Genomic DNA, 55,016 nt, shown 5'->3' with positions numbered 1-55,016 from the left:
GCCGGGCGCCTCCCCCCTGCGGGGGGTAGGGCTGCGGCGGTGCCAAACGCCCCTTTGTGGAGTGGTTGTGGGTTGTGCGCCTATTCACACGGGAGCGGTGGCACTGAGTGCCACCGCTCCCGTGTGAATCGCAACTACGCCATCCGCGGCCGCTTAGGCCGTACGGGGGGTCCGCAGCCGTCGGCGTCTTTCCTCGTACGTCGGCTCAGACCGCCTGCGAGGCGACGTAAGCGCCCCGCTTCTCGATGGCCATCCGGTACAGCCGGCCGGCCCGGTAGGAGGAACGGACCAGCGGGCCCGACATGACACCGGAGAAGCCGATCTGCTCGGCCTCCTCCTTCAGCTCCACGAACTCGTGCGGCTTGACCCAGCGCTCGACAGGGTGGTGGCGCACCGAGGGGCGCAGGTACTGCGTGATCGTGACCAGCTCGCAGCCCGCCTCGTGCAGCTGGCGGAGCGCCTCGCTGACCTCTTCGCGGGTCTCACCCATGCCGAGGATCAGGTTCGACTTGGTGACCAGGCCGTAGTCGCGGGCCTCCGTGATGACCTTCAGCGAGCGCTCGTAGCGGAAGCCGGGGCGGATGCGCTTGAAGATCCGGGGGACCGTCTCGACGTTGTGCGCGAAGACCTCGGGGCGCGAGGAGAAGACCTCGGCGAGCTGGGCGGGCTCGGCGTTGAAGTCGGGAGCGAGCAGCTCGACCTTGGTGCGGCCGGCTTCGCGGTCCGACGTCTGGGCGTGGATCTGGCGGACCGTCTCGGCGTAGAGCCAGGCTCCGCCGTCCTCCAGGTCGTCGCGGGCGACGCCGGTGATCGTGGCGTAGTTCAGGTCCATCGTGACGACCGACTCACCCACGCGGCGGGGCTCGTCGCGGTCCAGCGCCTCGGGCTTGCCCGTGTCGATCTGGCAGAAGTCGCAGCGGCGGGTGCACTGGTCTCCGCCGATGAGGAAGGTGGCCTCGCGGTCTTCCCAGCACTCGTAGATGTTGGGGCAGCCCGCCTCCTGGCAGACCGTGTGCAGACCCTCGCTCTTCACCAGGGCCTGCATCTTCGTGTACTCAGGGCCCATTTTCGCCCGGGTCTTGATCCACTCGGGCTTGCGCTCGATGGGGGTCTGGGCGTTGCGGACCTCCAGGCGCAGCATTTTGCGTCCGTCGGGTGCGACTGCGGACACATCGGCTCCCTGTTTGTTGCTGGGCGTAGTCTTCGATTCTTCGGCGTACACCAGGGTACGCCCGTTCGTTTTCGGTCTGTGAGACGGGCAACCCTGGGGAACAGGGGCCCATTCCCGCCGGGCTATGCCGACGCCCGCTCGATCTCCCGGGGCAGCAGCTCCGCGTTCTCCAGTACGTCCTTCAGGTGCCGCTCGGCCACCGGGAGAACCTCGCCGATGGTGACGTCGCGGCCCAGTTCGGCCGCGAGCGAGGCCACTCCCGCGTCGCGGATCCCGCACGGGATGATCCGGTCGAACCACACGTTGTCCGGGTTCACGTTCAGCGCGAAGCCGTGCATCGTGACGCCCTTGGCGACGCGGATGCCGATCGCCGCGATCTTGCGGTCCTCGCGGCGCTGGCCGGCGTTGGAGGGTGCGTACTCCGGGCCGTCGAGCCGGGGGTCGAACTCCTCGTCGGTCAGGCGCGGGTCGAAGTCGAGGGAGAGCCCGCCGAGGGCCGGGCGCTGCTCGACCGGGTCGCCGAGGACCCAGACGCCACTGCGGCCTTCGATGCGGCTGGTCTCCAGGCCGAATTCCGCACACGTACGGATAAGAGCCTCTTCCAGACGCCGTACGTGTGCTACGACGTCCACCGGGCGGGGGAGTTTCTGGATCGGGTAGCCCACCAGCTGGCCAGGACCGTGCCAGGTGATCTTGCCGCCACGGTCCACGTCGATGACCGGCGTGCCGTCGAGCGGCCGCTCGTTGTCCGCCGTGCGCCGGCCGGCCGTGTAGACGGGCGGGTGCTCCAGAAGCAGACAGGTGTCGGGGACCTCGTCCAGGAAACGGGCGGCATGCACACGGCGCTGCTCGTCCCACGCCTCCTGGTACTCGACCGCCTCCGCACCGAATCCCATCCGGACGAACCGCAACTCACTCACGGCAGGAGCCTCCCTCAAAGCTTCGTCAGGCACGCGAAGTACGCCGGGTGCACACGCGAACAACGCGGGGTACCTGTGCCAGGCATGTAACGCGCCCCCGCCACTGTACGTCCGGCCGATGCCCGTCAGCCCAGCGGTCAATTCTCACACGATCGGATGAATACGGGTTGAATTGTGCGACCACCTGCTTACGCTCCGCTACATTCGCGCCGTTCAAGAGGCCAAAAGGGCTGCTCACAGGCAATCCGGGCCACCTCGGCGACCTCAAGGCCGCTCAGGAGCCCGAAAGGCAGGAGACCGCACCGCAGATGACGGAACGACCCGCGCAGCGCACTCCCAACCGCCAGCTCGCCGCGCTCATTGCAGAAGCGGGGTTCTCCAACGCAGGTCTCGCCCGTCGCGTGGACCAGCTCGGCCTCGAACACGGCCTGGACCTGAGATACGACAAGACATCGGTCACCCGGTGGCTGCGCGGACAGCAGCCGAGAGGGACCACGCCCGCGCTCATCGCCGAGGTGTTCACCCGCCGCCTGGGCCGCCGGCTCGGCGCGCAGGATCTGGGGCTCGACGCCTGCGCCCCCGTCTACGCGGGCCTGGAGTTCGCCGGGTCCCCCGAAGAGGCCGTCGACATCGTCAGCGGCCTGTGGCGCAAGGACTCCGGCAGTCACGCGGAGCTGCGCAAGATCGCCTTCACCCCGGCGGGACTCGTCGTCCCCAGCCGGGACTGGCTCATCGGGAAGGCGGACGACAGGGTGAGCCGCGGTGACCCGGGCCCCGCTCGCGTCCCCGCGCAGGGCCGCCCGGCCGTGCCCCGGCAGCGCGGCCAGACCGAGCGCGGCCCCGGCCAGAAGGTCACCGGCGGCGACATCGCCGCACTGCGCTCGGTGGGCGAACTGTTCCGCACCCTCGACCACGCCTACGGCGGCGGCCACGCGCGCCAGGCACTGGTGCGCTACCTGGAACACGAGGCCGAGCCGATGCTGCGCGGCGCGTACGGCGAGCAGACCGGGCGCCGCCTGTTCGCCGCCACCGCCGATCTCACCCGGCTCGCCGGCTGGACCTCGTACGACATCGCCGCGCACGGACTCGCCCAGCGCTACTTCGTCCAGGCGCTGCGCCTCTCGCAGGCGGCCGGTGACCGGGCATACGGCTCGTACGTGCTGGTGACGATGAGCAGGCAGGCGGTCTATCTGGGGCACGGGCGGGAGGCCGTACAGCTCGCGCGGGTGGCCCAGCAGGGCGTCGGGTCGGCGGTGCCGCCCCTGGTGCAGGCGATCCTGCACTCCGTCGAGGCGCGCGGGTACGGCGTGCTGGGGGAGGTACGGCCGTGCACGGCGGCCCTGGTACGGGCCGAGCGGGCCCTGGAGACGGCTCGCTCCGGCGACGAAGTCCCCTACTGGGCACGGTTCTTCGACGAGGCCCAGCTCGCCGACGAGTTCGGCCACTGCCACCGGGACCTGCAGCAGTACCGGGCCGCCGCGCAGCACGCCGAGCGCTCGCTCCAGTTGCGGGCGCCCGGCTATGCGCGCAGCCGGCTGTTCTGCCGGGTGGTGCTCGCCTCGGCGCGGCTCGGGCTCGGGGAGCTCGACCAGGCCTGCAAGCTGGGGGCCGAGGCGGCCGGGCAGGCGATGGAGATGCGGTCGGTCCGGGCCATCGAGTACGTACGGGACTTCGAGCGGCGGCTCGAACCGTACCGGGACGCGGCCCCGGTACGCGGGTACCGGGACCGGGTGGCGGCGCTGGGCTGAGGCTCAGGCCGCCTCCGCCTCCGCCTCCACGGGCTCTTCCTGTGCGGCCGGGCGGGCGCCCAGGTCCATGAGCACGGCGTGGGCCGCCCGGCGGGCCGAGTGGAGCGCGCCCTGCACCGTGCTGGTGTCGCGGTGGTCCCCGCAGACGTACAGCCCCGCGAGGAGCCGTACCGGGCGGCGCAGGTCGTGCGGCGGGGGCATCGCGGGGACCGCCTCGGGGTCGTGGTGGACCGCGAGCAGCTCCCAGCGCGCGGTCGATGTCCCGTAGAGGCGGGCCAGTTGCGCGCGGACCGCCGCGTCCAGGTACGCGGGGGCCGGCGGAGTGCCGAGGACGGTCGAGGAGATGAGGGCCCGTCCGGCCGGGGCGCGCGTCGCGTCCACCTCGCTGATGACCGCCGTGTGCGCCACCGGGCCGCTCCTGTCCGCGTCCAGCAGCAGGGCCGGTTCCGTGAGCGGGGGTTCGTCGGTGGCGTGGTGCACAACCGTCACCTGATGGAAGTCCGGCACGTGCAACCCGGGCAGCAGTTCGGCGGCGGCGCGCGCCCCCGTCGCCAACAGGACGGCCCGGCAGGTGAGTTCACCGTGGTCCCGGGTCGTCACGCTGGTGGTGGAGACCGTGCCCACCTGGACGCCCGTGTGCACCGTGCCGGGCGGTAGGGAGGCCGCGAGAAGTTCCGGGAGCGTGTCCGCGCCGCCCTCCGGCAGACACAGGCGGCCCGTCGCGAAGGAGTGCAGCGCCAGATCGGCGCAGCGGCTGGAGGTCCGCAGCTCCGGGTCACAGAGCAGCGCGGCGAGCAGCGGACGCAGGAAACCGTCGACCGTGCGGGGCGGGAGGCCCCGCGCGGCCAGCGCCTGGGTGGCGGGAAGATCCGGGCGGGCGAGGAGACGGGCCGACGGGGTGGCCGCGAGGCGCCCGAGCGCGGTGGTGAGACGGGTCTGGTCCAGGGGCCCGCCGAGAGGCCCGGGGCGGTGTGTTCCGCTCTGGGGGCGCGGTCGGGGGAGGCGGGGGGCGCTCGCGAGGGCGCGTGCGGCGGTGAGTGCGCCCCTCGCGCTCCGAGGAGCGGCGGGAGGGCTCGCGCGGTGGTGCCGGCCGTCGCTGTGGAGCAGGACGCCCGGGGAGAACGGGCGCAGGGCCAGGGTGTTCAGACCCGGCGTGCGGAGCAGTTCCGGGTACGCGGTGGAGAGGAGCCGGCCCGCCCGGTCGAGCCGGAAGCCGTCGACTTTCTCCGTGGACATGCGGCCCCCCACGTTCCGGGCCGACTCCAGGACGGTGGCCGTCAGGCCCGCCCTGGTCAGATGCTGGGCGGCTGCGAGGCCGGCGACCCCGGCCCCCACGATGACGACGTCCACGTCCTGCACCGGGCGAACGGGCTCTGGCACGTGCTCCTCCTCGAGGTTGCGCGGCGGCCTTGCCGGACGGGGACGTCATGCCCCCAACGGGCGTCTGGAATACCCGAGTTGGGATCGAGGTTAGGCGCGCACGACCGACAGAGGGAAGCCGTGCGGGGGCCGTGCACGGGGGCATGGGGGTGGCACCTTCAGCCCGTCCGGCGTTTGAGGACGAGCGCGTTCAGCGCGATAGGGGGGCTGGGGGCGGAGCACCCAGGAGCTAGGGACGGGCAGGGGCGGAGGGGGTGAAAACCCCCACTGCGGCCCCACCCCCGCGTCGGCCCCACCCCCGGGTCACCGCCCCTGAAGGCGGGCCGCCAGCTCCCGTATCTCCGGAAGCCGGGAAGTCAGCGCGGCCCCCGGGCAACTGGTCATGAAACCGTCGTTGTGCCCGGCAAGCGTGGGCAGTACCGCCGCCGTCCCGGCCGCGTACCGCGCGAGATCGTTGCTGGACACGAGCCGTACCGTCGCCCGCGGATCGACGTCCGACAGCCCGAGCTTCCACGCGGCGAGCGCGGAGATCGCATCGGTCATGGCCCGCGGCACCGGCGTACCCGCCGTGAACGTACCGATCGCCGCGACCCCGGTCGTGCGGTGGTTGAAGCCCTGCGCGTGCGCCCCGGTGACAGGCCGGTCGACACCCCCCGCCCGGCCCTCGTAGATCGTCCCGCAGCGGTCGACGAGGAAGTTGTAGCCGATGTCGTCCCACTGCCGGGCGCCGGTCTGGCCGGCGTACAGGTAGCGGATGATGCGGGGCGCGTCCGCGCAGGCGTACCCGTTCGGCGAGTCGGTGTGGTGGACGAAGACGGCGACGACCCGGTCGTCATAGCGGGCCGGAGGCTGTTCGTGCGCGCTCTCGGCGTCCAGCCACCGTGACCGCGGCACGATGGGCGGCCTTGCCGCGGGATGGGCAACGACGTGCCGGGCCGCGACCGGCTTGCGCGCGGGACCGTCTCCCGTACGGCCCACCCAGACGGCGTACATCACGAGCAGCAGGACGGCGACCAGTCCGGGCACGCAGACCAGCAGGACGACGGCCGTCCGCGGAAGCGGTACACCCCGTGCGGGGAGCAGGCGGCGCACCGCACGCCACGCCCGCTCCCCGCCCCGTATTCGGGCCCCCCGCGTCTTCCGGAAGACACGCATGCACTCACCCTGACCCGGATCCACCCACCCCGCGATGTGTGTTGTGCCACCCGGTGGATCCGAAGTGGAACCATTGGCCCGGTGCGGGACGTTTTTAGGGGTCCAGGCACGCGCGCGTGTCTGATCACTGGGCCCGCGTCTCACGTATCAGGGGGCCCGAGAGAAAGGCGGCGCCGTGGACGTGCTCGACCTCCTGCTGTTGCTGGTGATCCTGGCCTACGCGGCGTCCGGCTACCGTCGCGGGCTGCTCGCCGGCTGTGTCTCGCTGGCCGGTTTCGTGGGCGGCGCGGTCATCGGCGTATGGGTGCTGCCCTGGATGATGGACCTGGTGACACCGGGGACAGCCGGGGCGACCGTGACTGCCGTGCTGACGGTCCTCGTGCCCGCCGTGGTGGGGCATGAGCTGATGGGACGGCTGGGGCTGAAGCTGCGCCGCGAGCTGGACCGCGGACCGCTGCGGGTGGCCGACGGGATCGGCGGGGCCGCGGCCAACACGGTGGCCGTGCTGCTGGTGGCGTGGGTGGCGGCGAGCGTCCTGGGCGCCTCCTCGTCCACCGTCGTCACCCAGTCGATCCGCAACTCCGCACTGCTGGGCGCCGTACAGAACACGATGCCGGAGACCACGCCGACCTGGTTCTCGCGTGCGACCTCGGCGCTCACCGAGGCGGGCTTCCCGCAGGTCTTCAACCCGTTCGAGAACGAGCCGGCGGCGGGCGTCGCCAAGCCCTCCGGGGACAGCGTCACGGCGACCGCGACGAACGCCGCCAAGTTGAGCACGGTGAAGGTCGAGGGCGTCTCCGGCAACCAGGGCCGCGAGGGCAGCGGCTTCGTGTACACGTCCGAGCACGTGATGACCAACGCCCATGTGGTGGCGGGCATCGACGAGCCGACCGTGCGGGTGGGCGGCGTGAGCCGTGCGTACGAGGCGACGGTGGTGCTCTTCGACCCGCAGAAGGACGTAGCGGTCCTGTACGTCCCGGGCCTCCAGGCGCCGGTACTGCCCTTCGACGACACCGCTGAGCGCGGTGACTCGGCGGTCGTGGCCGGCTACCCGCAGGACGGCGGTCTCGACCTCCAGGCGGCCACGGTCGCGAGCCGGATCGACGCGACCGGCCAGAACATCTACAACACGGGCACCGTCACCCGCGAGATCTACTCGATCCGCTCCACCGTCCGCCCCGGCAACTCCGGCGGCCCCCTCCTCACCACCGACGGCAAGGTGTACGGAGTCGTCTTCGCCCGCTCCACGTCCGACGCGGAGACGGGTTACGTCCTCACGGCGGACGAGGTCTCCGCCGACGCCCGACAGGCGGCGAACGCCACGGCGCCGGTGGACACGGGAGACCTCATCTCCTCCTGAGGCCTGCCGCGTCCACCGGCGCGGGCGCGGTGGGTCAGAGAGAGCGCCCCATGAGTACGTCGTCGACGTACCCGCCGTCGAGCAGGAACTCCTCCGGAAGGATCCCCTCCACCACGAACCCCTCGGACTCGTAGAGCTTCCGTGCCGGGGTGTTGTGCCCGAGGACGCGCAGCGTGAGGCGCCGGGCCCCCTGCCGCCGGGCCTCCTCCCGCACCGCGCCCAGCAGCGCCCGCCCGACCCCCGCGCCGCGCGCCGCGTCCGAGACGACGAGTCCCTGGATCTGGCGGACATGGGCGTTGCAGGGAAGGGGAGTGGGGAACCCCAGCTTGATGTAGCCGACGACGGCGCCGTCGAGCTCGGCGACGAGATGATCCCGCGGGCCGAACCGCTCGCTGTAGAAGGGTTCGTACGGCGGACGCGGGCGCGGCGTCACGGCGTGCAGCGTGGACCAGGCTGCGCGGTCGAGGCGGCCGAGGGCGTCCTCGTCGTCGTAGGTGGCGAAACGTATATGTGGAGCCGGCATGAGGATCACTGTACGGCGGCCGCACGGGACCACGTCCGGTCATTTTCCGGCCGGAGCGGCAGGATGGACCCATGAGCGAATCACCCCTTGCCCCCGGTTCCCGCGTGGCGATCGCCGGTGCGTCCGGTCTGATCGGTTCGGCGCTGACGCGCTCCCTGACCTCGGACGGACACGAGGTGATCCGCCTTGTCCGCCGCCCGCCCGGCGGGAAGGACGAGGTCCGGTGGGACCCCGAGAACCAACGGATCGACACCGCGCGGCTGGAGGGGTGCGCGGCGGTGGTCAATCTCGCGGGGGCCGGGGTCGCTTCGCGGTACTGGACGGCGGCGTACAAGGAGACGATCCGACGCAGCCGGGTGCTCGGCACGAGGACGCTGGCCGACGCGGTCGCCTCGCTCGACTCGCCGCCGCGGGTCTTCGTCAACGGCAGCGCGATCGGGTTCTACGGGGACACCGGTGATCGGGCGGTGGACGAGGCGGCGCCGGCCGGGGACGGTTTCCTTTCCGCCGTCTGCGTGGAGTGGGAAGGGGCGACGGCTGCGGCGCAGGCGGCGGGCGTCCGTACGGTCTTCGCCCGTACGGGGCTGGTGGTGTCCCGCGAGGGCGGGGCCTGGGGGAAGCTTCTGCCGCTCTTCAAGGCGGGGCTCGGGGGGCGGCTGGGGTCCGGCGGTCAGTACTGGAGCTTTGTCTCGCTGCACGACGAGGTGGCCGCGATCCGGCACCTGATCGACACCGAGTCGTTGTCGGGCCCGTTCAATCTGACGGCTCCGGAGCCTCTCACCAACCGTGAGATCACCGAGGCGATGGGGCGCGTTCTCCACCGGCCGACGTTCTTCGCGGTGCCGGGGCCTCTCCTCACGCTCGCCCTGGGCGAGATGTCCAACGAGGTACTCGGGAGCAGCCGGGTGCTTCCCACCCGGCTGCTCGAATCGGGCTTCAGCTTTGCGTTTCCGACGATCGAGGGGGCGCTGCGGGGGGCGCTGCGCTGAGGGGTTTATGCGCGCCCCCGGGTGGGTGGGTCGGTGTGTGAACCGCCATAGGCGGCGCCGGAGTTCGGAGCCACAGGCGTGTCGCAGGTGGTTCACAGACTCCCCAGAGCCGGTCCTCCTACCGTTGGCGTACGCACTGACCGGAGGTGGGATCATGAGCAGTGGCACTGGCGGTCGTCGGGAGCGGGAGATCCCGGAGAAGGGGGCCGACTGGGCCCGCGGCGCGCGGGGCTCGTGGACGGTGTTCTGTGTGGTGGCGACGGTTGTTCTGGGGCCGGCCGCGGTCACGGCGTCCGCTCTCGAGGAGGCCAACGCGGCTCCGATGTACCACCCGGTGAAGGTCGAGCAGACGCAGGCGTACATCCCGTCCGACCCGGGCCGCCGAAAGACCCTGGCGACCTGAGGTTCAGCCCTTGAACCGCTCCCACAGCCTGGGATAGCGCTCCGCGAGTGCCGACTCGTTCTCGAAGTCGACCGGTGTGCCCTCCGGCTCGGGAGGCGCGGGCGGAATGCCGAGGTCCGGCGCGACGACGCCGGTGAGCTGTTCGTATGCCTCGTCCGCCGCGTAGCCCAGTTCCTCGCCGTCCCCGTCGATCTCGTCGTCGAAGTCCTCCACGAGCTCGGCGAGGGAGTCCGGGTCGTGCACCGCGCCCTCGAAGACGTCCCGGCCCTGGCCGATCAGCCAGCACCGGAAGAAGTCGAAGGCGTCGTCGCTGGCGCCGTCGAGCAGCACCCAGGCGGCGCCCCACAGATCCCAGCGGTAGGCGCGGTTGTAGCGGTACTCGAAGTGCCGGGCGAAGTCCAGGACCGAGTCCGGGTCCAACTGGATGAGCCGTTCGACGAGCAGGTCTGCCTGCTCGTCGGGGTCGCCCTCGGCGCCCTCACGGGTCGCGTCCACCAGCTCCCAGAACTCCGTCTCGTCCATCACGGGTCAAGCATCGGCCCTGGAAGGGAGGGACGCACGTGGAGTGCCGCAGATTGTTATGCGTGCACATGCCGAAGGTAAAACCGCCGGGTTCGTGCGGATTTCCAGGGCACGTCGGTGCCTGGACCGGGCGGTCACTCGTAAAGCGAGGCCATACGGGCCGCGTCCCCCGCGAAACGATCACGCAGCGCCGCCGGGGAAAGTATCTCCACCTCCGCCCCCAGCCCCAGGAGCTGGGTATGGGCGACCTCCTCGGACTCGACAGCGAGGGTGAGAGTCACCCAGCCGCCGATGTCGGGCAGGCCGCCGACGGACAGCGCATCCCGTGCGGCCGCGGGATCGACGACGTACGGAAGTCTCCGCACCCCCGTCGGCGACACCCTGACCACGACCTCCGCACGCAGGATGGACCGGGCGAACTCCTCGGCCCGCTCCTCCCAGAATCCGGGCAGGTCGAATCCCTCGTCCCGGCCGAAGCGGTCCGCGCGGCCGTCCACCGCCGTGAACCGGTCGATCCGGTACACCCGGAAGGTCTCCGCCTCCGGGACCCGCGCACACAGGTACCAGACGCCCGCCTTCAGCACGAGCCCGTACGGCTCCAGCGCCCGCTCCACCTCGGCCGCCCCGCGCCGGTAGCGCGCGATGATCCGCCGGTCGTCCCACACCGCGTCCGCGACCGCGGGGAGCAGTTCGGGTGCCTTGGGCTCGCTGAACCAGGCGGGCGCGTCCAGGTGGAACCGCTGAGCGGCCGTCCGTGAGGCATCCCGCAAGGAGGGAAGCAGCGCCGCGGACACCTTCAGCCGGGCCGCCGAAGCCGCGTCCTCAAGGCCCATCTCGCGCAGCGCCCCCGGCACCCCGCTCAGGAACAGCGCCTCCGCCTCGCCGCGCGCCAGGCCGGTCAGCCGGGTCCGGTAGCCCCCGACCAGCCGGTACCCGCCGGTCCTGCCGCGGTCCGCGTACACCGGGACCCCCGCCTCGGCCAGTGCCTGCGCGTCCCGCGTGACCGTCCGCTCGGAAACCTCCAGCTCCCGCGCCAGCTCGGCGGCCGTCATCGACGGCCGTGACTGGAGCAGCAGCACCATCTTGATCAGGCGGGCAGCGCGCATACGTCCATGATGCCGGGCCCCACCGACAGCGAAGGGGCCGAGTGGACGGGCCCACCGACAGCGAAGGGGCCGGGTGAACGGCCCCACCGACAGCGAAGGGGCACGGCAACCGCCGTACCCCTTCGCTTCAAGACGCCGGAATCACAGGCCGTACCGCTCCCGCGCTTCCTTCACCGCCGTGGCCTTGACCTCGCCGCGTCGTGCGAGCTGCGCCAGCGCCGCGACGACGATCGACTCCGCGTCGACGCCGAAGTGGCGGCGGGCGGCGTCACGGGTGTCGGACAGACCGAAGCCGTCGGCACCGAGCGAGGAGTAGTCCTGCTCGACCCACTGGGCGATCTGGTCCGGCACCTGGCGCATGTAGTCGGAGACCGCGAGGACCGGTCCCTCGGCGCCGTTCAGCGCCTGGCGGACGAACGGCATGCGCTCCTCGCCGCGCAGCAGCGCCGCGTCGGCGTCCAGGGCGTCACGCCGCAGCTCGGTCCAGGAGGTCGCGGACCACACGTCGGCGGCCACGCCCCACTCCTCGGCGAGCAGCTTCTGCGCCGCGAGCGTCCAGTGGATCGCCGTACCGGAGCCGATGAGCTGGATGCGGGCGGCGTTGGCGGCGGGGGACAGCCCCGCCGACTCGGCCGTGTTGAAGCGGTACAGGCCCTTGACGATGCCCTCGTCGATGCCGAGTCCGGCCGGTTTGGCGGGCTGCGGGATCGGCTCGTTGTAGACCGTCAGGTAGTAGAAGACGTTCGGGTCCTCGCCGGGCGCCGCCTCGCCGTACATTCGGCGCAGACCGTCCTTGACGATCGCCGCGACCTCGTACGCGAACGCCGGGTCGTACGACATCGCCGCCGGGTTGGTCGCCGCGATGACGGGGGAGTGGCCGTCGGCGTGCTGCAGGCCCTCGCCGGTCAGCGTGGTGCGGCCGGCCGTGGCGCCGACCAGGAAGCCGCGGCCGAGCTGGTCGCCGAGCTGCCACATCTGGTCGGCCGTGCGCTGCCAGCCGAACATCGAGTAGAAGATGTAGAAGGGGATCATCGCTTCGCCGTGCGTCGAGTACGACGTCGACGCGGCGATGAAGTCCGCCATGGAACCGGCCTCGGTGATCCCCTCGTTGAGGATCTGGCCGTCCTTGGCCTCCTTGTAGTACATCAGCTGGTCGCGGTCGACCGGCTCGTACGTCTGGCCCTTGGGCGAGTAGATCCCGAGGGACGGGAAGAGCGACTCCATACCGAAGGTACGCGCCTCGTCGGGGACGATCGGCACCCAGCGCTTGCCGGTCTGCTTGTCGCGGACCAGGTCCTTCACGAGACGGACGAACGCCATCGTCGTGGCCACGTTCTGCGAGCCGGAGCCCTTGTCGAAGGACGTGAACGTCTTGTCGGCGGGGGCGGGCAGCGGGGCGAGCGGATGCGTACGGCGGGTCGGGGCCGGGCCGCCGAGGGCAGCGCGGCGCTCCTGGAGGTACCGGACCTCGGGAGCGTCGGCGCCCGGGTGGCCGTAGGGAACGACACCGTCGACGAACTGGCTGTCGGAGATGGGCAGTTCGAGCAGGTCACGCATCTGCTTGAACTCGTCCACCGTCAGCTTCTTCATCTGGTGGTTGGCGTTCTTCGACGCGAAGCCCTCGCCGAGCGTGTGGCCCTTGACCGTCTGGGCCAGGATGACCGTCGGCGCGCCCTTGTGCTCGACCGCCGCCTTGTAGGCCGCGTACACCTTGCGCGCCTCGTGACCACCGCGCGAGAGGTGGAAACACTCCAGGATCTTGTCGTCGCTCAGCAGCTTCGCCATCTCGACGAGCGCCGGGTCCTTGCCGAAGAAGTCCTGGCGGATGTAGGCGGCGTCACGGGTCTGGTACGTCTGCACCTGGGCGTCCGGTACCTCGCGCAGCCTGCGGACGAGCGCGCCGGTGGTGTCGAGCTGGATCAGCTCGTCCCAGGCGGTGCCCCACAGCGTCTTGACGACGTTCCAGCCGGCACCGCGGAACTGGGCCTCCAGCTCCTGCACGATCTTGAAGTTGGCGCGGACCGGTCCGTCGAGGCGCTGCAGGTTGCAGTTGATGACGAAGGTCAGGTTGTCCAGACCCTCGCGGGAGGCCAGTGCGAGTGCGGCCGTCGACTCGGGCTCGTCCATCTCGCCGTCACCGAGGAACGCCCACACGTGGGACGCGGACACGTCCTTGATGTTGCGGTTGGTGAGGTAGCGGTTGAAGCGTGCCTGGTAGATCGCGGAGAGCGGGCCGAGGCCCATCGACACCGTCGGGAACTCCCACAGCCAGGGGAGGCGGCGCGGGTGCGGGTACGAGGGCAGTCCCTCGCCCCCTGACTCCCGGCGGAAGTGGTCGAGGTGGTGCTCGGTCAGCCGGCCGTCGAGGAAGGCGCGGGCGTAGATGCCGGGGGAGGCGTGGCCCTGGATGTAGAGCTGGTCGCCGGAGCCCGGGGAATCCTGGGATTCCTTGCCCTTGAAGAAGTGGTTGAAGCCCGTCTCGTAGAGCCAGGCCGCGGAGGCGAAGGTGGCGATGTGGCCGCCGACGCCGTACTTGCTGCCCCGGGTCACCATCGCGGCCGCGTTCCAGCGGTTCCACGCGGTGATCCGGTCCTCCATCGCCTGGTCGCCGTCCACGACGGGCTCGGCGGCGGTGGGGATGGTGTTGACGTAGTCGGTCTCAAGCAGCTTGGGCAGCGCGAGGCCGTTGCCCTCGGCGCGCTCCAGTGTGCGGCGCATCAGATACGCGGCACGGTGCGGCCCGGCCGCCTTGGTGACGGCGTCCAGGGAGGCCTGCCATTCGGCGGTCTCCTCGGGGTCGCGGTCCGGGAGCTGGTCGAGCTCGCTCGGCTGGATTGCGGTGGGGTCGGTCATTGCGCCGCCTTCCGGATGCGGAGGGGGGTTCCCTCGTCGGTAAGGGGTTTTCGGGTGCCCTTGATGTCTTTGGCAGGACAGGGCGGCGGGCTCTGGTGGGAGCCCGGGGTGACTCTAACTCCCTGATCGATGATCGATCAAAGGGTTCCAGGCAAAACCTCTCCACATCGAGAAAGTCGGCACGGGGTGCCTTTGAGTCAGGCACGGGGTGCCTTGTAATTGCCAGGTTTTCCCAGGTGAGCGCGGGTGCGCTCCGCTGTGCAAGGTGCCTCGTGTGCGGGTGCGTGACCTGCTTCAGGCGCGCGGCGCGCAGCCCAGCACATGCGCCTTCACGAGGTCGGCGATCAGCGGGTCCCGGCGGCGGAAGGCGTCCACGAGGGCCTCGTGCTCCTCCGCGTACGACTGCTGTACGGTCCCCAGCCAGCGGATGGACAGGGCCGTGAACACCTCGATGCCCAGGCCCTCCCAGGTGTGCAGGAGGACCGAGTTCCCGGCGGCCCGGACCAGCTCCCGGTGGAAGGCGACGGTGTGCCGGACCTGGCCGGTACCGTCGGCCAGTCGGTCGGCCTCGTAGAGTGCTGTGACGTGCGGTTCCAGGGCCGAGCAGTCCTGGGCGAGCCGCTCGGCCGCCAGCTCCGCCGCGATGGCCTCCAGACCGGCCCGTACGGGATAGCTCTCCTCCAGGTCGGCGGCGGTCAGGTTCCTCACCCGGACGCCCTTGTTGGGCGCCGACTCGATCAGCCGCAGCGACTCCAGCTCGCGCAGCGCCTCCCGCACCGGCGTCTGGCTGACCTCCAGCTCGGTCGCGATCCGCCGCTCCACGATCCGCTCGCCCGGCTTCCAGCGCCCGCTGACGATCCCCTCCACGATGTGCTCGCGGATCTGTTCGCGCAGCGAGTGGATGACGGGCGCGGTCATGAGAGCTCCTTTGCAGGGGGCGTGCCGGCCCCTGTGGGCGTTTGACCTTTAGACAATAAGGCCGCGCCCCTGCCGAGGAGAGGCGCACGGGGGCGCTTTCACGCAGGTGAGACGAGACTTACACGCTGTCAGAGCGGCCGCACATGTAAAGACCGGTACCGGGTGTGGTGCGGAGGCGTCACGTCCTTGTCGCCCCGTGAACGCGCGAGGCCCGCACGGCGTGGGGGTCGGCACGGGGGTTGCTGCCAGGGGCACCCCCGGGCACAGCAGGGGGATGACCATGCACGAGCCCGGGCTTCGACGGGCGAGCTCAGCTCGTGGGACCGCCTCGACGCCACGTACGACGTCCTCAAGGCGTACCGGACGCAGCGGCTGACGCGGGCGGCGAAGCTGTCGATCCCGAACGTGTGGGGGGAGACGCTGTGGGGCTGGTCGGACAAGACGCTCAAGCCGCGCTAGGTGTTCCGCCCCGGGAGGTTGTCGACGGTGACAGGGCGCACGGGGCAGGCCCTGGCAACGTGCGATGCCCCCGCCCGGAGTTCCGGACGGGGGCATCGCACCAAGCGGTGGGGTTACAGGCCGAGCTCGACCTCGAACTCGCCCGCCTCCAGGATCGCCTTGACCGCGGTCAGGTAACGGGCCGCGTCGGCGCCGTCCACCAGACGGTGGTCGTAGGAGAGCGTCAGGTACGTCATGTCGCGGACGCCGATGACCGTGCCCTCTTCCGTCTCGATGACGGCCGGACGCTTGACGGTGGCACCGATGCCCAGGATCGCGACCTGGTTCGGCGGCACGATGATCGTGTCGAAGAGCGCGCCGCGCGAGCCGGTGTTGGAGATGGTGAAGGTCGCGCCGGACAGCTCGTCCGGAGTGATCTTGTTGGCCCGGACCTTGCCCGCGAGCTCGGCGGTGGCCTTGGCGATACCGGAGATGTTCAGGTCGCCCGCGTGCTTGATGACCGGGGTCATCAGGCCCTTCTCGGAGTCCACCGCGATACCGACGTTCTCGGTGTCGAAGTAGGTGATCGTGCCCTCTTCGACGTTGATCCGGGCGTTGACGGCCGGGTGGGCCTTCAACGCCTGGGCCGCCGCCTTGACGTAGAACGGCATCGGGGAGAGCTTGACGCCCTCGCGGGCCGCGAAGGAGTCCTTCGCCTTTCCACGGAGCCTCATCAGACGGGTGACGTCGACCTCGACGACCGAGGACAGCTGGGCCTGCTCGTGCAGGGCCTTCACCATGTTGTCGCCGATGACCTTGCGGATGCGGGGCATCTTGACGGTCTGGCCGCGGAGGGGAGAAACCTCCAGGGTCGGCGCCTTCTTGGCGGAAGCGGCGGCCGGGGCAGCGGCGGCCGGAGCCGGAGCGGCGGCGGCCTTCTTCGCGGCCTCGGCGGCGGCGATGACGTCCTGCTTGCGGATACGGCCGCCGACGCCGGTGCCCTTGACTGCGGCCAGGTCGACGCCGTTCTCGGCGGCGAGCTTGCGCACCAGCGGGGTCACGTAAGCGCCGTCGTCACCGGAGGTCGCGGCGGGTGCCGGGGCCGGGGTGACGGGGGCGGGCGCGGCCTTCGCGACCGGCGCGGGCGCCGGGGCGGCGGGCTGGACCGGAGCCGGAGCGGCAGCGGCCGGTGCTGCCGGAGCAGCGGGGGCCGGAGCCGGGGCGGCGGGAGCGGCAGGCGCGGCCGGAGCCGGCGCGGGAGCCGCGGGGGCGGCCGGGGCAGCGGCGGCCGGAGCGGCCGGAGCCGCCGGGGCAGCCGCGGCCGGAGCCGAGCCGGGAGCGCCGACGACGGCCAGCTTGGCGCCGACCTCGGCGGTCTCGTCCTCGCCGACCACGATCTCAAGCAGCACGCCGGCGACCGGCGACGGGATCTCGGTGTCGACCTTGTCCGTGGAGACCTCGAGCAGCGGCTCGTCCTCCGCGACCTCCTCGCCGACCTCCTTCAGCCAGCGGGTGACGGTGCCCTCGGTGACCGACTCACCCAGTGCGGGCAGTACGACGTCGGTACCGGAGGCGCCACCCGCCGGAGCGGCGGGGGCCGGAGCCGGAGCGGCCGGAGCCGCGGGGGCCTCGGCGACGGGGGCCGGAGCGGCCGCGGGAGCGGGCTCCGCGGCCGGAGCCGGGGCGGCGGCGGGCGCACCCGTGCCGTCGTCGATGACGGCCAGCTCGGCGCCGACCTCCACCGTCTCGTCCTCGGCGACCTTGATGGAGGCGAGCACACCGGCGACGGGCGAGGGGATCTCGGTGTCGACCTTGTCGGTCGACACCTCCAGCAGCGGCTCGTCGGCCTCGACGCGCTCGCCCTCGGCCTTCAGCCAGCGGGTGACAGTGCCCTCGGTGACGCTCTCACCGAGCGCCGGAAGGGTTACGGAAACCGCCATGGTTTCGGTTGCTCCTTAACGATGGTGCGGAAGTCTGTGGTCGTCGCGCCCAGGTGCGACGCGGTGACTGACGTACGGCCGGTGGCTGACGGACAGCCGGGGCCGGTCAGTCGTGCGAGTGCAGCGGCTTGCCCGCGAGGGCCAGGTGGGCCTCGCCGAGCGCCTCGCTCTGCGTCGGGTGCGCGTGGATGAGCTGCGCGACCTCGGACGGCAGCGCCTCCCAGTTGTAGATCAGCTGGGCTTCGCCGACCTGCTCGCCCATACGGTCACCGACCATGTGGACACCGACCACCGCACCGTCCTTCACCTGGACGAGCTTGATCTCGCCCGAGGTGTTGAGGATCTTGCTCTTGCCGTTGCCCGCGAGGTTGTACTTCAGAACGACGACCTTGTCCGCGCCGTAGATCTCCTTGGCCTTGGCCTCGGTGATCCCCACGGAGGCGACCTCCGGGTGGCAGTACGTCACCCGGGGGACACCGTCGTAGTCGATCGGAACAGTCTTGAGTCCGGCCAGACGCTCCGCCACCAGGATGCCCTCGGCGAAGCCGACGTGCGCGAGCTGGAGCGTCGGGACCAGGTCACCGACGGCGGAGACGGTCGGGACGTTCGTGCGCATGTACTCGTCGACCAGGACGTAGCCGCGGTCGAGCGCGACGCCCTGCTCCTCGTAACCGAGACCGGCCGAGACAGGACCGCGGCCGACGGCGACGAGCAGTACCTCGGCCTCGAACTCCTTGCCGTCGGCGAGGGTGACCTTGACGCCGTTCGCGGTGTACTCGGCCTTGGAGAAGAACGTGCCCAGGTTGAACTTGATGCCACGCTTGCGGAACGCGCGCTCAAGAAGCTTGGAGGAGTTCTCGTCCTCGAGCGGGGCGAGGTGCTTCAGACCCTCGATGATCGTGACGTCCGTGCCGAAGGACTTCCACGCGGAGGCGAACTCGACGCCGATGACGCCGCCGCCGAGCACGATCGCGGACTGCGGGACGCGGTCCAGGACCAGCGCGTGGTCGGAAGAGATGATGCGGTTGCCGTCGATCTCCAGACCCGGCAGCGACTTCGGCACGGAGCCGGTCGCCAGGAGCACGTGGCGGCCCTGGACACGCTGGCCGTTCACGTCGACCGACGTCGGGGAGGAGAGGCGGCCCTCACCCTCGATGTACGTCACCTTGCGGGAGGCGACAAGTCCCTGCAGGCCCTTGTACAGACCCGAGATGACCCCGTCCTTGTACTTGTGGACGGCCGCCACGTCGATGCCCTCGAAGGTGGCCTTGACACCGAACTGCTCGCTCTCGCGGGCCTGGTCGGCGATCTCGCCCGCATGCAGCAGGGCCTTGGTGGGAATGCACCCACGGTGCAGGCAGGTACCGCCGACCTTGTCCTTCTCGATCAGGGCGACGTCCAGACCCAGCTGGGCTCCGCGCAGCGCCGCGGCGTAACCGCCGCTACCGCCACCGAGAATCACTAGGTCGAAAACGGTGCTGGCGTCGTTCGCCACGTCACGTCCTCCATGCTGTGCGCCGTACGCCGGTCAGCTGTGACCGTGCGGCGGCTGGTGTCCGGCCGCTCTTTCTCCGGCCCTGTGGTGGGGGCCCTGTCCTGCCGAGAACCCATCTTCGCACTTGTCGGGGACAAGCGAGACGCCGGGCCGGTGTGTGACACGTCCCACCTGGTTCGCCAAGGGTCTGTTCAACGGCCCGTCAAGGGGACAAAACGGCCCCGGGGTGACTTGTCACCCCGGGGCCGCCTTTCATGCGGCCGACCTAGCCGAGATCGCCCGCGGCAGTCAGCTCGGCGAGCCGCACCAGCGTCCGCACCGCCGACCCCGTACCGCCCTTGGGGGTGTAGCCGAAGGGGCCGGACTCGTTGAAGGCGGGACCCGCGATGTCCAGATGCGCCCAGGTGATCCCCTCGCCCACGAACTCGCGCAGGAAGAGACCGGCCACCAGCCCGCCGCCCATCCGCTCACCCATGTTGGCGATGTCGGCCGTGGGGGAGTCCATCCCCTTGCGCAGGTGCTCGGGCAGCGGCATCGGCCAGGACTCCTCGCCGACCTCCGCCGCGGCCTCCACGATCGAGGCACGGAACGCGTCGTCGTTCGCCATGACACCGAACGTACGGTTGCCGAGCGCCAGGACCATCGCCCCCGTCAGCGTCGCCACGTCGATGATCGCGTCCGGCTTCTCCTCGGACGCCTTCCACAGCGCGTCGGCGAGGACGAGACGGCCCTCGGCGTCCGTGTTGAGGACCTCGACGGTCTTGCCGCTGTACATGCGGAGCACGTCGCCGGGGCGGGTCGCGGTACCGGAGGGCATGTTCTCGGCCAGCGCGAGCCAGCCGGTGACGTTGACCTCGAGACCCAGGCGGGCGGCGGCGACCACGGCGGCGAAGACGGCCGCCGCACCGCTCATGTCGCACTTCATCGTCTCGTTGTGCCCGGCGGGCTTGAGGGAGATGCCGCCCGAGTCGTAGGTGATGCCCTTGCCGACGAAGGCGAGGTGCTTGGTGGCCTTGGCGGAGGTGTACGACAGCTTCACCAGGCGGGGACCGGCGGCCGAGCCCTTGCCGACGCCGAGGATGCCGCCGTAGCCGCCCTTTTCGAGCGCCTTCTCGTCGAGCACCTGCACCTTGATGCCGTGCTCCTTGCCGGCCGCGCTGACGACGGCGGCGAAGGACTCCGGGTTGAGGTCGTTCGGCGGGGTGTTGATGAGGTCGCGGGCGCGGTTGAGCTCCTCGGTCACGGCGGTCGCGCGCGCGATCGCGGCCTTGTACGCCGCGTCGCGGGGCTTGCCGCCGATGAGCGTGGCCTCGCCGAGCGGGGCCTTGCCGTTCTTGGCGCCGTTGCCGTTCTCCTTGTACGCGTCGAAGGCGTACGCGCCGAGGCGGGCGCCCTCGGCGACGGCACCGGCGTCGGCGGGGTCCGGGATCGGCAGGGCGAACGCGGCCTTCTTGGCACCGGCGAGGACGCGGGCGGCGGCACCGGCGGCGCGGCGCAGCACCTCGGCGTCGTATGTGTCGTCCTGCTCCGGGACCGCTCCCAGGCCGACGGCCACAACGACCGGGGCCTTGAAACCGGAGGGCGCGGGCAGTTTCGTCACCTCGCCCTCGGCCCCCGAGGCGCCGAGAGTCTCCAGGATGCCGGCGAGCCCGCCGTCGTACGCCTTGTCCACGGCCTCGGCGCCCGGTGCGACGACCGGGCCTTCGGGGCCCTTCGCGACACCGACGACGATGGCGTCGGCCCGCAGACCGGACGCTGCGGCGGTGCTGAGAGTGAGAGCAGTCACGGTGGTGAAATCTCGCTTCCGTTGAAGTTGCTGCGGCCGAATCTGGGTGGGTCGACCGGGCCCGGCAATCGACCCTGGATCCGGCCCTGAGGGCGGGCCTCACCGGGGCAGGGCAAGTACCAGTGCCGAGCCTACGCTCGGGGCCGGGTCCGGCTCATACCGGCAGGTGTTCACCGCAAAGTGGCGGCGATGCCGCTCTCGCGCCGCTCGCTTCCGGTGCTTCCGCCGCACTGGACGTGTCGGTCCCTGGGGCTCACCCCAGTGAGAGCACCACGAGCGCTGTCGTCGCCGCCGTCTCGGCGAGGGCGCCGAAGACGTCGCCCGTGATTCCGCCGAAGCGGCGCGTGCAGTGGCGCAGCAGCAGTTCGGCGGCGGCGCAGGCGGCGAGCACCGCGAGCGCGGTGCGCACCAGGTCGTCCGTCCCCAAGAGCGCCCCGGCGCCGGCCGCCGCGGCGGTGACGGCGGCCGTCACCAGCAGGGCTCCGCGCACCGGTACCGTGCCCGCGACCGCGGCGCCCAGGCCCTCGGGGCGGGCCGGCGGCACTCCGTCGCGGGCGGCCAGGGTGAGGGCGAGGCGGGCCGCGGTCGCCGACACGACGGCCGCGAGCGCGCCCCGGGCCCAGGAGGTGTCGTACGCCTGGAAGAGCGCGGCCACCTGGGCGAGCAGTACGAAGAGCAGGGTGATCACGCCGAAGGGGCCGATGTCCGACTGCTTCATGATCCGCAGCGCGTCCTCGGCGGGCTTGCCGCTGCCGAGGCCGTCCGCGGTGTCGGCGAGCCCGTCCAGGTGCAGACCGCGGGTGAGGGCTGCCGGGACGGCGGCGGTGGCCACGGCGGCAAGGAGCGGGCCCGCGCCCGTCGCGAGCAGCGTCACGCCCACCAGGGCCGCGCCCGCCCCGACGACCAGCCCGGCCAGGGGTGCGCAGAGCATGCCGCCGCGCGCGGCCTCGCGGTCCCAGCGGGTCACCGTCACGGGGAGCACGGTGAGGGTGCCGAAGGCGAAGCGCAGGCTGTCGGAAAGGGGGGTCCTGGACACCGGCGCAGGTTATCCGGCCATGCGAGGAGTGCCCGCGCCGGTGGGCGACGGCCATGGATAAAGTGCGCAATATGGGTCATTGGCTGCACCGGAACATCGTCGAGCCGGGGAAACTGCCGCTTCTGCTGGCACTCGCCTCCTTCGTGCTGACCTTTGTGATCACCCGGGTCATCGTCCGGCTGATCCGGGCGGGCAAGGGCCCGTTCGGCAACGTGAAGGCGGGCGATCTGCACATCCACCATGTCGTCCCGGGCGTCGTGCTCACGGTGATCGGCGGTTTCGGGGCGGTGGCCAGCAGCCGGCACGGCTTCGGCGCGGCCGCGTTCGCCGTGGTGTTCGGGATGGGCGCGGGCCTGGTGCTCGACGAGTTCGCGCTGATCCTGCATCTCGACGACGTCTACTGGACCGAGGAGGGGCGCAAGAGCGTCGAGGTCGTCGCGGTCACGGCGGCGCTGGGCGGCCTGGCGCTAGGCGGGTTCCTGCCGTTCGGCGTCAACGACCTCAGCCAGCAGGAACTCCAGGACCGTGGCGGCGTGATCCTGAGCATCCTCGTCAACTTCGCCTTCGCGCTGCTCGCCCTGAGCAAGGGCAAGGCCCGGCTGGCGATCTTCGGCGTCGTCGTCCCGTTCGTCGCCATCGTCGGCGCGGTCAGGCTGGCCCGCCCCGGCTCGCCCTGGGCCAAGCGCTTCTACCGGCGCCGGCCCCGCGCCCGGGCCAGATCCACCCTGCGCGCCTACCATCACGACCGCCGCTGGGCCGGCCCCCGCCGCAGGCTTCAGGACTGGATCGGCGGCAAACCGGACCCCGAGCCCGTCCGCTCCCTGCCCGGCGGCCGGTGACGCGCGGCGCCCCCTCGGCTACTCCGCTTCCTTCTCCTGCCCGGAGAGCACTTCCTGGTCGGAGTCCTCTTCATGTTCATGGCCGGCGGTCTCCGGCGACGGCTTCTCCGGAAGGTCCGCCGCCAGCGCGGCAGCCGCCTGGACGAGGGGCAGCGCGAGGAGGGCGCCCGCGCCCTCGCCGACCGTGACCCCGTGGTCGAGCAGCGGCTCCAGGGCCATCCGGTCCAGGGCCTTCGCCTGCGCCGGCTCCCCGCTGTTCTGGCCCGCCAGCCACCAGTCCGGCGCCCGGAAGGCGACCCGCTGGCCGACCAGGGCGCAGGCGGCCGAGACGACCCCGTCGAGGATCACCGGCATCTTGCGCACCGCGCTCTGCAGCAGGAACCCGGTCATCGCCGCGAGATCGGCCCCGCCGACCACCGCGAGGAGTTGCAGTTGATCCCCGAGCACCGGCCGGGCCCGCCGCAGCGCATCCCGCACGGCCGCGCACTTGCGCATCCACGCGAGGTCGTCGATGGCCTGGCCGCCCCGCCCGGTGACCACGGACGCGTCGGTCCCGCACAGCGCGGCGACCAGCACCGCGGCCGCAGTGGTGCCGCCGACGCTGATGTCGCCCAGTACCACCAGATCCGTACCGGAGTCCGCTTCCTCGTCCGCGATGGCGACCCCGGCGCGGAACGCGGCCTCGGCCTCCTCCGGCGTCAGCGCGTCCTCGACGTCGATACGGCCCGATCCACGCCGCACCCGATGCCGTACGACCTCGTCGGGCAGCCCCTCCGGCGCGCAGTCCAGCGCCATGTCGACCACCCGCACCGGAACGCCGAGCCGGCGGGCGAGGATCGACGCCGGGCTCGCACCTTCCAGGACCGACCGCACCAACCGGTCGGCGCTGCCCGCGGGCCGCGCCGACACACCGAGTTCGGCGACCCCGTGGTCGCCCGCGAACAGCACCGCCCGCGGGCGCTCGATCTGCCGCACCGGCACCACGCCCTGCGCCGCCGCCAGCCACTCACCCAGGTCGTCGAGGCGGCCCAGTGCGCCGGGCGGCACGATCTGGCGCTCCCGGTGCGCCTCGGCGTCGCGGCGGACGCCTCCGTCGGGGCGCTCGATCAGATCGGTGAAGTCATCGAGATTAAGCGAGCTCATTCGCCGAACAGTACCGGCAGCGATCGAACACCTCCGCGCCACGTCGTTGCACCTGGGACTGCCATTCAATACGTACCTTTTATGTCTGATTGTCGTGCGGCTCGTCGTCCCCCACAGAAGCAAGTCGTCCCCCACCGGAGCACCAGTCGCCCCCCACCGGAGCACCAGGAGCACTCATGCCCCCCACCCCGCAGTCGACCGCAGAACGCCGGGCCGCCTGGCTGAGCGAACTCGCCCAGGGCACCGACCGGTTCCACGAACCGCGCCGGGACGACTGCCCCTGGTGCGGCTCGAAGCGGCTGCGCACCCGGCTCCGTACGCCGGACCTGCGGCAGCGCAAACCCGGCACCTTCGTCGTCGACGAGTGCGGGGACTGCGCCCACGCCTTCCAGAACCCCCGGCTGACGGCGGAAGGGGTGGCCTTCTACCACCGGGACCACCACCCCGACCTCCAGGCGGACGCATCCGACGGTCTCGCCGACCGCATCCTCGCCGCCCGCGCCGGACGCGCACGCCACCTGGCCGCGGCCCGCGCGATGCTGCCGTACTGCGAGCCGGAGAGCTGGCTCGACGTGGGCACCGGGCACGGGTACTTCCCGGCGGTGGCCAGGGAGATCCACCCGTACACCGCCTTCGACGGCCTCGATCCCACCCGGCGCGTCGAGAAGGCGCGGGCCGCCGGGCGGGTGGAGGAGGCGCACCGCGGCAAGCTCACCGACCCGGAGACCGCCGAGCGGCTGCGAGCCCGCTACGACGTCGTCAGCATGTTCCACCACCTGGAGCACACCCCGGACCCGCGCGAGGAACTGCGCGCCGCGCTGACGGTGCTGCGCCCCGGCGGCCACCTCCTCGTCGAAGTCCCGGACCCCGACTGCGCGTTCGGCGTGCTCCTCGGCAAGTGGTGGGTGTCGTACGGCCAGCCGCGCCACCTCCACCTGATGCCGCTGCCCAATCTGCTGGCGGAGCTCGAATCGCTCGGCTGCGAGACCGTCTCGACGAACCGCCGGGAACCACACGTTCCGTACGACCTCTCAGGCGCCGTCGCCCTGGCCCTCAGCCGCGTCCTCCCCGGCCTCGACGCCCCCTGGCGCCCGGTGCCGCCCACCGCCCTGCAACGCCGCCTCCGCACAGCCCTGACCCGAGCGGCCCTCCCCCTCCTGGCCTCGGCCGCCGCCCTGGACCACACGCTCGCCCCGCTTCTGCGCCGCACCCGCTTCTCCAACGCGTACCGCGTCATCGTCCGCCGGCAGCCGTGAGCCGCCCTCAACCGCGCAGTACGAGCGACTGCCCCGCCACCACCAGCAGCAGGTGCTCGCACTCCGCCCCGAACCCCGCGTTCAGCCGACCCAGTTCGTCCCGGTAGCGCCGGCCCGAAGCCGTGGCCGGCACGATCCCCGACCCGACCTCGTTGGAGACGGCGACAACCGTGCGGCGCGTCCGTCGCACGGCGGACGTCAGTTCCGCCACCCGGGCCCGCAGCGCACGCTCCCCGCCGCCGGACCACTCCGCGTCGTCCCAGGCGTTCACGGAGTCCATCGCGTCGGTCAGCCACAGGGAGAGGCAGTCGATGAGCAGAGGGGGGCCGTCCGCGTCCAGGAGGGGGACGAGGTCGCAGGTCTCGGTGGTGCGCCAGGAGCCGGGGCGTCGCTCGCGGTGGACGTGCACGCGCGACGCCCACTCGTGGTCCCCGTTGCGGCAGCCGCCCGTCGCGACGTACACGACGTCCGGGAAGGCCTCCAGCCTGCGCTCCGCCTCCACCGACTTGCCGGAGCGCGCGCCGCCCAGCACCAGGGTGCGGCGCGGCACGTCGGGGACGTCCTCGTAGACACCCACGTCCAGCGTCGCCCCGTCCGGCACGGCCCGCGCACCCGCCGCAGCCAGCCGCCGCCGCAGCTCGGCGCCCGGCGGCACGTCGTGGTCGAGATGCACCGCGATCACGTCCGTCGCCGGTCCGACAGCGCCCACCGCGCGCAGCTTCGCCAGGGCGTCCGGGCGCCCCACGACATCGGCGAGCACCATGTCGTACGCCGGGTCGCCGTTCACGTCGAGCCCGGCGGGCGCCGCGCCGGGCGGCAGGTACAGCAGCCGCTGCCCGTCGGGTCCGGTCACCGCGTACCCCGTGCCGGGCGCGTCCATCGGCACCGCCCGCACCCGGTGCCCGGTGAGCAGCGCCAACTCCCGCCCGTCGGGCACCCGGCCGGGCTGCGGCAGACCGGCAGGCACCTCGACCGCGGGGCCGTCGTGCGGGTGCGAGAGCAGCACCTGTCGTACGCCGCCCAGTGAGTGCCCGGCGCGGGCGGCCGCGAGCGCCGCGCCCGGGGTGAGGTCGAGCAGCAGCGTGCCGTCCACGAGCAGCGCGGTCGCCGCCCGCGCGTGCTCGCCGAGCGCGGTCGCGCAGGCCGCGCAGGGGCAGTCGGGACGGGGCAGGCCCTCAGGGGCTCCGGTGCCGAGCAGAGTCAGTTCCACGGGGATGATTTTCGCGTGTCCGCGCAGGTCTTGCCCGCCCGACTAGGCTTCGGGCAGGAGCCGGATCTTGTCCGGCTTCCGCTGTGCAGTGTGCTCATATCTGGGAGGCGTACATGGCGGAATGGACGTGGCGGTTCGAGAAGGCCGACGGGACAGAGGTCCAACCCGTGGTGCAGCCCGAGGAGTTCACCACGCAGGGGGACGCCGAGTCCTGGATCGGCGAGGTGTGGAAGGAGCTCCTGGAGGGCGGTGCGGAACAGGTGTTCCTCTTCGAGGACAGCACGCAGATCTACGGCCCGATGAGCCTGCGCGAGGCATCTGAGGCGTAGGCCGGTCGAGGCCGCCGGGCCTGCGCGCCGCTTCGGCGGCGTCGGCAGGCCGCTGTGGCGGCGGGGTGCCGGGTACTGCCCCGGCATCCCGCGTGTCCCCCGCTCTGCTGCTCGTCACTGCTCGCTACTGCTCGCCCAAGGTCACGTCCACCGTCTTCTCGCTGCCGTCCCTCGTGTACGTCACCGGTGTCCTGTCGCCCGGCTTCTGGGCGGCGAGCGCCTCGGAGAGCGAGGTGATCGTGGTGATGTCGGTGTCCCCGAGACCGGTGATGATGTCGCCCGGCTCGATGCCCGCCTTGTCGGCCGCGCCGCCGCTCTTCACCTCGACCACGGCGACCCCCGCGGCCTGGAGCTGGTCGTCGACGACCGTACGGGCCGTGATGCCGAGCGCGGCCCGGCCCGAGTCGGTGACCTTGCCGTCCTTGACGATCTGGTCGGCGACCTTGGTGACCATCGACGCGGGGATCGCGAAGCCGATGCCGGGCGCCGTGCTGTCCCCGAGGTCGGGGTCGGTCGCGGCGAGCGTGGGAATGCCGATGACCTGGCCGTCGAGGTTGACCAGCGCGCCGCCGCTGTTGCCCGGGTTGATGGCCGCCGAGGTCTGGACCATGTTCGCGATGGTCGCGCCGGTCCCACCGCCGGTGCTGCCCTCGCTGACGGTGCGTCCGGTCGCCGACACGATGCCCTGGGTCACGCTGGACGACAGCCCGAGCGGTGAGCCCATCGCCAGCACGATCTGGCCGACCTCGACCTTCGAGGAGTCTCCGAAGGACGCCGCCTTGAGCCCGTCCGGCACCTTGTCCAGTTTGATGACTGCGAGATCCTGCTCCGGGTAGGCGTACACGAGCGTCGCCGTCTGCTCGGTCTCGTTGTTGGCGGTCGTGACCTTGAACGTCTTCTCGTCCCCGACCACGTGCGCGTTGGTGACGATGTGCCCGTTGTCGTCGTACACCACCCCGGACCCCAGATCACTGCTGGCCTGGATCTGCACCACCGACGGCAGCACGTCCTTGATCACCTTCAGGTAGTCGTCCTGGAGGTCGCTCGCCGCGGCCGGGGCCGCCGCCTGCGTCGTCGTGCCGTCCTTCGCGGGCGAGGATCCGGAACCGGACGAGCAGCCCGAGAGCAGGGCGGCGGAGCAGGCGAGCACGGCCAGGGGGACGTACAGACGAGCACGGGTACGAGCACGGTCACGGGAAGCGTCCATGACCGAAGTGTCCCTTTGGAGGGCTTTTCCCGACCTGCGGTGCGCACCCGAACGGGTCGGTCGTCAGCCCCGCACTCCGCACAGGTGCAGCAACGCCGCCACCTGACGATAGGGATCGGTCCGCCCGGCCCGCTCCTCCGCGGCCAGCAGGCTGTCCAGGTCCGCGGGGACGGGATCCCCGTCGGCCGCGGTGTCCGTGAAGACCCGCACGCCGTACCAGGCGTGCAGGGGCGCACCGATCCCGGCGAGGGTCGAGGTCAGCGTGGAGAGCCGGTCGGCGCGCACGGCGAGACCGAGCCGGTTCGTGTAAACGGTGGTGTCGAACGCCGTCAGCGCCACCGCCCAGTCCCCGGACAGCCCGGGCCGCAGGGCCAGCGCGTCCGCGTTGCGGACGAGCAGGGAGAGCAGCCCGCCGGAGGCCAGCATCCGCGCGAGGCCCGCCAGCAGCGGGTCGGGCTCCTGGACGTACATCAGTACGCCGTGGCACAGCACCACGTCGAAGCTTCCCGGCAGGAAGTGGACACCCGTCTCGCGCCCGTCGCCCTCGATGAGGCGTACCCGCCCCTGGATGCCCTCGGGCTCGGCGGCCAGCGCTTCCCGGGCCACCGCGAGCATCTTCGCGTCCTGTTCGAGCCCCGTCACCTGATGCCCCGCCCGGGCCAGCCGCAGCGCCTGCGTGCCCTGGCCCATCCCGACGTCGAGCACCCGCAGCCGCTGCCCGACGGGAAACCGCCCGGCTATCTGCTCGTCGAGCTGCCGGGCCACCAGCTCCTGTCGTACGACATCACGCAGTCCGCCCAGCTTGTTCAGCCAGGCATCCACCGCGCCCCCGGAGAAAGAAGCCGTGCTCAGGGCCGCTCTCCGCGCTTGACCTGCGGCTTCGGCAGCCGGAGTCGACGCATCTGGAGGGTGCGCATCAGCGCGTAGGCGACCGCGCCCTTCTTGGGCAGGTCGGGGTAGCGGGTGTTCAGCTGCTTCTTCAGCCGGATCGCGATGCCGACCGAGTCGACCACGATCAGCAGGATGACCACGAGCCACAGCAGCAGCGCGATGTTCTGCAGCGAGCCCACCCGCACCATGCTCAGCACGAGGATGACCACGGCGAGCGGCAGGAAGAACTCGGCGACGCAGAACCGCGAGTCCACGAAGTCGCGCGCGAACTTCCGCACCGGCCCCTTGTCACGGGCGGGCAGATAGCGCTCGTCACCGCTGGCCAGCGCCGCACGCTGGCGCTCCATCGCGGAGCGACGCTCGTCGCGCTGCCGCTTCGACGCCTCCTTGCGCGTCGTCGGCGTGTTCGCCACGCTCCGACGCTGGGTCTGGGCCTCACTGCGCTTGGGCGTGGGGCGGCCCTTGGGGGCCTGCGGATCACGGGTCTGCTTGGAGTCGGTCACCAGCGCCTTGTCGGCGGGTGCCTTCTCTTCCTTCGCACGGCTTCGGAACACAAAACCCAAGGGTACGCGGTGTGTGCGCATGGACGTCATTCGAGTGGGGAACGATCCGGCAACACCGTACGTCTGTACTGGGAAAGTACTGGGACAGAGGGGACGTTGCGCATGGTTTCGCCGGGTGGGCTCGCAGGAATTCCCCAGGTGTTCCCCGGGAACCCCTGGTGGACCCCGAGGTTCACCTACTCCCTACGCCGGAGCGGTGCCGTTCGCAGTCGTCCTTGGGGATGAGCGCATCCGTCCCCGAACAGTGCGGTAATGGATGCAGGGCCCGTACTGTGGGTTCTGTTGCAGTACCTGGAGCTGGAGTCCGTCAGAAGGGGGCGCGCGAAGCCCATGAGCGGTGTCATGAAGCGTATGGGGATGATCTTCCGCGCGAAGGCGAACAAGGCCCTTGACCGGGCCGAGGACCCGCGCGAAACCCTCGATTACTCGTACCAGAAGCAGCTGGAGCTGCTTCAGAAGGTGCGCCGCGGTGTCGCCGACGTGGCGACCAGCCGCAAGCGCCTGGAACTGCAGCTGAACCAGCTCCAGAACCAGTCCTCCAAGCTGGAGGACCAGGGCCGCAAGGCGCTCGCGCTCGGCCGGGAGGACCTGGCCCGTGAGGCGCTGTCGCGCCGGGCCGCGCTCACCCAGCAGGTCACCGACCTGGAGACGCAGCACACGACTCTCCAGGGCGAGGAGGAGAAGCTCACCCTCGCGGCGCAGCGGCTCCAGGCCAAGGTGGACGCCTTCCGCACGAAGAAGGAGACCATCAAGGCCACGTACACCGCCGCCCAGGCGCAGACCCGGATCGGGGAGGCCTTCTCCGGCATCTCCGAGGAGATGGGCGACGTCGGCATGGCGATCCAGCGCGCCGAGGACAAGACCGCGCAGCTCCAGGCGCGGGCCGGCGCGATCGACGAGCTGCTCGCCTCGGGCGCCCTCGACGACCAGTCGGGTCTGGCCAAGGACGACATCCAGACCGAGCTGGACCGGCTCTCCGGTGGTACGGATGTAGAGCTGGAGCTGCAGCGCATGAAGGCCGAGCTGGCCGGTGGCTCCGCGTCGAAGCCGGCGATCGAGGGCGGCACGGGTCAGGGCCAGTCGCAGTCCCAGCCGCAGGACACCCCTCGCTTCGACAAGCAGTGACGAGCAGTGACAAGTGACAAGCAGTGATGGGCAGTGACAAGCGGTAACGAGCGGTAACCCACGCCTTAGGAGGGCGACATGATCGTACGGATCATGGGGGAGGGGCAGGTGAGGCTGGACGACAGCCACCTCACCGAACTGAACAAGCTGGACGACGAGCTGCTCGCCGAGATCGAGAGCGGCGACGAGCCCGGCTTCCGCCGCACCCTGGGTGCCCTCCTGGAGGAGGTCCGCCGCCTCGGCGCCCCGCTCCCCGACGACGCCCTCCACCCGTCCGGACTGATCCTCCCCTCCCCGGACGCGACCCTCGAAGAGGTCCGCGAAATGCTGAGCGACGACGGGCTGATCCCCGGCTGACGGTCAGGTCCCTGACGGTCAGGTCCCTGGATTTTCAGCCCGTCCGGCGTTTGAGGACGAGCGCGTTCAGCGCGATGCGGGGGTCTGGGGGCGGCAGCCCCCAGAAGCAAGGGACGGGTAGGGGCGGAGGGGGCGAAAACCCACCCAGCCCCACCCCGCGGACCGGGGATACCGGCTACCACCGTTCCAAGCCCCGCACGGGCCCCGTACCGTGAAGCGGGTGAGCACGCTACAGCGGACCAGGTGCAGAGCCCGCGCCCACCCCCTCGCCGTGGACGCCACCCTCGCGGCCGGCGTCCTCGTCTGCATGCTGGCCGGCTCCTTCGTCGACCCGCACGGCGAGAACGGCGCGACCTGGCTCACCCGCACCCCGAACGCCCTCAGCCTCACGCTGATGGTGCTCGGCGCGGCAGCCCTGGTACTCCGCCGCCGCGCCCCCCGTACCGTCCTCGCCGCGACGAGCGCCTTCTCCCTGGTGGAGTTGGTGGTCGGCGACCCCAGGGCCCCGGTGACGATGTCCGCCGTCGTGGCCCTCTTCACGGTCGCCTCGGCCACGGACCGCCACACCGCCTGGCGCGTGGGCCTGCTCACGATGACCGTCCTCACGGGTGCGGCGATGCTCGCGGGCCCGCTGTCCTGGTACGCCCAGGAGAACCTGGGCATCTTCGCCTGGACCGGCATGGCAGCCGCCGCGGGCGACGCCGTACGCAGCCGCCGCGCCTTCGTGGACGCCATACGGGAACGCGCGGAACGAGCGGAACGGACCAGGGAGGAAGAGGCCCGCCGCCGCGTGGCCGAGGAGCGACTGCGGATCGCCCGCGATCTGCACGATGTCGTCGCGCACCACATCGCCCTGGTCAATGTGCAGGCCGGAGTCGCCGCCCATGTGATGGACAAGCGGCCCGACCAGGCCAAGGAGGCGCTCGCGCACGTACGCGAGGCCAGTCGCTCCGCCCTCAACGAACTCCGCGCCACCGTCGGCCTGTTGAGGCAGACCGGTGACCCGGAGGCCCCCACCGAGCCCGCCCCGGGCCTCGGCCGCCTCGACGAACTCGCCGACACCTTCCGCAACGCGGGCCTCCCGGTCGAGGTGGTCCGCGACCACGGCACCACGCTGCCCGCCGCCGTGGACCTTGCCGCGTACCGCGTCATCCAGGAGGCCCTGACCAATGTGCAGAAGCACGCGGGCCCGGAGGCGAAGGCCGAGGTCAGCGTCGTGCGCGTCGGGCCCGATGTGGAGGTGACGGTCCTGGACAACGGGCCCGGGCAGTCCGCCGAGCACGAGCCGGAGGAGGGCGGCGGGCACGGGCTGCTCGGGATGCGGGAGCGGGTCACCGCGCTCGGCGGGAGATGCACGGCGGGTCCCCGCTACGGAGGCGGCTTCCGGGTCCATGCGACCCTTCCGGTCAAGACCCGCATGCCCGCCATGGAAGGCTCCGTATGACCATCCGTGTCCTGCTCGCCGACGACCAGGCGTTGCTGCGCAGCGCCTTCCGGGTGCTCGTCGACTCCGAGCCCGACATGGAGGTGGTCGGCGAGGCGTCCGACGGCGCCGAGGCCGTGCGCCTGGTGCGGCAGGAGCGCGCCGACATCGTCCTGATGGACATCCGGATGCCGGGGACCGACGGGCTGGCCGCCACCCGGCTGATCTCCGCCGACCCGGGGCTCGCGCACGTACGGGTCGTGATGCTGACGACGTTCGAGGTCGACGAGTACGTGGTGCAGTCGCTGCGTGCCGGCGCGTCCGGGTTCCTCGGCAAGGGGGCCGAGCCGGAGGAGCTGCTGGCCGCGATCCGGATCGCGGCGGGCGGCGAGGCGCTGCTGTCCCCGGCGGCGACCAAGGGCCTGATCGCCAAGTTCCTCGCGCAGGGCGACGGCCTGGACGACGACCGGGACCCGGCCCGCGCCGAGCGGCTCGACGCGCTCACCGGGCGCGAGCGCGAGGTGCTCGTACAGGTCGCCGGCGGGCACTCCAACGACGAGATCGCCGAGCGGCTGGAGGTCAGCCCGCTGACGGTGAAGACGCACGTCAACCGGGCCATGGCCAAGCTGGGCGCGCGCGACCGCGCTCAACTGGTCGTGATCGCGTACGAGTCGGGGCTGGTACGCCCCAGGATGGACTGAGCCCCACCCGCATGTACTGCGCCTGGAGTAGGTTCCGCATAAGGAAATGGACCTGGGGGCGACGGAACAGCCACCGGTGATGGCTCAAGGTGTGAGCGGGGGTGCTCAGATGGGCCCCTCCTGCCGCGCACACCACGGAAGAGAGACCCACCACCCATGTCCTGGCTGTCCCGGTTCAGCCTCGCGCAACGGGCCCTGATAGGTCTGATGTCGATCATCGCGCTCGCCTTCGGTGCGATCGCGATCCCCCAGCTCAAGCAGCAACTGCTGCCCACCATCGAACTGCCCATGGTGTCCGTGCTCGCGCCGTACCAGGGCGCTTCTCCGGACGTGGTGGAGAAGCAGGTCGTCGAGCCCATCGAGGACAGCCTCGAATCCGTCGACGGCATCACAGGCGTCACCTCCACGGCCGGCGAGGGCAACGCCGTGATCATGGCGTCCTTCGACTACGGCAACGACACCAAACAGCTCGTCGCCGACGTCCAGCAGGCGGTCAACCGGGCCCGCGTCCTTCTCCCGGACGCCGTCGACCCGCAGGTCATCGCCGGTTCGACGGACGACATACCGACCGTGGTTCTCGCCGTCACCTCGGACAAGGACCAGCAGGCACTCGCCGACCAGCTCGACCGCACGGTCGTGCCGGAGCTGGAGCAGATCGACGGGGTCGGACAGGTCACCGTCGACGGTGTACGGGACCTCCAGGTCACCGTCACGCCGGACGCCACGGCGATGGCGCGGGCCGGACTCACCTCCGCCGCGCTCGGCCAGGCCCTTCAGGCGGGCGGCGCGACCGTCCCCGCCGGCTCCTTCGACGAGGACGGCAGCAACCGCACCGTCCAGGTCGGCGGCGGCTTCACCTCGCTGGATCAGATCCAGGACCTGATGGTCGCGGGCGCCCCCGGCAAGAAGCCCGTACGCCTCGCCGATGTCGCCACCGTGAAGGAGGAGCAGGCGATCGCCGACTCCATCACGCGTACGGACGGCGAACCGAGCCTCGCCATCAACGTCACCATGGACCACGACGGCAGCGCGGTCGCCATCTCCGACGCCGTCGCGGGCAAGCTGGCGGACATGCGCAAGGACCTGGGCGCGGGGGCGACGGTCACCGTCGTCAGCGACCAGGGCCCGGCCGTGAAGAAGTCCATCGACGGTCTGACCACCGAGGGCGCGCTGGGCCTGCTCTTCGCCGTCCTGGTCATCCTGGTGTTCCTGGCCTCGATCCGCTCGACCCTCGTCACCGCGGTCTCCATCCCGCTGTCGGTGGTCCTCGCGCTCATCGTCCTGTGGACCCGCGACCTGTCGCTGAACATGCTCACGCTCGGCGCGCTGACCATCGCGATCGGCCGGGTCGTCGACGACTCGATCGTCGTCCTGGAGAACATCAAGCGGCACCTCGGGTACGGCGAGGAGCGCGAGGAGGCGATCCTCAAGGCGGTCCGCGAGGTCGCCGGCGCGGTCACCTCCTCGACCCTCACCACGGTCGCCGTCTTCCTGCCGATCGGTCTGACCGGCGGCATGGTGGGCGAGCTGTTCGGCTCCTTCAGCCTGACGGTCACGGCGGCCCTGCTGGCCTCCCTGCTCGTCTCGCTGACCGTCGTACCGGTGCTGTCGTACTGGTTCCTGCGCGCCCCCAAGGGCACTCCGGCGGACGCCGAGGAAGCACGGCGGCAGGCGGAGGAGAAGGAGGCGTCGAGCCGTCTCCAGCGTTTCTACGTCCCCGTACTGCGCTTCGCGACCCGGCGCCGGCTGACGAGTGTGGCGATCGCGGTCGTCGTCCTCGTCGGTACGTTCGGCATGGCGCCCCTGCTGAAGACGAACTTCTTCGACCAGGGCGAGCAGGAAGTCCTCACCGTCAAGCAGGAGTTGAAGCCGGGTACCAGCCTGGCGGCGACGGACGCCTCGGCCAGGCAGGTCGAGAAGATGCTCGCCGGCGTGGACGGCATCAAGGACTACCAGGCCACCATCGGCTCGTCCGGTTTCATGGCCGCGTTCGGCGGTGGCACGGACACCAACCAGGCCTCGTACCAGATCATGCTGGAGGACTCGGCCTCCTCCGGCGACGTCCAGAACCGCATCGAGGAGGGGCTCGGCAAGCTCTCCGGTGTCGGTACGACCACGGTCGCGGCCGGGGACGGGTTCGGCAGCCAGGATCTGAGCGTCGTCGTGAAGGCGGCCGACGCGGACGTCCTGAGCGAGGCGGCCGGCGAGGTCCGTGACGAGGTCGCGAAGCTCGACGACGTGACCGACGTGACGAGCGACCTGGCGCAGAGCGTGCCGCGTATCTCGGTCAAGGCCAACTCCAGGGCGGCGGCGGCCGGTTTCAACGACGCGACGCTCGGCGTTGCCGTCGGTGAGGCGGTGCGCGGCACGACGAGCGGCACGGCGACCCTGGACGACACCGAGCGGGACATCGTCATCAGGTCGGCGACGCCGGCCACGACGCTCACCGAGTTGAAGAACCTGCCGCTGGGCGCGGTGAGGCTCGGTGACATCGCGACGGTGCAACTGGTCGACGGGCCGGTCTCGATGACCCGGATCGACGGTCAGCGGGCCGCCACGATCACGGCGCGGCCGACGGGCGACAACACGGGCGCGGTCAGCGCGGAGCTCACCTCGAAGCTGAACGCGCTGAAGCTCCCCGCCGGTGCGACGGCCGAGATCGGCGGTGTCTCGCAGGACCAGGAGGACTCGTTCGCCTCGCTGGGCCTGGCGATGCTTGCGGCGATCGCGATCGTCTTCATGCTCCTGGTGGCGACGTTCCGTTCGTTGGTCCAGCCGCTGATCCTGCTCGTCTCGATCCCGTTCGCGGCGACGGGCGCGATCGGCCTGCTGGTCGTCACCGGTACCCCGATGGGTGTCCCGGCGATGATCGGCATGCTGATGCTCATCGGCATCGTGGTAACCAACGCGATCGTGCTGATCGACCTGATCAACCAGTACCGCAAGCAGGGCTACGGCACCGTCGAGGCGGTCATCGAGGGCGGCCGGCACCGGCTCCGGCCCATCCTGATGACGGCGCTCGCGACCATCTTCGCGCTGCTCCCGATGGCCCTCGGCGTCACCGGCGAAGGCGGCTTCATCGCCCAGCCGCTGGCCGTGGTCGTCATCGGCGGCCTGATCACCTCGACCCTGCTGACGCTCCTGCTGGTGCCGACGCTGTACACGGTCGTCGAACTCCGCAAGGAGCGACGGGCGAAGAAGAAGGCGGACAGGCGCGCGGCGAAGTCCGGCGGGACCGCCGCCACCGCGGGCGAAGCGGACAAGTCACCGGAACCGGCCGGAGTCTGACCTCTCCTGTGGATCAAGGGGCCCTCGTCCTGGCGCAAGTCGCGTCAGGACGAGGGCCGTTGGTCAGTGAGCGGCACGTTCAGATACCGTTCTTGAATTGGTCCATACCAACACCTTGACGCGGTTTCATTCACGCCTTAAAACAAGCGGTGAAGACCTTGCGAAGGTGCAACCCCCTCTTTCGACTCCCCACTTCAGTGCAAAACGGCGAAAGGTATGACATGGGCATGAAGTTCAGATGGAGGCGTGTGGCCTCCGCCGCCGTCGGCTCTCTCCTCGTGGGTCTGCTGAGCGTGCTGCCCGCGTCTCCCGCCGCGGCCGCCACCGGCCAGATCACCGGTCTGGCGGGCAAGTGCATCGATGTGGCGGGCGGTTCGAGCACCAACGGCACCGCGGTGCAGCTCTACGACTGCAACGGCTCCGCCGCCCAGCAGTGGAACGTCGGCTCCGACGGCACGATCCGGGCGCTCGGCAAGTGTCTGGACGTCTCGAACAACTCGACCGCCGACGGCGCGCTGATCCACCTCTGGGACTGCGTCGGCGGTGCCAACCAGCAGTGGACCGTGTCGGCGGCGCGTGACATCGTCAACCCCGCGGCGAACAAGTGCCTCGACGTTGTCGGCAACAACTCGGCCAACGCCACCCGGCTGCAGATCTGGACCTGCACCGGCGCCGCGAACCAGAAGTGGACGGCTCCTTCCGGCGGCACCACCCCGACCCCGACCGGGTTCGTCGTCACCGAGGCGCAGTTCAACCAGATGTTCCCGAGCCGGAACTCCTTCTACACCTACAGCGGGCTGGTCGCCGCGCTGAGCGCCTACCCGGCGTTCGCCAACACCGGCAGCGACACGGTGAAGAAGCAGGAGGCCGCGGCCTTCCTCGCCAACGTGAACCACGAGACCGGCGGGCTCTACTACATCGTCGAGCAGAACACCGCGAACTACCCCAACTACTGCGACTGGGGCCAGTCCTACGGCTGCCCGGCCGGTCAGTCCGCGTACTACGGCCGCGGCCCGATCCAGCTCAGCTGGAACTTCAACTACAAGGCCGCGGGTGACGCGCTCGGCATCGACCTGCTGGGCAACCCCTGGCTGGTGCAGAACGACGCCGCCGTGGCCTGGAAGACCGGCCTCTGGTACTGGAACACCCAGAACGGCCCCGGCACCATGACCCCGCACAACGCCATGGTCAACGGCGCGGGCTTCGGCCAGACCATCCGCAGCATCAACGGTTCGCTGGAATGCGACGGGCGGAACCCCGCTCAGGTCCAGAGCCGCGTCGACGCCTACAACCGCTTCACCGGGATCCTCGGCGTCACGCCCGGCGCCAACCTCTACTGCTGACGGCTCCCTTCACCGCGTGACCTCACTCGCCACCGCCGCACCCGCGGCGGTGGCGAGTTGGTGCGCCCCCCTTTTCGATCGCCACTGCAGTCCGGTTCCCCCCCGATCTAAGGACCGTCATGAACGCCCCCCGCGGACCCCTCCGTACCGCCGTCCGCTCACACCGCACGGTCCTCGGAGCCCTGGCGCTCGCCGTGCTCGGCACCTTCGCCTCCGCCCCCACCGCCAGCGCGAACGAGCCGCTTGAGTGGAAGGGCAACCTGAACGACTTCATCGCCGCGGGAGCCCCCGACTGGCAGTTCGCCCGTGCCGTCGGCAACGACACCTGCTGGCCGTCCAGCGCTTTCGTCAACGGTGACCAGCAGGCCCCCTCCGCCGAGCTGAAGGCGTGGCCGGACGCCGACTACGGCTGCGCCGCGACGGGCTCGTACTTCCCGACGTACACCACGGTCAAGACCTGCGGCAGCGACGAGGTGCGGGTCATCTACACGCTGTTCTTCCCCAAGGACGGCTTCACCGGCGGCATCGGCCACGCGTACGACTTCGAGCACGCCGTGACCACCTGGAAGTACGCGGGCGACAACAAGTGGACCCGCTCCACACTCCTGCTCAGCACGCACGGCAACCACCGGGTGCTGACCGACTGGAGCAAGATCGAGTCGACCGACCTCAACGCCGACAGCTGGGGCTACGGCAAGGAGCGGCCCAGTGTCTACGTCGGCTGGGGCAAGCACGCGATGTTCAACAACCAGGGCGGTCTGACGGACTACCTGTCGCAGACCACCGACAACGAGTTCCGCAACGACGACTACGCGGGTGACAACACCTCGTACGTGATCGTCGAAGAGGGCAGCGCGATAGCCAGCAAGTTCGACGAGTACAACTGGGGCAACGCGAGCAGCGACCCCACGCAGGTCTCGCGGGACCTCTGCTACTACTAGAGCACTGAGTGGCACTGAGTGGAACTGAGTAAGGGGCGCCGGCCATTGCCGACGCCCCTTACTCTCCACCGGTCACAGGGATTACGGCAGCGCCAGCATCCGCTCCAGTGCCAGCTTGGCGAACTGCTCCGTCTCCCGGTCCACCTCGATCCGGTTGACGAGGTTGCCCTCGGCCAGGGACTCCAGGGTCCACACCAGGTGGGGCAGGTCGATGCGGTTCATGGTCGAGCAGAAGCAGACCGTCTTGTCGAGGAAGACGATCTCCTTGTCCTCACTCGCAAAACGGTTGGCCAGCCGCCGTACGAGGTTCAGCTCCGTACCGATGGCCCACCTGGAGCCGGCCGGAGCCGCCTCCAGGGCCTTGATGATGTACTCCGTGGAGCCCACGTAGTCCGCCGCCGAGACGACCTCGTGCTTGCACTCGGGGTGCACCAGGACGTTCACACCGGGGATCCGGGCGCGCACGTCGTTGACCGAGTCGACCGAGAAGCGGCCGTGCACGGAGCAGTGGCCCCGCCAGAGGATCATCTTCGCCTCGCGCAGCTGCTCGACCGTGAGGCCGCCGTTCGGCTTGTGGGGGTTGTAGAGGACGCAGTCCTCCAGCGTCATCCCCATGTCCCGGACTGCGGTGTTCCGGCCCAGGTGCTGGTCGGGCAGGAAGAGCACCTTTGTCGTCGAGGGCTCCCCCTGCCCGAAGGCCCACTCCAGGGCGCGCTGGGCGTTGGACGAGGTGCAGATCGTGCCGCCGTGCTTGCCGGTGAACGCCTTGATGTCCGCGGAGGAGTTCATGTACGAGACGGGCACGACCTGCTCGGCTATGCCGGCCTCGGTCAGCACGTCCCAGCACTCGGCGACCTGCTCGGCGGTGGCCATGTCGGCCATCGAGCAGCCCGCGGCGAGGTCGGGGAGGACGACCTTCTGGTCGTCGCCGGTCAGAATGTCCGCGGACTCCGCCATGAAGTGCACACCGCAGAAGACGATGTACTCGGCCTCGGGGCGCGCGGCCGCGTCCCGGGCCAGCTTGAAGGAGTCGCCCGTGACGTCCGCGAACTGGATGACCTCGTCGCGCTGGTAGTGGTGGCCGAGGACGAAGACCTTGTCCCCGAGCTTCGCCTTGGCCGCGCGGGCGCGCTCCACCAGGTCCGGGTCGGACGGCGACGGCAGATCGCCGGGACACTCGACGCCGCGCTCGCTCCGCGTGTCGGCCTCGCGGCCGAGCAGCAGCAGGGCGAGGGGCGTCGGCTGTACGTCGAGCTCCTGGGTCTGGGCGGTGGTCACGACACCAACCCTTTCTGTTCTGCGGCTCGCTTGGATCACGGTGGCGATCCAGCGGTACATGCCTTTTCGTCGAATTGACGTTATCTATCATAACCGCTTCGTGTCACTTTGACGATGGCCATAGCGTCGATGTGACGTGAATCCCGGAGAGGTTGTCCACAGGCCGCTGTGCGTCCCCCGGCCCGTGTGCGAGCATGAAGAGAGAACGCAAGACAAGCGCTCGGCCCGGAATGAATCCGAGGCCCCGCCGGTTGGAATGTCGGCAAGCAGTCTCCGAACAACCCGGGAGAGAAGCAGATGTCCGTATCGGACGAGACCACCACCGTGAACGACGGCATCATCCTGTCCGAGTCGGCCGCGGCCAAGGTCAAGGCCCTGCTCGACCAGGAAGGCCGCGAAGACCTGGCGCTGCGCGTCGCTGTTCAGCCCGGCGGCTGCTCCGGCCTGCGCTACCAGCTCTTTTTCGACGAGCGCTCCCTCGACGGCGATGTCGTCAAGGACTTCGGCGGCGTCAAGGTCGTCACCGACCGCATGAGCGCCCCGTACCTGGGCGGCGCGTCCATCGACTTCGTCGACACCATCGAGAAGCAGGGCTTCACGATCGACAACCCGAACGCGACGGGCTCCTGCGCCTGCGGCGACTCCTTCAGCTGAGCCGCGCTGCTCTGGCGGCTGAGCGCCCGGCCGGCCGCTCCGCACACGCGTACGAAGGCGGCGTCCCCCCTGCGAGAGGGGACGCCGCCTTCGCGTATGCGCGGCCGCGTTCGGAAGGACTGCCGTTCCACCGCTGGCTACTGCGGCTGTGCCGAACTCACCACGGCGCCGAGTTCCTTGCCCTCCGGAATCGCCTTGCCGTCCGTTCCCACGACCTTGCGATCGCCGAGTGGCTCGTCCAGGTGCACGGGCAGGTCCATCGCCTTGGCGAGCATGATGCAGACCTTGCCCGGCTCCGATGTGCTGGTCACCGTGACCGTCACCTTGTCGGAAGTCTCGCTCGCAGAAGCCGAGTACTTACTGCACACCCCGCCCCAGAAGCTCACGGTCAGATCCTTGCCGTCGGCGGTGTAGCCCTCCACCTTGACGTCACCGGTCGTGGGTGCCCCGGTCGGCGAAGGGCTCGGGGTCGGGTCCTGACCGGCCTCCGGCGAGGTCAGATACCGCGGATCGACCGCCGGATGCGTCACCGTGAGGACATCCTCCGTACCCGCGGACCGGACATCGAACAGCCAGGACGGCACCAGCGTCTGCTTCCCGTCCACCGAGTGCGCCGCCAGCCCGAACGTGGCCTTCTCGACGGTCGCCGTCGCGGGCGCCGGAGCCACCGTCGCCACCTCGCAGGGCACCTCGTTCCGGTCCTCCAGCGGTACGGGACTGGCGCAGCCGCCGATGCCCTTGGGGGCGCCGCCCGAGGCCGGCCCGTTCATCAGGTCCAGGGTCTGCTGCGCGGTGATGACGGGGTACGTGTCTCCCTTCACCGGCGTCTTCAACCGGCCGCTGCCGCCGATGACCTCGCCCTCGGAGTTGATCTGGACACCCGTCGTCCAGCCGTACGTCGGCAGCCCGCCGACCTCCGGGTCCGCGTTCACCACCCGTACCCGGTCATCGTTCATGAGCTGCGTCGCGTCCAGCTTCGCGTCGTCCTGGCCGACGGCCTTGAGTACGGGGGCGGCCGCCTTCTTCGCCGCCTCCTCGCTCACCGCCGCCGGGCGCAGACCCGCCAGACCGCTGGACCCGATGGGCCCGCAGGGCTTGTTCTCGACGCAGTTGTCGCTGCCCGGCACATAGGAGCTGTAGGTCCAGGTTCCGGGCGCGTCCCTGCTCACCCGCAGGTTCGGTTCGGCGGCGTCGTTCGTGGCGCCGACCGTCCAGTCACCCCCGTCCGTCCGCGGGGTGCCCGCCACCCCGAGAGCCTCGGCCAGCCGAGCCACCTCGGCCTTGGTCACCTGGCCCTTCGCGGCGTACACGGGCGCCGAGTCCGGCCCGTCGGCGAGGTCGCCTTCCGCCCGGTAGGTCGTGCCGTACGGGTTGGGCTCACCGGGCGCGATGCCGTTCGGGCCGTCCGTACCAGCCGTGTCACTCGTACCGCTCTCGGAGTACCCGTCGAGAGCGAGCGCCGGGGGAGTGCCGTCGCCTCCGGGCGTTCCGGAGGCGCTGTCGCCGTTCCCCCCGTTCGACGTGGTCGTCGCGAAGTACGCCCCGCCGCCCCCGACCAGCAGGACCGCGGCCGCGACCGAGGCGACGGCCACCAGGGAATGCCGCCGGCGCGGCTTCGCCGTCTCGACGTCCCTCTCGCCGCCCTCGGCCGAATCGGTCGCGTCGTTGTCGGGTCGCTCGGTGCTCACCGCATAGCTCCTTGGCTCCACTGCTCCTGACGACCCGGCCCGGTCAAGACGGGGCGCCGAAAAAGGGGCGCTGAGGGTCGTACACCGCATCCCCTTCACGGGGGACAGCGATGGGACGCAGCGGGGGAGCGCACGGTTCCCTGCGGGCACGGGTTCCGGCCGATTGTCCGGACGGTTTCAGCCCGTCCTTGCCCGCGCGGCGCTCAGTCGCCGTAGTCGGACATCGCGTCCAGCAGCCGGGCCGAGGCAGGCGGCACCGTCACGCCGTGGATGTGGGAGGGCGGCACGGGGAGGGCGGTGATCCGGTCGGGCGCCGTCCAGTGCTCGGCCATCCGTGCGCAGTCGCCGCGCAGTGAAGCCAGATCGCCGTCGAGGTCTTGCGGAACGGTGCCGTGGACCTTCAGGTTTGTCATAGCGGCACCGTAGGCACGGTGGTGCCCGCGAAGAAAGATCTACTATCGGGTAGTTTTTGCCGCTTCATTGCGCGCACGCCGACCGGGTAGCGTGAACTGTCAGCGCCAGCCCCTCCACATCCCCTCGCAGGAGCGTGTCCTCGCCGTGCGTATCGCAGTCACCGGATCCATCGCCACCGACCACCTCATGACCTTCCCCGGCCGTTTCGCCGACCAGCTGGTCGCGGACCAGCTGCACACGGTCTCCCTCTCCTTCCTGGTCGACAACCTCGACGTACGCCGGGGAGGGGTCGGCGCGAACATCGCCTTCGGCATGGGCCAGCTCGGCACCAAGCCGATCCTGGTCGGGGCGGCAGGTTCCGACTTCGACGAGTACCGCGGCTGGCTCGACCGGCACGGCGTCGACACCGACTCCGTCCGCATCTCCGAGGTACTGCACACCGCCCGCTTCGTCTGCACGACGGACGCCGACCACAACCAGATCGGCTCCTTCTACACGGGCGCCATGAGCGAGGCCCGCCTCATCGAGCTCAAGGCCGTGGCGGACCGCGTCGGCGGCCTCGACCTCGTCCTGATCGGCGCGGACGACCCCGAGGGGATGCTCCGTCACACCGAGGAGTGCCGCTCCCGCTCGATTCCCTTCGCGGCCGACTTCTCGCAGCAGATCGCCCGGATGAGCGGCGACGACATCCGGGTACTCCTGGACGGCGCGACGTACCTCTTCTCGAACGAGTACGAGAAGGGGCTCATCGAGTCCAAGACCGGCTGGAGCGACGAGGAGATCCTCGGCAGGGTCGGCACCCGCGTGACCACCCTCGGCGCGCAGGGCGTGCGCATCGAGCGCGCCGGCCAGGAGCCGATCGAGGTCGGCTGCGCGGAGGAGGAGCGCAAGGCCGACCCCACGGGTGTCGGCGACGCCTTCCGCGCGGGCTTCCTCTCCGGCCTGGCCTGGGGTGTCTCCCTCGAGCGCGCCGCCCAGGTCGGCTGCATGCTCGCCACGCTGGTCATCGAGACGGTCGGCACGCAGGAGTACCAGCTGCGCCGCACCAACTTCATGGACCGCTTCACCAAGGCGTACGGCCATGAAGCCGCCGCCGAGGTCCAGACCCACCTCGTGTAGTCGTGTCGTTTGGTTCACCTCGGGTCCGCGACGCCTGGCACGGCACCTCGCCGCGTTGTCGCATGACCCGAGTACGCCCAGTACGCGGGTCGTGCTCCGCCTTGCGATGCACCGCACCATGCGCCGCGGCCTGATCCGAGGTGAACCAAACGACACCCCTAGGACACCCGGCGGACCACATAGGCAGAGCCGTGGTCCGCCGGCTCCTCGCCCACGTACTCCTGTCCCCGCATCTCGCACCACGCCGGAATGTCCAGCCGCGCCGCCTCGTCGTCGGCCAGGACACGGACCGTGCCGCCGACCGGGACATCGCCGATGACCCTGGCCAGCTCGATGACCGGGATCGGGCACCGCTTGCCCAGGGCGTTCACCACGAGCGAGTCGGAGGCGGCGGCCGACTTCGGCGCCGCGGCGGGAGCGCCCAGCTTCTCCCGTACGGCCAGGACCGCGCCCGGCAGCACGGACAGGAACCGGTCGACGTCCGCCGCAGGGACACCCGGCGGCAGCGAGACCCGGACGTTGCCCTCGGTCAGGACCCCCATGGCCTTCAGTACATGGCTGGGCGTCAGCGTGCTGCTCGTGCACGACGAACCGGAGGAGACCGAGAAACCGGCGCGGTCCAGTTCGTGCAGCAGGGTCTCACCGTCGACATAGAGACAGGAGAAGGTGACGACGCCGGGCAGCCGGCGGTCCGGATCGCCGACCACCTCGACATCCGGGACCAGTTCGGGCACCCGCAGGCGGATCCGGTCCGTCAGTTCCCGCAGCCGCGCGCCTTCCTCGGCCGCCTCGGCCCGTACGGCCCGCAGTGCCGCCGCCGCGGCCACGATCCCGGGAATGTTCTCGAACCCGGCGGCCCGCCCCGACTCCCGCTCGTCCACGGGCCCTTGGGGAGCGAACCGCACCCCCTTGCGTACGACGAGCAGCCCCACACCCGAAGGGCCGCCCCATTTGTGGGCACTTGCCGTGAGCAGGGACCACTCGCCCTCCACCCGGCCCCACCCCAGCGACTGCGCCGCGTCCACCAGCAGCGGCACGCCCGCCGCCCGGCACTCCTGAGCCACCGCGGCCACCGGCTGCTCCGTACCCACCTCGTGGTTGGCGGACTGCAGACAGGCGAGCGCGGTGTCGGGGCGCAGGGCCGCCGAGTACGCGGAAGGGGACACCGCGCCTGTACGACCGACCGGGACCTGTGTCACCGTCCCGCCCGCCGACTCGTGGACCTCGGCCGAATGGAGCACCGAAGAATGTTCGACCGCTGACACGATCAGGTGATGTCCGGTCCGCCGGCGTCCGGCCAGCGCGCCCGCGACCCCGGAGTGCACCGCCCGCGTACCCGACGACGTGAAGACCAGTTCGTCCGGCCGGCAGCCCACGGCATCCGCCGCCGCCTCACGCGCCGCGTCGAGCAGCAACCGGGCCCGCCTTCCCTCCCTGTACAGACGTGCGGGATCCGCCCACCCCTCGTCCAGGGAGGCCTGCAGGGCCTGCCGGGCAACGGGATGGAGGGGAGCGGCGGAAGCAGCATCGAAGTAGGACACACCACAACGCTAGGCGCCCCAAAGGGGCGGGGGGAACTGCGCGATCAACCACAACGGGCCGGCAGTCGCACGACGAGAGCGACTCGCCGAGTTGTTGGGCGCCCCTACCCCCCGTCAGAAGCACCCCAGGACAGGGCAACCCACCCCCTCCGCGAAACCCGGCGGCGCGTTGCGCACCCCTCCCCGCGCGACCCCAAATAGCGTCCAGTAGGGTTTGCTCCGCATAAACATCCAAACCCCTGCCCGTGTGCCAGGGCGGCGAGCGACCAGCGAGAAGGCCGTAGCCAACCAGCGCGGGCGAGACTCTCGGGAAGGCGCTACGTGAGTCCCAACGGCTCCGACCTCCCCCGCTGCCTGAAGGGCGCGGGCGGTACCCCCACGCCGCGGCGCCCGATGCGGCGGAAGCTGCTGCAGGCAATGACTGCGGGCCTGGTCCTGGCTACCGCTACCGGTTGCACATACAAGGACTTTCCGCGCCTTGGTTTTCCCACCCCGGTCACGGAAGAGGGTCCCCGGATCCTCTCCCTCTGGCAGGGCTCGTGGGCGGCCGCGCTCGCCACGGGCGTGCTGGTCTGGGGCCTGATCCTGTGGAGCGTTTTCTTCCACCGGCGCAGCCGTACCAAGGTCGAGGTTCCCCCGCAGACCCGGTACAACATGCCCATCGAGGCGCTGTACACCGTGGTCCCGCTCATCATCGTCTCGGTGCTGTTCTACTTCACCGCCCGCGACGAGACGAAGCTCCTCAGTCTGGACAAGAAGCCCGACGTCACCATCAACGTCGTCGGCTTCCAGTGGAGCTGGGGCTTCAACTACATCGAGAACGTCGACGGTTCCACCGGTGACGCCGCGACCGACGAGAACCTGGCCGCCATTCCGAACAGGTTCAAGAAGGACTACCCGGCGAACGCCGGCGGTGTCTACGACGTCGGCACGCCGGCCTCGGAGAACCCGCAGACGGGTAACCCCGGTCCGACGCTCTGGCTCCCCGAGGGCAAGACGGTCCGTTTCATCCTCACTTCGCGAGACGTCATCCACTCCTTCTGGGTGGTGCCGTTCCTGATGAAGCAGGACGTCATTCCGGGCCACACCAACTCCTTCCAGGTGACCCCCAACGCGGAGGGCACCTACCTGGGCAAGTGCGCCGAACTCTGCGGCGTCGACCACTCCCGGATGCTCTTCAATGTGAAGGTCGTCTCTCCCGAGCGCTACGAGGCCCACCTCAAGGAGCTCGCGGAGAAGGGCCAGACGGGCTACATCCCGGCCGGCATTGAGCAGACGGACCCCGAGAAGAACCGGGAGACGACCAACCTGTGAGCATCCTCAACGAACCCCAGGGTGCCGCCGAGGCCGAAGGCTCTTACGAGAGCGAGTTGCCGCTGAGGCGCAAGGAGCCCGGCAGCGTCGTGATCAAGTGGCTCACCACCACTGACCACAAGACGATCGGGACGATGTACCTGATCACGTCGTTCGCGTTCTTCTGCATCGGCGGCGTCATGGCGCTGCTCATGCGCGCCGAGCTGGCGCGCCCGGGTCTGCAGATCATGTCGAACGAGCAGTTCAACCAGGCGTTCACGATGCACGGCACGATCATGCTGCTGATGTTCGCGACGCCGCTGTTCGCCGGTTTCACGAACTGGATCATGCCGCTGCAGATCGGCGCGCCCGACGTGGCGTTCCCGCGGCTGAACATGTTCGCCTACTGGCTCTACCTGTTCGGCTCGCTCATCGCGGTCGGTGGCTTCCTCACCCCGCAGGGCGCGGCCGACTTCGGCTGGTTCGCCTACAGCCCGCTGTCGGACGCGGTCCGCTCGCCGGGCATCGGCGCCGACATGTGGATCATGGGCCTGGCCTTCTCCGGCTTCGGCACGATCCTCGGTGCGGTCAACTTCATCACCACGATCATCTGCATGCGCGCCCCCGGTATGACGATGTTCCGTATGCCGATCTTCGTGTGGAACGTGCTGCTGACCGCGGTCCTGGTCCTGCTGGCCTTCCCCGTTCTCGCCGCCGCGCTGTTCGCGCTGGAGGCGGATCGGAAATTCGGGGCACATGTCTTCGATGCCGCCAACGGCGGGGCCTTGCTGTGGCAACACCTCTTCTGGTTCTTCGGCCATCCAGAGGTGTACATCATCGCTCTGCCATTCTTCGGAATCATTTCCGAAGTGATCCCGGTGTTCTCGCGCAAGCCGATGTTCGGCTACATGGGCCTGATCGGCGCCACCATCGCGATCGCGGGTCTCTCCGTGACCGTGTGGGCGCACCACATGTACGTCACCGGTGGCGTGCTTCTGCCGTTCTTCTCCTTCATGACGTTCCTCATCGCCGTGCCAACGGGCGTGAAGTTCTTCAACTGGATCGGAACGATGTGGAAGGGGTCCTTGTCGTTCGAGACCCCGATGCTCTGGGCGACCGGCTTCCTGATCACCTTCACCTTCGGTGGTCTGACCGGCGTCATCCTGGCCTCGCCGCCGATGGACTTCCACGTCTCGGACTCGTACTTCGTGGTGGCGCACTTCCACTACGTCGTCTTCGGCACCGTGGTGTTCGCGATGTTCTCCGGCTTCCACTTCTGGTGGCCGAAGATGACCGGCAAGATGCTCGACGAGCGCCTCGGCAAGATCACCTTCTGGACGCTGTTCGTGGGCTTCCACGGCACGTTCCTGGTGCAGCACTGGCTGGGTGCGGAGGGTATGCCGCGTCGTTACGCGGACTACCTCGCGGCCGACGGCTTCACCGCGCTGAACACGATCTCGACGATCAGCTCCTTCCTGCTCGGTCTGTCGATACTGCCGTTCCTCTACAACGTGTGGAAGACCGCCAAGTACGGCAAGAAGGTCGAGATCGACGACCCGTGGGGCTACGGCCGTTCACTCGAATGGGCCACGTCCTGCCCGCCGCCGAGGCACAACTTCCTCACCCTGCCGCGGATCCGTTCCGAATCCCCGGCGTTCGACCTGCATCACCCTGAGATCGCCGCTCTCGACCAGCTCGAGAACGCCGGTCACGGTGAGAAGGCCCTCGCTGGTGGCAAGGAGGCCGGCAAGTGAAGGTCCAAGGCAAGATGTTCATCTGGCTGGCCCTCTTCATCCTCGTCATGGCGATCGTCTATGGCGTGTGGTCGAAGGAGCCGGCCGGCACCACGGCGCTCTTCCTGGGCTTCGGCCTGAGCATCATGATCGGCTACTACCTGGCCTTCACGGCCCGGCGGGTCGACGCGCTGGCGCAGGACGACAAGGAGGCCGACGTCGCGGACGAGGCCGGCGAGGTGGGCTTCTTCAGCCCGCACAGCTGGCAGCCGCTCGCGCTCGGCATCGGGGGCGCGCTCGCCTTCCTGGGCGTCGTCTTCGGCTGGTGGCTGCTGTACTTCTCGGCCCCGATCATCGCGATCGGCCTGTGGGGCTGGGTCTTCGAGTACTACCACGGTGAGAACCGCACCCAGTAGCACGCGCTGAACGCCCGGGAGCCCGGACACTCCGTCAGGAGAGTCCGGGCTCCCTCGTTTGCCACACCTTCTGTCCCTCGCTCGGGTCACTCGGCGCGCCGTAGTTGACAGCCGTTCATAGCGTGAGCTCATGAACCACTCACCGCGATTCCGCACGGTAGCCAGCTGCACCACGCTGCTGGTCGCCCTCGGCGCGGGCGTCACCGCCTGCGGCTCCGACGGCCACCCGCTCTCGGCCAAGCCGTATGACGCGGCGGGTCAGATCACCTTCAACGGCCCGGCCGGCGAGAGCCGCAAGGTCGACCCCGACAAACCCCTGGAGATCACCTCCGGGGGTGACGAGGGGCGTATCACCGACGTGACGGCCACGGATGCGTCCGGCCGGTACGTCGCGGGCGAACTCTCCGCGGACGGCGGCCGCTGGCACAGCACCTCACCGCTGGCCGCGGGCGCCCGCTACACCGTGCGCGTGAGCACGGAGGACGCGGACGGCGCCCCGGGCCGCAAGGTCATCGCCTTCGACACGAGCACCCCCACGACGAATAAGCGGCTGAACGTCACCTTCGGGCCCGACGCGGGCACGTACGGCGTCGGTCAGCCCGTCACGGCCGAACTCAGTGCTCCCGTCAAGGACAAGGCCGCCCGTGCGGTCGTCGAGCGCGCCCTCAAGGTCGACTCCAAGCCCGCCGTGGAAGGCGCCTGGCACTGGGTGGACGACAAGACGCTGCACTATCGCCCCAAGGAGTACTGGCCCACCCACGCCACCGTCCAGGCGCACGGCAACATCGGCGGCATCAAGATCGCCGAGCGACTCTGGGGCGGCGAGGCGAAGCCCCTGAAGCTCACCATCGGCGACCGGCTCGTCGCCGTGACCGACGCCTCCGCGCACTCCATGACGGTCTACCGGAACGACAAGGCGATCAACGAGATCCCCGTCACCACCGGCAAGCCCGGCTTCGAGACACGAAACGGCGTCAAGGTCGTGCTGGGCAAGGAGTACTACGTACGGATGCGCGGTACCAGCATCGGGATCGCCGAGGGCACCGCGGACTCCTACGACCTTCCCGTGTACTACGCGACGCGCGTCACCTGGAGCGGCGAGTACGTGCACGCCGCGCCCTGGTCGACCGGCTCCCAGGGATCCGCCAACGTCAGCCACGGGTGCACCGGAATGAGCACGAACAACGCCGCCTGGTTCTACGAGACGTTCCGTGAGGGCGACATCGTCAAGGTCATCAACTCGTACGGCGAGGACATGGACCCGTTCGGCAACGGCTTCGGGGACTGGAACCTCAGCTGGCAGAAGTGGCGCAAGGGCAGCGCCCTCGTGGGCGGATCCCCTGACGGCCCGAGCGTGCAGGACCGGGCCAGGTTGCGCCCCGAGTCCGTGTGAGACCGGGGCGCGCCGAACCGCGCGACAAGCCACACCCGGGCCGCGGGCACCGACCGATGGCTGCCCCTGCCCGACCCCCTGGGCGCCCGCAAGGGCCCCCCGACTCCTAGGCGCCCGCAAGAGCCTTCCGGCGCAGCAGTGCGGCCAGCTCGGCAGCGAACTCCACCGGCTCGACCGGCAGGGTCACCGCGGCGTCCGCACGGCTCCAGGTGGCCAGCCAGGCGTCCTGGGGCCGCCCGATCAGCACAAGGACGGGCGGGCAGTTGAAGATCTCGTCCTTGATCTGGCGGCAGACGCCCATCCCGCCCATCGGCACGGCCTCGCCGTCCAGCACACAGACGTCGATACCGCCCTTGTCCAGCTCCTTCAGGACGGCGGCGGGTGTCGCGCACTCGAGGAACTCGACCTGGGGGACATCGGTGGCCGGCCTGCGGCCCGTCGCGAGACGCACCTGCTCCCGGGTGTTGGAGTCGTCGCTGTAGACCAGCACCGTGGCGGTCGGCTGCATTCTTCCTCCGAGACGTCGGCGTCCTTCAGGCGGGACGGACAGGGTCCGCTGCGCGGATGCTACTCCTCCGAACACCTCGTCAACACCTGTTCGGACAGGGCTTCCATGGGCCATTTGGGCTGGACACACCCCATCAACACTCCGAATGGCACCCCCCGGGGTGAGGGCGGGATAAGCGACCGACATAATGTCGGTCGTGGCGACAGCAACGACAGTAGAAACCGGGCACGCGCACCCGTCGGTCAATCGGCCGAACCTCACCAGCGTCGGAACCATCATCTGGCTGAGTTCCGAGCTGATGTTCTTCGCGGCCCTCTTCGCGATGTACTTCACCCTGCGATCGGTGACCGGGCAGGATCACTGGAAGGAAATGGCCGAGTCGCTGAACATCCCGTTCTCAGCGACGAACACCACGATCCTGGTGCTCTCCTCACTCACCTGCCAGCTCGGCGTGTTCGCCGCCGAGCGCGGTGACGTGAAGAAGCTCCGGATGTGGTTCATCGTCACCTTCATCATGGGTGCGATCTTCATCGGCGGTCAGATCTTCGAGTACACCGAGCTGGTCAAGAAGGACGGGCTCTCGCTCTCCTCCGACCCGTACGGCTCGGTGTTCTACCTGACCACCGGTTTCCACGGACTGCATGTGACAGGAGGTCTGATCGCCTTCCTGTTCGTCCTCGGCCGCACCTACGCGGCCAGGAAGTTCACCCATGAGCAGGCGACCGCCGCCATCGTCGTGTCCTACTACTGGCACTTCGTCGATGTCGTCTGGATCGGCCTTTTCGCCACGATCTACCTGATCAAGTAATCGGGCGAAGCGCCCGAAACATCCAGAAGCACCGACGCAGAAGATCCTGACACCGGGGTAATCCGTGAAAAAGCTCTCCGCACGACGACGCCATCCGCTGGCGGCGGTCGTCGTACTCCTCCTCGCGCTGGCGGCCACCGGGGGGCTGTACGCCGCGTTCGCACCCGCGAGCCAGGCGCAGGCCGACGAAACCGCCCAGTCTCTTGCCATCGACGAGGGCAAGAAGCTCTACGCCGTGGGCTGCGCAAGCTGCCACGGCACCGGCGGTCAGGGCAGCTCCGACGGTCCGAGCCTGGTGGGCGTGGGCGCAGCCGCCGTCGACTTCCAGGTCGGCACCGGTCGTATGCCGGCCCAGCAGCCGGGCGCGCAGATCCCGAAGAAGAAGGTCATCTACTCGCAGGCCCAGATCGACCAGCTCGCGGCGTACATCGCCTCGCTGGGCGCCGGTCCCTCCGTGCCGACCGAGAACCAGGTCAGCCCCGAGGGCGCGGACATCGCCAAGGGCGGCGAACTCTTCCGTACCAACTGCGCGCAGTGCCACAACTTCACCGGCAAGGGCGGTGCGCTGTCCGAGGGCAAGTTCGCACCGGACCTGGAAGGTGTTTCCCCCAAGCACATCTACGAGGCCATGCAGACCGGCCCGCAGAACATGCCTTCGTTCCCCGACACGATCATGTCGGAGCAGAACAAGAAGGACATCATCGCGTACCTCGACGCGGTCAACGGTGACGACACCGTGGAGCCTGGCGGCCTCAGCCTGGGCGGCCTCGGGCCGGTCAGCGAGGGCCTGTTCTCCTGGATCTTCGGACTCGGAGCCCTGATCGCTGTCGCCGTCTGGGTCGCCGCTCGGACCGCAAAGGCCAAGAAGTGATGAGTAGCCAACAAACTCCAGAAGAGAACCTGCCCGCCGAGCGGGCCACCGACGACCATGGACACGGTGCCGTGTCGGTGGCGAACGAGCAGGACCCGTTCGCCAACCCGGGGCTGCCGCCCCATGAGCACCGCGTCCAGGACATCGACGAGCGGGCAGCCAAGCGCTCCGAGCGCGTGGTCGCCTTCCTGTTCACCCTGTCGATGCTGGCCACGGTAGGTTTCATCGCCTCGTACGTGGCGATCCCGGTCGACAAGGCCGTCTACATCTTCCCGATCGGGCACACCAGCGCGCTCAACTTCGCGCTGGGCATGACGCTCGGCATCGCGCTGTTCGCCATCGGCGCGGGCGCGGTCCACTGGGCCCGCACCCTGATGTCCGACGTGGAGATCCCCGCCGAGCGTCACCCGATCGAGGCGCCGCCCGAGGTCAAGGCCCAGGTGCTGGCCGACTTCAAGCAGGGTGCCAAGGAGTCCGCGCTCGGTCGGCGCAAGCTGATCCGCAACACGATGTTCGGCGCGCTGGCCCTGGTCCCGCTCTCCGGCGTCATGCTGCTGCGCGACCTCGGCCCGCTGCCGGGGACCAGCCTCCGCCACACGATGTGGCGCAAGGGTCTACAGCTCGTCAACATGAACACGAACGAGCCGCTGCGTCCCTCGGACGTGGTCGTCGGTTCGCTCACCTTCGCCAAGCCCGAGGGCCTGGAGGAGCACGACGAGGAGTTCCAGACCGAGATCGCCAAGGCGGCCCTGATGATCGTCCGGCTCCAGCCGGACAACATCAAGGACAAGCGGGAACTCGAGTGGTCCCACGAGGGCATCGTGGCCTACTCGAAGATCTGTACCCACGTCGGCTGTCCGATCTCCCTGTACGAGCAGCAGACGCACCACGTCCTCTGCCCGTGCCACCAGTCCACCTTCGACCTCGCCGACGGCGCCCGAGTGATCTTCGGCCCGGCCGGTCACGCCCTGCCGCAGCTGCGCATCGGTGTGAACGCTGAGGGCTACCTCGAAGCGCTCGGCGACTTCGAAGAGCCCGTCGGTCCTGCTTTCTGGGAGCGCGGATGAGTACCACTGCTGCGAACACCTCCGACCCGGGCGAGAGCAACTCGCGGAAGAAAGCACCCGCCGGTGAGCGGGTCGCCGACTGGGCCGACGGTCGGCTGGGCATCTACGGCCTGGCCAAGACCAACATGCGCAAGATCTTCCCGGACCACTGGTCCTTCATGCTGGGTGAGGTCTGCCTCTACAGCTTCATCATCATCATCCTCACGGGTGTGTATCTGACGCTGTTCTTCCACCCGTCGATGAACGAGGTGGAGTACCACGGCAGCTACGTCCCGCTGCAGGGCCAGCTGATGTCCGAGGCGTTCAACTCGACCATGCACATCTCCTTCGATGTGCGCGGTGGTCTGCTGATCCGGCAGATCCACCACTGGGCGGCGCTGATCTTCCTCGCCGGCATGTTCGTGCACATGATGCGCGTGTTCTTCACGGGTGCGTTCCGCAAGCCCCGTGAGGTCAACTGGATCTTCGGTTTCCTGCTGTTCGTCCTGGGCATGTTCACCGGCTTCACCGGCTACTCGCTCCCGGACGACCTGCTCTCCGGCACCGGTGTCCGCTTCATGGAAGGCGCGCTCCTGTCCGTGCCGATCGTGGGCACGTACCTCTCGTTCTTCCTCTTCGGCGGCGAGTTCCCGGGCGGCGACTTCGTGGCCCGCTTCTACTCGATCCACGTCCTGCTGCTGCCGGGCATCATGCTCGGTCTGGTGGTCGGCCACCTGATCCTGGTCTTCTACCACAAGCACACGCAGTTCGCGGGCCCCGGAAAGACGAACGACAACGTCGTCGGCATGCCGCTCCTTCCGGTCTACACGGCCAAGGCCGGAGGCTTCTTCTTCCTGGTCTTCGGTGTCATCACGGTCATCGCGGGGATCGCCTCGATCAACCCGATCTGGACCATGGGCCCCTACCGCCCGGACCAGGTGTCGACCGGTGCCCAGCCCGACTGGTACATGGGCTTCTCCGAAGGCCTGATCCGTTTCATGCCGGGCTGGGAGATCAACCTCTGGGGTCACACGCTCGTCCTGGGCGTGTTCATCCCGCTGATCATCTTCCCGCTGGTCCTGGTCGCGATCGCGGTCTATCCGTTCATCGAGTCCTGGGTCACCGGCGACAAGCGCGAGCACCACATCCTGGACCGCCCGCGCAACGTCCCGACGCGTACGGCCTTCGGCGTCGCGTGGATCACCTGGTACATGGTTCTGCTGATCGGTGGTGGAAACGACCTCTGGGCCACGCACTTCCACCTGTCGATCAACTCGATCACCTGGTTCGTGCGGATCGCGTTCTTCGTCGCGCCGGTCCTCGCGTTCGTCGCCACCAAGCGGATCTGCCTCGGCCTGCAGCGCCGGGACCGGGACAAGGTGCTGCACGGCCGCGAGTCGGGCATCATCAAGCGCCTGCCGCACGGTGAGTTCATCGAGATCCACGAGCCGCTCAGCCAGGAGGCTCTGCACACCCTCACCGCGCACGAGCAGTACCAGCCGGCCGAGATCGGCCCGGCGGTCGACGAGAACGGTGTCGAGCGCAAGGTGAAGGGCACGCAGAAGCTGCGGGCCAAGCTCAGCAAGGGCTATTACGGGGAGGACAACCAGATCCCCAAGCCCACCGTCGAGGAGTACAAGGAGATCACGAGCGGCCACGGCCACCACTGATCACCCCTACGATCCTCGCTGATCGCCACGGCTGGAGCCCCGTCCATTGCATGGACGGGGCTCTTTGCCCTCTCCAGGGCTGGATAGGGTGGAGTGGGGCCCCCCCCCCACGGGGGGGGGCCCCCCCCCCCCCCCCCCCCGGCACCCCCCCCCGGCCCAAAGGCGCGGGTAGCCCCCCGGGGGGGCCACCACCGCCGGCCCCCCCCGGGGCCCCGTGGGGTAACG

47 protein-coding genes are annotated in these 55,016 nt (G+C 70.1%); 24 read left to right on the top strand and 23 right to left on the bottom strand.

Annotated elements, in window-relative coordinates; translation table 11 throughout:
• Window positions 1–205 precede the first annotated feature (205 nt).
• Window positions 206–1,171, bottom strand: coding sequence for a lipoyl synthase (gene lipA, locus ACFYPC_RS36175; RefSeq protein WP_391891583.1), 966 nt, complete (start codon window positions 1,169–1,171; stop codon window positions 206–208).
• 122 nt (window positions 1,172–1,293) lie between these two features.
• Complete coding sequence (gene lipB, locus ACFYPC_RS36170; protein WP_391891582.1) at window positions 1,294–2,091, bottom strand: lipoyl(octanoyl) transferase LipB; 798 nt, start codon at window positions 2,089–2,091, stop codon at window positions 1,294–1,296.
• Window positions 2,092–2,399: 308 nt separating this feature from the next.
• Here lipB and ACFYPC_RS36165 point away from each other — a divergent pair, with 308 nt between their 5' ends.
• Window positions 2,400–3,839, top strand: a complete 1,440-nt coding sequence (locus ACFYPC_RS36165; protein ID WP_391891581.1) for a regulator — start codon at window positions 2,400–2,402, stop codon at window positions 3,837–3,839.
• Between the two features lie 3 nt (window positions 3,840–3,842).
• Here ACFYPC_RS36165 and ACFYPC_RS36160 read toward each other — a convergent pair whose 3' ends face one another.
• Together ACFYPC_RS36160 and ACFYPC_RS36155 are read right to left on the bottom strand one after the other, a co-directional pair.
• Window positions 3,843–5,219 (bottom strand): NAD(P)/FAD-dependent oxidoreductase, encoded by a 1,377-nt coding sequence (locus tag ACFYPC_RS36160; RefSeq protein WP_391891580.1) that lies wholly within the window; start codon window positions 5,217–5,219, stop codon window positions 3,843–3,845.
• Between the two features lie 303 nt (window positions 5,220–5,522).
• On the bottom strand, window positions 5,523–6,212 hold the full coding sequence (locus tag ACFYPC_RS36155; RefSeq protein ID WP_391891588.1) for a peptidoglycan recognition protein: 690 nt from the start codon (window positions 6,210–6,212) through the stop codon (window positions 5,523–5,525).
• A 337-nt stretch (window positions 6,213–6,549) separates the two neighbouring features.
• Between ACFYPC_RS36155 and ACFYPC_RS36150 the strand changes: the two genes are divergently transcribed.
• Window positions 6,550–7,734 (top strand): MarP family serine protease, encoded by a 1,185-nt coding sequence (locus ACFYPC_RS36150; protein WP_391891579.1) that lies wholly within the window; start codon window positions 6,550–6,552, stop codon window positions 7,732–7,734.
• A gap of 34 nt (window positions 7,735–7,768) precedes the next feature.
• Here the strand turns inward: ACFYPC_RS36150 and ACFYPC_RS36145 are convergent, their stop codons facing one another.
• A complete protein-coding gene (locus ACFYPC_RS36145) occupies window positions 7,769–8,266 on the bottom strand; it encodes a GNAT family N-acetyltransferase (protein ID WP_391891587.1) in 498 nt (165 codons plus the stop codon).
• A gap of 62 nt (window positions 8,267–8,328) precedes the next feature.
• On the opposite strand from ACFYPC_RS36145, the gene ACFYPC_RS36140 reads away from it, so the two are divergent.
• Together ACFYPC_RS36140 and ACFYPC_RS36135 are read left to right on the top strand one after the other, a co-directional pair.
• On the top strand, window positions 8,329–9,246 hold the full coding sequence (locus tag ACFYPC_RS36140) for a TIGR01777 family oxidoreductase (protein WP_391891578.1): 918 nt from the start codon (window positions 8,329–8,331) through the stop codon (window positions 9,244–9,246).
• A gap of 154 nt (window positions 9,247–9,400) precedes the next feature.
• Window positions 9,401–9,649 (top strand): hypothetical protein, encoded by a 249-nt coding sequence (locus ACFYPC_RS36135; protein WP_391891577.1) that lies wholly within the window; start codon window positions 9,401–9,403, stop codon window positions 9,647–9,649.
• A gap of 3 nt (window positions 9,650–9,652) precedes the next feature.
• Here the strand turns inward: ACFYPC_RS36135 and ACFYPC_RS36130 are convergent, their stop codons facing one another.
• The 8 genes from ACFYPC_RS36130 to ACFYPC_RS36095 all read right to left on the bottom strand — a co-directional run bounded on the left by ACFYPC_RS36130 (window position 9,653) and on the right by ACFYPC_RS36095 (window position 21,743).
• Complete coding sequence (locus ACFYPC_RS36130) at window positions 9,653–10,171, bottom strand: DUF4240 domain-containing protein (protein WP_391891586.1); 519 nt, start codon at window positions 10,169–10,171, stop codon at window positions 9,653–9,655.
• Between the two features lie 134 nt (window positions 10,172–10,305).
• Window positions 10,306–11,277 carry a helix-turn-helix transcriptional regulator gene (locus ACFYPC_RS36125; protein ID WP_391891576.1) on the bottom strand — a complete coding sequence of 324 codons (972 nt, stop codon included), beginning with the start codon at window positions 11,275–11,277 and terminating at the stop codon, window positions 10,306–10,308.
• A 141-nt stretch (window positions 11,278–11,418) separates the two neighbouring features.
• Window positions 11,419–14,130: a pyruvate dehydrogenase (acetyl-transferring), homodimeric type gene (gene aceE, locus ACFYPC_RS36120; RefSeq protein WP_391891575.1), complete on the bottom strand. Its 2,712-nt coding sequence runs from the start codon at window positions 14,128–14,130 to the stop codon at window positions 11,419–11,421.
• A gap of 294 nt (window positions 14,131–14,424) precedes the next feature.
• Window positions 14,425–15,048: a GntR family transcriptional regulator gene (locus tag ACFYPC_RS36115; protein ID WP_384385000.1), complete on the bottom strand. Its 624-nt coding sequence runs from the start codon at window positions 15,046–15,048 to the stop codon at window positions 14,425–14,427.
• Window positions 15,049–15,620: 572 nt separating this feature from the next.
• Window positions 15,621–17,426 (bottom strand): 2-oxoglutarate dehydrogenase, E2 component, dihydrolipoamide succinyltransferase, encoded by a 1,806-nt coding sequence (gene sucB, locus ACFYPC_RS36110; protein WP_391891574.1) that lies wholly within the window; start codon window positions 17,424–17,426, stop codon window positions 15,621–15,623.
• A gap of 106 nt (window positions 17,427–17,532) precedes the next feature.
• The gene (gene lpdA / locus ACFYPC_RS36105; protein ID WP_391891573.1) at window positions 17,533–18,921 is read right to left on the bottom strand and encodes a dihydrolipoyl dehydrogenase; all 1,389 of its coding nucleotides are present in this window, start codon (window positions 18,919–18,921) and stop codon (window positions 17,533–17,535) included.
• A 265-nt stretch (window positions 18,922–19,186) separates the two neighbouring features.
• Window positions 19,187–20,707, bottom strand: a complete 1,521-nt coding sequence (locus tag ACFYPC_RS36100) for a leucyl aminopeptidase (RefSeq protein WP_391891572.1) — start codon at window positions 20,705–20,707, stop codon at window positions 19,187–19,189.
• 253 nt (window positions 20,708–20,960) lie between these two features.
• Window positions 20,961–21,743 carry an adenosylcobinamide-GDP ribazoletransferase gene (locus tag ACFYPC_RS36095; protein WP_391891571.1) on the bottom strand — a complete coding sequence of 261 codons (783 nt, stop codon included), beginning with the start codon at window positions 21,741–21,743 and terminating at the stop codon, window positions 20,961–20,963.
• A 71-nt stretch (window positions 21,744–21,814) separates the two neighbouring features.
• Here ACFYPC_RS36095 and ACFYPC_RS36090 point away from each other — a divergent pair, with 71 nt between their 5' ends.
• On the top strand, window positions 21,815–22,582 hold the full coding sequence (locus ACFYPC_RS36090; protein ID WP_391891570.1) for a hypothetical protein: 768 nt from the start codon (window positions 21,815–21,817) through the stop codon (window positions 22,580–22,582).
• Window positions 22,583–22,600: 18 nt separating this feature from the next.
• Here the strand turns inward: ACFYPC_RS36090 and cobT are convergent, their stop codons facing one another.
• Window positions 22,601–23,725: a nicotinate-nucleotide--dimethylbenzimidazole phosphoribosyltransferase gene (cobT, locus tag ACFYPC_RS36085; protein WP_391891569.1), complete on the bottom strand. Its 1,125-nt coding sequence runs from the start codon at window positions 23,723–23,725 to the stop codon at window positions 22,601–22,603.
• 176 nt (window positions 23,726–23,901) lie between these two features.
• Here cobT and ACFYPC_RS36080 point away from each other — a divergent pair, with 176 nt between their 5' ends.
• On the top strand, window positions 23,902–24,981 hold the full coding sequence (locus ACFYPC_RS36080; RefSeq protein ID WP_391891568.1) for a class I SAM-dependent methyltransferase: 1,080 nt from the start codon (window positions 23,902–23,904) through the stop codon (window positions 24,979–24,981).
• A 7-nt stretch (window positions 24,982–24,988) separates the two neighbouring features.
• Here ACFYPC_RS36080 and ACFYPC_RS36075 read toward each other — a convergent pair whose 3' ends face one another.
• Window positions 24,989–26,191 (bottom strand): bifunctional adenosylcobinamide kinase/adenosylcobinamide-phosphate guanylyltransferase, encoded by a 1,203-nt coding sequence (locus ACFYPC_RS36075; protein ID WP_391891567.1) that lies wholly within the window; start codon window positions 26,189–26,191, stop codon window positions 24,989–24,991.
• 113 nt (window positions 26,192–26,304) lie between these two features.
• Here ACFYPC_RS36075 and ACFYPC_RS36070 point away from each other — a divergent pair, with 113 nt between their 5' ends.
• The gene (locus tag ACFYPC_RS36070; RefSeq protein ID WP_391891566.1) at window positions 26,305–26,520 is read left to right on the top strand and encodes a hypothetical protein; all 216 of its coding nucleotides are present in this window, start codon (window positions 26,305–26,307) and stop codon (window positions 26,518–26,520) included.
• Window positions 26,521–26,644: 124 nt separating this feature from the next.
• Here the strand turns inward: ACFYPC_RS36070 and ACFYPC_RS36065 are convergent, their stop codons facing one another.
• The 3 genes from ACFYPC_RS36065 to ACFYPC_RS36055 form a co-directional block, all read right to left on the bottom strand.
• Window positions 26,645–27,727 (bottom strand): S1C family serine protease, encoded by a 1,083-nt coding sequence (locus tag ACFYPC_RS36065; RefSeq protein WP_391891565.1) that lies wholly within the window; start codon window positions 27,725–27,727, stop codon window positions 26,645–26,647.
• 63 nt (window positions 27,728–27,790) lie between these two features.
• On the bottom strand, window positions 27,791–28,492 hold the full coding sequence (locus tag ACFYPC_RS36060) for a class I SAM-dependent methyltransferase (protein WP_391891585.1): 702 nt from the start codon (window positions 28,490–28,492) through the stop codon (window positions 27,791–27,793).
• Window positions 28,493–28,575: 83 nt separating this feature from the next.
• Window positions 28,576–29,202, bottom strand: coding sequence for a DUF3043 domain-containing protein (locus ACFYPC_RS36055; protein ID WP_391891564.1), 627 nt, complete (start codon window positions 29,200–29,202; stop codon window positions 28,576–28,578).
• Window positions 29,203–29,511: 309 nt separating this feature from the next.
• Between ACFYPC_RS36055 and ACFYPC_RS36050 the strand changes: the two genes are divergently transcribed.
• The 7 genes from ACFYPC_RS36050 (at window position 29,512) to ACFYPC_RS36020 (ending at window position 38,359) form a co-directional block, all read left to right on the top strand.
• Entirely contained in the window at window positions 29,512–30,306 is a 795-nt protein-coding gene (locus ACFYPC_RS36050) for a PspA/IM30 family protein (RefSeq protein ID WP_391891584.1), read from the top strand.
• A gap of 78 nt (window positions 30,307–30,384) precedes the next feature.
• Entirely contained in the window at window positions 30,385–30,663 is a 279-nt protein-coding gene (locus ACFYPC_RS36045) for a hypothetical protein (RefSeq protein WP_391891563.1), read from the top strand.
• Window positions 30,664–30,883: 220 nt separating this feature from the next.
• Window positions 30,884–32,107, top strand: a complete 1,224-nt coding sequence (locus ACFYPC_RS36040) for a sensor histidine kinase (RefSeq protein WP_391891562.1) — start codon at window positions 30,884–30,886, stop codon at window positions 32,105–32,107.
• Entirely contained in the window at window positions 32,104–32,787 is a 684-nt protein-coding gene (locus ACFYPC_RS36035; RefSeq protein ID WP_391891561.1) for a response regulator, read from the top strand. Before ACFYPC_RS36040 ends, ACFYPC_RS36035 begins: the two co-directional genes overlap by 4 nt.
• A 156-nt stretch (window positions 32,788–32,943) precedes the next feature.
• On the top strand, window positions 32,944–36,075 hold the full coding sequence (locus ACFYPC_RS36030; RefSeq protein WP_391891560.1) for an efflux RND transporter permease subunit: 3,132 nt from the start codon (window positions 32,944–32,946) through the stop codon (window positions 36,073–36,075).
• 227 nt (window positions 36,076–36,302) lie between these two features.
• Window positions 36,303–37,418, top strand: coding sequence for a glycoside hydrolase family 19 protein (locus tag ACFYPC_RS36025; protein WP_391891559.1), 1,116 nt, complete (start codon window positions 36,303–36,305; stop codon window positions 37,416–37,418).
• 119 nt (window positions 37,419–37,537) lie between these two features.
• Entirely contained in the window at window positions 37,538–38,359 is an 822-nt protein-coding gene (locus tag ACFYPC_RS36020) for an NPP1 family protein (protein ID WP_391891558.1), read from the top strand.
• Between the two features lie 81 nt (window positions 38,360–38,440).
• Here ACFYPC_RS36020 and nadA read toward each other — a convergent pair whose 3' ends face one another.
• Complete coding sequence (gene nadA / locus ACFYPC_RS36015) at window positions 38,441–39,637, bottom strand: quinolinate synthase NadA (RefSeq protein ID WP_391891557.1); 1,197 nt, start codon at window positions 39,635–39,637, stop codon at window positions 38,441–38,443.
• A 297-nt stretch (window positions 39,638–39,934) separates the two neighbouring features.
• Between nadA and ACFYPC_RS36010 the strand changes: the two genes are divergently transcribed.
• Window positions 39,935–40,291: an iron-sulfur cluster assembly accessory protein gene (locus ACFYPC_RS36010; RefSeq protein WP_365427349.1), complete on the top strand. Its 357-nt coding sequence runs from the start codon at window positions 39,935–39,937 to the stop codon at window positions 40,289–40,291.
• Window positions 40,292–40,428: 137 nt separating this feature from the next.
• Here ACFYPC_RS36010 and ACFYPC_RS36005 read toward each other — a convergent pair whose 3' ends face one another.
• Together ACFYPC_RS36005 and ACFYPC_RS36000 are read right to left on the bottom strand one after the other, a co-directional pair.
• Window positions 40,429–41,979, bottom strand: a complete 1,551-nt coding sequence (locus tag ACFYPC_RS36005; RefSeq protein ID WP_391891556.1) for a hypothetical protein — start codon at window positions 41,977–41,979, stop codon at window positions 40,429–40,431.
• A gap of 203 nt (window positions 41,980–42,182) precedes the next feature.
• Window positions 42,183–42,392, bottom strand: a complete 210-nt coding sequence (locus ACFYPC_RS36000) for a hypothetical protein (protein WP_391891555.1) — start codon at window positions 42,390–42,392, stop codon at window positions 42,183–42,185.
• A gap of 145 nt (window positions 42,393–42,537) precedes the next feature.
• Here ACFYPC_RS36000 and ACFYPC_RS35995 point away from each other — a divergent pair, with 145 nt between their 5' ends.
• Window positions 42,538–43,512 carry a carbohydrate kinase family protein gene (locus ACFYPC_RS35995; protein ID WP_391891554.1) on the top strand — a complete coding sequence of 325 codons (975 nt, stop codon included), beginning with the start codon at window positions 42,538–42,540 and terminating at the stop codon, window positions 43,510–43,512.
• 158 nt (window positions 43,513–43,670) lie between these two features.
• Here ACFYPC_RS35995 and ACFYPC_RS35990 read toward each other — a convergent pair whose 3' ends face one another.
• The gene (locus ACFYPC_RS35990; RefSeq protein ID WP_391891553.1) at window positions 43,671–45,053 is read right to left on the bottom strand and encodes a cysteine desulfurase/sulfurtransferase TusA family protein; all 1,383 of its coding nucleotides are present in this window, start codon (window positions 45,051–45,053) and stop codon (window positions 43,671–43,673) included.
• 321 nt (window positions 45,054–45,374) lie between these two features.
• On the opposite strand from ACFYPC_RS35990, the gene coxB reads away from it, so the two are divergent.
• The 4 genes from coxB to ACFYPC_RS35970 all read left to right on the top strand — a co-directional run bounded on the left by coxB (window position 45,375) and on the right by ACFYPC_RS35970 (window position 49,888).
• Window positions 45,375–46,367, top strand: coding sequence for a cytochrome c oxidase subunit II (gene coxB, locus ACFYPC_RS35985; RefSeq protein ID WP_391891552.1), 993 nt, complete (start codon window positions 45,375–45,377; stop codon window positions 46,365–46,367).
• Complete coding sequence (gene ctaD, locus ACFYPC_RS35980) at window positions 46,364–48,100, top strand: cytochrome c oxidase subunit I (protein WP_391891551.1); 1,737 nt, start codon at window positions 46,364–46,366, stop codon at window positions 48,098–48,100. Before coxB ends, ctaD begins: the two co-directional genes overlap by 4 nt.
• Window positions 48,097–48,495 (top strand): cytochrome c oxidase subunit 4, encoded by a 399-nt coding sequence (locus tag ACFYPC_RS35975; protein ID WP_385738653.1) that lies wholly within the window; start codon window positions 48,097–48,099, stop codon window positions 48,493–48,495. Before ctaD ends, ACFYPC_RS35975 begins: the two co-directional genes overlap by 4 nt.
• 130 nt (window positions 48,496–48,625) lie before the next feature.
• Complete coding sequence (locus ACFYPC_RS35970) at window positions 48,626–49,888, top strand: Ig-like domain-containing protein (RefSeq protein ID WP_391891550.1); 1,263 nt, start codon at window positions 48,626–48,628, stop codon at window positions 49,886–49,888.
• Window positions 49,889–49,994: 106 nt separating this feature from the next.
• Here the strand turns inward: ACFYPC_RS35970 and ACFYPC_RS35965 are convergent, their stop codons facing one another.
• A complete protein-coding gene (locus ACFYPC_RS35965) occupies window positions 49,995–50,396 on the bottom strand; it encodes a hypothetical protein (RefSeq protein WP_391891549.1) in 402 nt (133 codons plus the stop codon).
• Window positions 50,397–50,583: 187 nt separating this feature from the next.
• Here ACFYPC_RS35965 and ACFYPC_RS35960 point away from each other — a divergent pair, with 187 nt between their 5' ends.
• The 4 genes from ACFYPC_RS35960 (at window position 50,584) to ACFYPC_RS35945 (ending at window position 54,791) form a co-directional block, all read left to right on the top strand.
• Window positions 50,584–51,204, top strand: a complete 621-nt coding sequence (locus ACFYPC_RS35960; protein ID WP_385738648.1) for a heme-copper oxidase subunit III — start codon at window positions 50,584–50,586, stop codon at window positions 51,202–51,204.
• Window positions 51,205–51,268: 64 nt separating this feature from the next.
• The gene (locus tag ACFYPC_RS35955; RefSeq protein ID WP_391891548.1) at window positions 51,269–52,075 is read left to right on the top strand and encodes a c-type cytochrome; all 807 of its coding nucleotides are present in this window, start codon (window positions 51,269–51,271) and stop codon (window positions 52,073–52,075) included.
• The gene (locus ACFYPC_RS35950; protein WP_391891547.1) at window positions 52,075–53,142 is read left to right on the top strand and encodes a Rieske 2Fe-2S domain-containing protein; all 1,068 of its coding nucleotides are present in this window, start codon (window positions 52,075–52,077) and stop codon (window positions 53,140–53,142) included. Before ACFYPC_RS35955 ends, ACFYPC_RS35950 begins: the two co-directional genes overlap by 1 nt.
• Complete coding sequence (locus ACFYPC_RS35945) at window positions 53,139–54,791, top strand: cytochrome bc complex cytochrome b subunit (RefSeq protein WP_391891546.1); 1,653 nt, start codon at window positions 53,139–53,141, stop codon at window positions 54,789–54,791. Before ACFYPC_RS35950 ends, ACFYPC_RS35945 begins: the two co-directional genes overlap by 4 nt.
• The last annotated feature ends 225 nt before the right edge of the window (window positions 54,792–55,016 follow it).

The sequence above is a fragment of the Streptomyces sp. NPDC005808 genome (genome assembly GCF_042871385.1).
Taxonomy (GTDB): Bacteria; Actinomycetota; Actinomycetes; order Streptomycetales; family Streptomycetaceae; genus Streptomyces.
Note: the sequence above shows the minus strand (reverse complement) of the source record. Positions and strands in the feature narration are given on the sequence as shown.

What these genes read in the sequence shown, in the direction of transcription:
- ACFYPC_RS36165 (WP_391891581.1), top strand. Translation starts at nt 2,400, where the DNA reads ATGACGGAACGACCCGCGCAGCGCACTCCCAACCGCCAGCTCGCCGCG.
- ACFYPC_RS36155 (WP_391891588.1), bottom strand. Translation starts at nt 6,212, where the DNA reads ATGTACGCCGTCTGGGTGGGCCGTACGGGAGACGGTCCCGCGCGCAAG.
- ACFYPC_RS36140 (WP_391891578.1), top strand. Translation starts at nt 8,329, where the DNA reads ATGAGCGAATCACCCCTTGCCCCCGGTTCCCGCGTGGCGATCGCCGGT.
- ACFYPC_RS36135 (WP_391891577.1), top strand. Translation starts at nt 9,401, where the DNA reads ATGAGCAGTGGCACTGGCGGTCGTCGGGAGCGGGAGATCCCGGAGAAG.
- ACFYPC_RS36130 (WP_391891586.1), bottom strand. Translation starts at nt 10,171, where the DNA reads ATGGACGAGACGGAGTTCTGGGAGCTGGTGGACGCGACCCGTGAGGGC.
- ACFYPC_RS36125 (WP_391891576.1), bottom strand. Translation starts at nt 11,277, where the DNA reads ATGCGCGCTGCCCGCCTGATCAAGATGGTGCTGCTGCTCCAGTCACGG.
- aceE (WP_391891575.1), bottom strand. Translation starts at nt 14,130, where the DNA reads ATGACCGACCCCACCGCAATCCAGCCGAGCGAGCTCGACCAGCTCCCG.
- ACFYPC_RS36115 (WP_384385000.1), bottom strand. Translation starts at nt 15,048, where the DNA reads ATGACCGCGCCCGTCATCCACTCGCTGCGCGAACAGATCCGCGAGCAC.
- sucB (WP_391891574.1), bottom strand. Translation starts at nt 17,426, where the DNA reads ATGGCGGTTTCCGTAACCCTTCCGGCGCTCGGTGAGAGCGTCACCGAG.
- ACFYPC_RS36090 (WP_391891570.1), top strand. Translation starts at nt 21,815, where the DNA reads ATGGGTCATTGGCTGCACCGGAACATCGTCGAGCCGGGGAAACTGCCG.
- cobT (WP_391891569.1), bottom strand. Translation starts at nt 23,725, where the DNA reads ATGAGCTCGCTTAATCTCGATGACTTCACCGATCTGATCGAGCGCCCC.
- ACFYPC_RS36080 (WP_391891568.1), top strand. Translation starts at nt 23,902, where the DNA reads ATGCCCCCCACCCCGCAGTCGACCGCAGAACGCCGGGCCGCCTGGCTG.
- ACFYPC_RS36070 (WP_391891566.1), top strand. Translation starts at nt 26,305, where the DNA reads ATGGCGGAATGGACGTGGCGGTTCGAGAAGGCCGACGGGACAGAGGTC.
- ACFYPC_RS36065 (WP_391891565.1), bottom strand. Translation starts at nt 27,727, where the DNA reads ATGGACGCTTCCCGTGACCGTGCTCGTACCCGTGCTCGTCTGTACGTC.
- ACFYPC_RS36055 (WP_391891564.1), bottom strand. Translation starts at nt 29,202, where the DNA reads ATGCGCACACACCGCGTACCCTTGGGTTTTGTGTTCCGAAGCCGTGCG.
- ACFYPC_RS36050 (WP_391891584.1), top strand. Translation starts at nt 29,512, where the DNA reads ATGAGCGGTGTCATGAAGCGTATGGGGATGATCTTCCGCGCGAAGGCG.
- ACFYPC_RS36045 (WP_391891563.1), top strand. Translation starts at nt 30,385, where the DNA reads ATGATCGTACGGATCATGGGGGAGGGGCAGGTGAGGCTGGACGACAGC.
- ACFYPC_RS36035 (WP_391891561.1), top strand. Translation starts at nt 32,104, where the DNA reads ATGACCATCCGTGTCCTGCTCGCCGACGACCAGGCGTTGCTGCGCAGC.
- ACFYPC_RS36030 (WP_391891560.1), top strand. Translation starts at nt 32,944, where the DNA reads ATGTCCTGGCTGTCCCGGTTCAGCCTCGCGCAACGGGCCCTGATAGGT.
- ACFYPC_RS36025 (WP_391891559.1), top strand. Translation starts at nt 36,303, where the DNA reads ATGAAGTTCAGATGGAGGCGTGTGGCCTCCGCCGCCGTCGGCTCTCTC.
- ACFYPC_RS36020 (WP_391891558.1), top strand. Translation starts at nt 37,538, where the DNA reads ATGAACGCCCCCCGCGGACCCCTCCGTACCGCCGTCCGCTCACACCGC.
- ACFYPC_RS36010 (WP_365427349.1), top strand. Translation starts at nt 39,935, where the DNA reads ATGTCCGTATCGGACGAGACCACCACCGTGAACGACGGCATCATCCTG.
- ACFYPC_RS36000 (WP_391891555.1), bottom strand. Translation starts at nt 42,392, where the DNA reads ATGACAAACCTGAAGGTCCACGGCACCGTTCCGCAAGACCTCGACGGC.
- ACFYPC_RS35970 (WP_391891550.1), top strand. Translation starts at nt 48,626, where the DNA reads ATGAACCACTCACCGCGATTCCGCACGGTAGCCAGCTGCACCACGCTG.
- ACFYPC_RS35965 (WP_391891549.1), bottom strand. Translation starts at nt 50,396, where the DNA reads ATGCAGCCGACCGCCACGGTGCTGGTCTACAGCGACGACTCCAACACC.
- ACFYPC_RS35960 (WP_385738648.1), top strand. Translation starts at nt 50,584, where the DNA reads ATGTCGGTCGTGGCGACAGCAACGACAGTAGAAACCGGGCACGCGCAC.
- ACFYPC_RS35950 (WP_391891547.1), top strand. Translation starts at nt 52,075, where the DNA reads ATGAGTAGCCAACAAACTCCAGAAGAGAACCTGCCCGCCGAGCGGGCC.
- ACFYPC_RS35945 (WP_391891546.1), top strand. Translation starts at nt 53,139, where the DNA reads ATGAGTACCACTGCTGCGAACACCTCCGACCCGGGCGAGAGCAACTCG.